Genomic DNA, 56,010 nt, shown 5'->3' on the forward strand with positions numbered 1-56,010 from the left:
GACGGGCGGAGCGGTGGACGCGGCCCGGCGTCAACGGGGCAATGTCCGCGCCCACACCCACCCGTCACCCCAGACGGCACGCATGCCCGCGGCTGTGACGGGCGGAGCGGTGGACGCGGCCCGGCGTCAACGGGGCAATGTCCGCGCCCACACCCACCCGTCACCCCAGACGGCACGCATGCCCGCGGCTGGGGTGAGCGACGGTGTGGACGCGGCTGTGGCGGGCGGAGGGGTGGGCGCGGTTCGGTGTCAGCGGGGCGATGCCCGTGCCCGGTCTCCCCCGTCGCCCCACGGGGCATGCGTGGCCGCGGCTCTGGCGAGGGGGCTGGGCGGCGCGCTGTTTTTAGGGGTGCGGGGAACTGCGCGAGCGGCCACTCGCTACCCGCACCCGCACACCCGCCCCCGGCGGAGCCGTCAGCCTCGGTATGTCTCCAGTAGGCGGAGCCAGATTTCGCTGATCGTGGGGTAGGACGGGACCGCGTGCCAGAGGCGGGAGACGGGGACCTCGCCGGCGACGGCGATCGTGGCCGAGTGGATCAGCTCACCGACGCCGGGCCCGACGAACGTGACGCCGAGGAGGATCTCCCGGTCCAGGTCGACGACCATCCGCGCCTTGCCGCGATACCCGTCGGCGTACAACCCGGCCCCGGAGACCGAGGAGAACTCGACGTCGACGGCCCGCACCCGGTGACCGGCCTGCTCCGCCTCCGCGAGGGAGAGCCCCACCGCACCGGCCTCGGGGTCGGTGAAGACGACCTGCGGCACGGCGTCATGGTCGGCGGTCGCCGCATGCGCGCCCCACCGGTCGGTCTCCAGCAGGGGCACACCCTGCGCACGCGCGGCGATCGCGGCCCCGGCGATCCGGGCCTGGTACTTGCCCTGGTGGGTCAGCAGCGCCCGGTGATTGACGTCTCCGCACGCGTACAGCCAGTCGCTGTCCGTGACCCGCAGACTGTCGTCGACGGACAGCCACGAGCCGGGCTTCAGCCCGATGCTGTCGAGCCCGATGTCCTCGGTGCGCGGGGCGCGGCCGATGGCGAAGAGGATCTCGTCGGCCTCGATCCGGTCGCCGCGGTCCGTCTCGACGACGACCGTGCCGTCCTCACGCGCCACCGACGTCACGGAGCTGCCGGTGCGGATGTCCACGCCGGCCTCGATGAGCGACTCCGCGATCAGTTCGCCGGCGAAGGGCTCCATGCGGGGCAGCAGGCCCTTGCCGCGCACCAGCATGGTGACCTGCGAGCCGAGGGCGTGCCAGACGGTGGCCATCTCGGTGGCGACGACTCCGCCGCCGACCACCACCAGGCGGCCGGGCACACTCTGGGAACTGGTGGCCTCACGGCTGGTCCACGGCCGTACGTCGGCGATACCGGGCAGGTCGGGCAGCTGGGCCCGGGTGCCGGTGCACACGGCGACGGCGTGCCGGGCGGTCAGCGTGTGCTGCTCACCGTCGGGGCCGGTCACGATCACCGTGCGCGGCCCGGCGAGCCGGCCGTGCCCCCGGTACAGATCGGCGCCGATGCCGTCGAGCCAGCCGATCTGGCCGTCGTCCTTCCAGTCCGAGGTGAAGTAGTTGCGGTGCGCGAGCACCTCGGCGACGTCGAGGTCGCCCTGCACCAGCTGCCGCAGGCCCGGCACCCGGCGGGCGTCCGCCCGCGCGATGACCGGGCGCAGCAGGGCCTTGCTGGGCATACACGCCCAGTACGAACACTCGCCGCCGACGAGCTCGCTCTCGACGATCGCGGTGGAGAGTCCGGCCGCGCGGGTGCGGTCGGCGACGTTCTCCCCCACGGGCCCCGCTCCGAGCACTACGACGTCGTACATCTTGGAATCCGTTTCCGTCATGGGGCCCAGTCTGGTGGGTGGTGTGCGTCGTGGCCACACGGGTACGTGCGCCGAAGCGTGCCCGTGCGCGCACGGAATAGCCGCCGGTCCGGTGGTGTTCCACGGACGGTCTCCCCCGACACCGGAAAGCAGGGATGCAGGTCATGAGCAGCACTGTCGAGCTCACCAAGGAGAACTTCGACCAGACGGTCACCGAGAACGAGTTCGTTCTGATCGACTTCTGGGCGTCGTGGTGCGGGCCGTGCCGCCAGTTCGCACCGGTCTACGAGCAGGCCGCGCAGGACAACCCGGACCTCGTGTTCGGCAAGGTGGACACCGAGGCGCAGCCGGAGCTGGCCGCCGCCTTCGGGATCCAGTCCATCCCGACCCTGATGATCGTCCGTGACCAGGTGGCCGTGTTCGCGCAGCCGGGCGCGCTGCCCGAGGCCGCGCTGACGGACGTCATCGGCCAGGCCCGGAAGCTGGACATGGACGAGGTCCGCAAGTCGGTCGCCGAGCAGCAGGCCCAGGCCGGGCAGGGCGAGTAACCGGGGCCACTCAGCTGGAGTCGCGGTGTACGACCGTGGCTCCCAGCACCCTGTGTGTCTCGGGCGCCGCCCCGGGGTCGCGGACCGCGCGGTCGACCAGTTCCGCGAGGTCGCGGCCGGAGGGCAGCTCGATGTGGACCGTGCTCAGGCGCGGTCGCAGCAGCCGTCCGAGCATCAGGTCGTCCGCGCCGATGACGGCCGTGTCCTCGGGGACGCGTACGCCCTGGTCCTGGAGGGCGCGCATCAGCAGCATCGCGTACTCGTCGTTGTAGGCGAAGACGGCGTCCAGGCCGAGTTCGGGCCAGTGCGCGGCGAGCCGGGCGGCGGCGTGTTCGTCGTAGGCGAGCGGTAGTTCGCGTACCCGGTCCTCGGTGCCGTGCAGGGCGCGGCGCACGCCCTGGAGACGGGGGCGGGAGAAGAGTTCCAGGCCGGGTTCCTCGGGGACGACGACGCCGATCCGGTGTCTGCCGCGGGCGTGGAGATGGGCGCCGGCCGCGCGGCCGACCTCCTCGTGGTCCATGAGTAAAGCGTGCGCGCCCTCGACGGACTCGGGTCCGAGGGTGACGACGGCGCGGGCGCCGGCCCGTTTGAGGACCTCGACGCCCTGCGGGCCGAGGCCGGATCCGGGGACGAGTACGGCGACGGGCCGGAGTTCGGCCCAGGCGCGGGCGGCGTCGTCGCCGCCGAGGCCGACCGTGCCGTACTGGACGACGGTGTAGTCCAAGCGGCTGACGGCCCACTGGAGTTCGTTCAGGAACTGGCTGTAGAGCGGTCCGACCGGGACGGTCGGCGAGGGCATCAGCACCATGCGGCTGTGCCCGGCGCGCAGACTGCGCGCGGCGGCGTGGGGGACGTATCCGAGTTCTTTCGCGGCCTCGTGGACGCGGCGGCGGGTGGGTTCGCTGATCCGTACGGCGCTGGTGTTGTTCAGTACGTACGAGACGGTCGCGCGCGAGACTCCGGCGAGCCGGGCCACATCGGCGCTCGTGGGGACGGGGCGAGGCGCTGGGGCGTTCGGTATCTGCACCATGACGTACGGCATCTTGGCAGAGGCCGCGGGGCAGCCATCGAGCGGGACCGGGTTGTTTTCCCTTGGACTTTCTCTGGACTTTCCCCGGACTTTCTGAGGATCTGGCGGCTGCCGGGACGTGTGGGGTCACCGGGGTGTGGCGCCGCTTCTCAGCAGGGCGCGCCGCCCGTGAGCACCCGTGCCACCAGGTCGCACCAGGCGGCCTCCAGCCGTTCCTGCGACATGCCGCACTGCCGGGTCAGGTGATGGACGAGACCGGGGCTGAGCTGGGCCATCAGCGCGTGCGCGAGGAGTTCGCAGTCCCCGTCCGGGACGGCTTCGCGCAGCAGGATGGTGATGTGGCTGTGCAGCAGCCGGCGGGCCGGGACGACATAGCGGCGGTCCGGGGTCGGCTCCGCGGCCATCTGGAGTTCCAGCTCGTCGGCGGCGCGGCGCAGTACGGCGATTCCGAACGCCCTCAGCCGTTCGTCGGGCGGCGCGCCCGGTCCGAGCGGGGGCGGACCAGCGAGGAACGCGGCCTGGAACTTCTTCTCCGAGTGGTCCAGGAGCGCGTTCAGCAGTCCCGTCCGGTCGCCGAAGCGGCGGAAGACCGTCCCCTTGCCGACTGCGGCGGCCGCGGCGACGGCCTCCATCGTGACGCCGGCGGCGCCGTGCTTCTCCACGAGTCGCGCGGCCGCGTCCAGCAGCCGCGCTCGGTTGCGGGCCGCGTCGGCGCGCAGACAGGGCTCGTCGTCGGGGGACCCCAACTGGAGCAGATCGATGTCCTCGACAAGCTCCGAGGACCGCCCGACGGGCGGCAGAGAGGCGGACATGAAGACAGCGTAAAGCATCGGGAAGAAACTGGACCGCGGTCCGGTTGGAGTGCTACAACAGTGAAACGGACCTCGGTCCGGTTACTGAAAGCCATGCTTCCCCCCGCGTTTCACCTCTCTGGAGTCCCTCATGTCCGTTCGTATCCTCGCGCTCGTCGGCAGCCTCCGCGCCGGCTCGCACAACCGCCAGCTCGCCGAGACCGCCGTGAAGATCGCTCCGGCCGGTGCCGACATCCAGCTGTTCGAGGGCCTCGCCGACGTCCCGTTCTACAACGAGGACATCGACGTACCGGGCAGCGTGCCGGCCGCGGCCGTGAAGCTGCGCGAGGCGGCCGAGTCCGCCGACGGCTTCCTCTTCTTCACGCCCGAGTACAACGGCACGATCCCGGCCGTCCTGAAGAACGCCATCGACTGGCTGTCCCGCCCGTACGGCGCCGGCGCCCTCGGCGGCAAGCCGGTCGCCGTGGTCGGCACCGCCTACGGACAGTACGGCGGCGTCTGGGCCCAGGACGAGGCCCGCAAGGCCGTCGGCATCGCCGGCGGCAAGGTGCTGGAGGACGTCAAGCTCTCCATCCCCGGTTCCGTGACCCGGTTCGCCGAGACGCACCCCTCCGACGACGCCGAGGTCATCGGCGATCTGACGGAGGTCGTGTCGCGGCTGCACGGGCACGTGGGCGAGGCCGCCGCGGCCTGACCGTGCACGGAGAGGTGGGGCCGGAGCGTGACACACGCTCCGGCCCTCTCTTGTGCCGGGGCGGTGACCCGCGCCCGGCGCCCCCGTGCGGTGGAGGATCAGCAGTTGCGGATCGACCAGACCGGGCTCCAGTTGTAGGAGGCGCTGCTCGCACCCACCGGAACCGACGTCAGCAGATTGCCGCTCTGGCCGTAGAAGCGGCCGGTGGCGCCGCCGGTCTGGGAGTTGCGGTAGCCGCCCGTGCCCACGAAGTTGGACAGCGCGTACGACTCGCAGTGGTAGAGGTAGAAGACCGCGTAGTCGCCCTTGGTGGAGTCCCACGCGGCGACGCACAGGTTGCCGCTCTCGCAGGCGACACTGCCGAGCGCGGCAACGTGCACGATCTTGTTGGGCTTCGGCCAGGTCGTCGGCGGCTCGGCGGCCACGGACGAGGGCGCGGACGCACCCTCCGGGGCCGGCGGCATGGTCAGTACCTGGGCGGCGGCGCGCTCGGGCGCCGGAGTGGCGGCCTGGGCCGGGGCGGTGGTGGCGAGGACTGCGGCCACGACGCAGGCCGCGGCACTGAGGACGCCGATGACGGAGTGCCTGTCGCGCATTCGGTGAAACCCCCTGTGAGGATGGCGACATACGGGCCGCGCAGGTCGGACGCGGCCCCGCTTACAGACCCAGGCTCACGCCGGTGACACGGCCGCGCCAGACGTTGAAGCCGTGGCTTACACGTCGTAGCCCGTGCTCGACGGGCCGGCGAGCAGGGTGAGTCCGGCCGGGGTGACGGTGTGCAGGACGTGTCTGCCGCGGCGCACGCTCACCAGGAGGCCCGCCCGGCGCAGCACCGCGGTGTGCTGGCTGGCGGCGGAGCCCGAGATGCCGAACCGCCGGGCGAGTTCACCGGTCGTACGGCCCCCGACCACGTCCTCCAGGATGGCCGCCCGGGTCCGTCCGAGGAGTTCGCCGAGTTCGGCGGCGTGCTCCGCGGGGTGGTGTGCGCGGGCCCAGCCGAGGGTGTGCTGGACCGGATAGACCAGGACGGGGGTGAGTTCGGGCGCCGGTTCGGCGAGCATCACGGGGCGCCGGGAGCAGAAGAAGGACGGCTGGAGCAGCAACCCCCTTCCGTCGAGCCGGAGTTCGCGGTCGACCGGGTAGTCCACCTCAAGTACCTGTGAGTCCCAGCGCAGCACCGGGCGGAAGCTCCTGAGGAGCCCGTCCGTGCCGCCGTCCAGTACCGCACGCGCCCGCTCGGACCGGTCGGCGTCGACGTGTGCCCGGATGTGCGGCCAGAAGGGTTCGACCGCACGCCGGTAGTAGGTGTGCAGGGCGGCGCCCAGACGGTGCAGTGCGTGGGGTTCGCCCTCGGCCAGGGCGCGGAAGCCCGCCGTGGTCGGGCGCGGGCGGCGCAGCGGGGATTCGGCGAGCAGCGTCAGGTCAGCGCGCAGGGTGGCCCTCGGGGTCGCCAGCACGGTGTCGACCGCGCCCTCGATGCCCACGGCGCCCTCCGTGCCGAAGGCGCCGTATCCGCGGTGCACGCCGCCCAGGTCGGGTGTGAGGAAGTCGGGCGAGTAGCCGCGCGGGGGAAGGAGCGCCGCGAGCAGCCCGTAGGCGGGGTTGAGCCGGGTGCGGACCTGTTGCCGCCAGTCGCCGAAGGCGAGGACGTCGCCGTCGTGGACCAGCGCCTGGAAGCTGTTGGCGATCTCCCAGAGCGGGTCGGGAGCGGCGGCCACGCGGACCCGGGCGATGTCCTCGGCGGTGAAGTGCAGCCGCAGCATGTGCTCTCCGACGGTGGTCCGGCATCGGGCGGCCGACGCCGCCCCACGACCCTGTCCGAGCCCCGCGGGCCGGGCAAGGGGACTTCCGGCCAGGCGAGGCCGGACACACCACACACCCCACTCGGTCGTGACCCAGCTCACACGATCCGGACCGAACTCGCGGGCCGTTTCCCCGTCTTGTGTGCGCCAACCGCTCACAGACGCAAAGAAACAACCAATGCCAGAAATACAGAAAACATGGTGTGGCTCGGCAAGTTACCGCCGAATGCCCTCTCCCTCGTACGTCGTCCGTCCCCAACCGCAGTCCCTTTAGCGGAAATCGATCGTTCAGAAAGGAGCAGGGATGTTCCATCGCGTGGCAGAACTCACCGTTCGCCGTCCCAAGGCGGTCCTCTTCATCGCCGCCGTCCTAGTCGCCGCCATGGGTGTGATCGGCGTGGGCGCCTTCGGCAAGCTCGTCGGCGGAGGCTTCGACGACCCCGACTCGCCCTCCACACAGGCCCGCCAGGTCATCGACGAGAGGTTCGGCGGCGAGGCCAACCTCGTCCTCCTCGTGTCCACCGGCGACGGCAGGGTCACCGACCCCGCCGCCCGGCAGGACGGCGAGGAACTCGTCGCCGTCCTGCGCGAGGAGCCCACCCTCAGCAACGTCGTCTCGTACTGGGACACCGACAGCGAGGCCCTGCTGTCGAAGGACGGCACCTCGGCGATGGTCCTCGCCCACGTCGAGGGCGACGAGTCCAGCCAGGACACCCACGCCCACGACATCATCGAGGCCTACACCGGCACCCGCGACAGCCTCACCGTCCGGGCCGGCGGCGGCACCGCCGTCAGCGCCGAACTCTCCGACCAGGTCCTCAAGGACCTGCTGCTCGCCGAGATCATCGCCGTCCCGCTCACCCTGCTGCTCCTGCTGATCGTCTTCGGCGGCGTCGTCGCGGCCCTCCTCCCGCTCGCCGTCGGCACCATCGCGGTCGCCGGCACCTTCGCCGAACTGTCCCTGCTCGGCAGCGCCACCAACGTGTCGATCTTCGCGATCAACCTGACCACGGCACTGGGGCTGGGTCTCGGCATCGACTACGCCCTCCTCATGATCAGCCGCTTCCGCGAGCAACTGGCCGCGGGCACCCCGGTGGACGACGCGGTACGCACCACCGTCAACACCGCGGGGCGCACGGTGGTCTTCTCGGCCGGCACGGTCGCGGTGGCGCTGACGGCACTGCTGGTGTTCCCGCAGTACTTCCTGCGCTCGTTCGCCTACGCCGGTGTCGGTGTCGTCGTCATCGCCGCCATCGGCACACTGTTCGTGATGCCCGCCCTGCTGAAGGTGCTGGGCCACCGCATCAACAAGGGCCGCATCCCCTGGCCCCGGGCGGGCGGCCGGCGCCACGCGCCGGCACCGTTCTGGGGCCGGCTCGCGGGTGCCGTCATGCGCCGCCCGGTCCTGACCGCCCTGCCCGTCCTCGCGGTGCTGCTGCTCGCCGCGTCGCCGCTGCTGGGGGTCACGTTCGGCACCCCGGACGAGCGGGTGCTGCCCGAGGACGCCGAAAGCCGCCAGGTCTCCACGGTCCTCCAGAGCGACTTCGCCGGTGACGACGAGGCCGCCATCCAGGTCGTCGCCGACGGCCGGGTCGCCCACGTGGAACTCGACGCGTACGCCGAGCGCCTCGCCCGGCTCCCGGGCGTGGCCCGCGTCGAGGCCGCCACCGGCACCTACACCTCCACCGGCCGGCAGGCCCCGGGTCCCGGTGCACAGGCGCTCGAACGCCCCGACGCACAGCGGCTGTCCGTGATCGGGACGGCGGCACCGAAGTCCGACGCGGCGCAGGACCTGGTCGGCACCGTCCGCGACACCCCGGGACCCACCGGTGCCGGCCGGACCCTGGTCGGCGGCGGGGACGCCGAACTCGTCGACACCAAGGACTCCATCGCCGACCGCCTCCCGCTCGCCGCCGGACTGGTCGCGGTGACCACGTTCGTCCTGCTGTTCCTCTTCACCGGCAGCATCGTGCAGCCGCTGCGCGCCCTGGTCCTGAACATCGTCAGCCTCGGTGCGGCGATCGGTGCGATGACCTGGATCTTCCAGGACGGCAATCTGTCCGGCCCGCTGGGCTTCACCGCACAACCCATGGACACGTCCATGACAGTGCTGCTGTTCTGCATCGCCTTCGGACTCTCCATGGACTACGAGGTCTTCGTCACCAGCCGCGTCAAGGAACTCCACGACGCCGGCGAGTCCACCGGCGACGCGGTGGTGCACGGCCTGGGTCACACCGGACGGATCGTCAGCGCGGCGGCCTGTCTGCTCGCCGTCGGCTTCTTCGCCTTCGCCACCGCCAAGGTCAGCTTTATGCAGATGTTCGGCATCGGGAGCGGTCTGGCCATCCTCATCGACGCCATCGCCGTCCGTGGGGTCCTGCTGCCCGCCGCGATGCGGCTGCTCGGCCGCGCCAACTGGTACGCGCCGGGCCCGCTGCGCAGGTTCCACGACCGCTTCGGCATCAGCGAGGGCGGCCCCGCGCCCACCCCCGCCCCCACCCACTCCGACCCGCACACCGGTGTCTCCGCGCGAGCGTGACCGGCCGGCCGCCCGGCCCGTGTGACGGAACCACGGCACCACCCGTAACACCCCCTCAACCAACGGAGATCCGAACTCATGCGCAAGTCCATGCTCATCGCCCTCGCGTCCGCCGGTGTCGGCGCCGCCCTTCTGACGGGCTGTAGCAGCGACGACTCGGCCGACGACAACACGGCGGCCTCCTCCCCGGCGGCTCCGGCAACGACCGCGGATCCGGCGACGCCCGACCCCGCCGACGACCCCGCCGACGACCCCGCCGGGACCGGCGGCTCCACCAGCCCGAGCGGCTCGGCCGGCGGCGGGGCGGCCGGGCTCGACGGCGGCTGGCTCGGCTCGTCCGACGTGGACCAGGTCGCCATGATCATCCAGGACGGCAAGGTCCAGCTGGCCTTCCAGAGCACGGACGGCAAGAAGCGCCACGCGTGCGAGGGCCTGTTGAAGGACACCGAGATGTCCCTCCAGTGCGTCGACAAGGCCAGCAAGGACCGGGTCAAGGGCACCGTCGAGATCAACAGCGGCGACAAGATCGCCATCGCCTGGTCCTCGGGCAAGAAGGACCTCCTCACCAAGAGCGGCGACGGCAGCGTCGACCTCTCCCAGTGGGGCGTGCCGACGGGCTGAGCACCGCCCGCACCACCCTGACGCCCTCGCGCGGCGCCGCTTCCGGTCGACGGAACGCGGCGCCGCGGCGGGGGCGTTACCCGTTGTGCGAGATGCGGGACGCAATACGGGACGGAATTCGGGATGGCATGAGATCGGGGCGGAATGAGATCGGGGCGGAATGGGGTCAGGACGGAATGAAAGACGGAATGCGGGACGGTATGGGAGACGGATTGCGGGACGGTATGGGAGACGGACGCGGATGAGGGTAGAACGCGGTGCTGAATCCGGTGCGAGGGTTTCCCGTTGGGCGGAATACGGTTTCCGCCGCTCACGCCGGTAATCCCGGTCGACGTAGGGATCAGTTCGCCCCGCCGTACATACGCCAACGCAAATGACCCCGGCCCGCGAGCAGACCGGGGGAAGTCCGCTGCGGGCCAGGGCCAGTCGGTCGGGCCGGCTAGGCGCCGGCCGCCTGCTTGATGAGGTCGACCACCGCGTCCGGCCGGGACACGTAGACGGAGTGGCTGCCCGGCACCTCGGTGACCGTGGCGCCGGCCCGCTCCGCCATCTGCCGCTGTGCGGGCGGCGGGATCATCCTGTCGTCGGCCGCGACCAGGTACCAGCTGGGCTTGGACTGCCAAGCCGGGTCCGTGACCGCTCCGTTGAGGGCGTCGAGTCCCCAAGGGACCTGCGAGTCGGCCATGAAGCGCGCCTCCGCCTCCGGCAGGTCGCCGGCGAACGAGGCGTGGAACCGCTCGCGGTCGAGGAAGAGGTGGCCGTTCTTCGGGGGCAGGATCGGCGGCACGGGGGCGCCGGGCGGCGGATCGGCGATGAGGGAGCTCACGGACTCGCCCTTGTCCGGCGCGAACGCCGCGATGTAGACGAGTGCGGCGACCTTGGGGTCCTGGCCGGCCTCGGTGACCACAACACCGCCGTAGGAGTGCCCCACCAGGACCGCCGGGCCGTCCAGTTCGGCCACGACCTGGAGCGTCGCGGCGACGTCGCCGACGAGGGTCTCAGTCGGGTTCTGCACGATGCTGACGTGGTAGCCGTCGTCCACGAGGCGCTCGTACACACCCCGCCAGCCGGAGCCGTCGACGAAGCCGCCGTGGACGAGGACCACGTTCCGCACGGACTGCGTTGCTGCCATCACTGGCCTCCTTCTGTGCGCGGCAGGTCCGGATCGGTTCGGTTCTCCCGGCCGCCCCAGCCTAGGAAGCCGGCGCCCGCGCGACTTCGGCCAAATGACCTAGCCCTCCGGGCCGTGCGCCGGGAAGGTAATGTGACCCACCTCACAATGCTATCTTCGAACTTTCTCACGCTGCTCGCGTCTTGTCGCTGATCCAGCTCGACCACAACGGGAGGCGTCATGTCATCCCCCACACCGTCGACTTTGGCTGACGGCAAGCTCGACGCCGGGGATTCCGGTCTGCCCTCGGCCGGCCGCCTCCTGGGGAGAGCGGAGGAGCTGCGGCTGGTCGACGAACTGCTCGGCTCCGCCGCCACCCGGGGCGTGGCGCTGATGCTGACCGGGGACGCGGGGGTGGGCAAGAGCGCGCTGCTCGAAGAGGCGGCGGTCAGGGCGGCCGAGGCCGGTTTCCACGTCATGCGGGTCAGCGGATCGCAGTTCGAGCAGAACGTCAGTTTCTCGGCCCTGAACCAGCTCCTCCAGCCGCTGGCGGGCGAGATCGCCGAGCTGCCGCAGCGGCAGGCGGACACCCTCCAGGCCATCCGGGGGCTCTCCGACGAGCAGCCGACCGAACTGCTGGCGATCGCCAACGCCGTACAGATGCTGCTGTCCCGTACGGCGGCGAAGAGCCGTCCGCTGGCGCTGGTCATCGACGACGTGGCGCTGCTCGACCGGCCGAGTGCCGCCGTGCTGGGTACCGTCGCCCGGTATGTGCGGGCCAACGCGATGGTGCTGCTGACGGCGTGCCGCACGGGCGACGAGTCGTTTCTGAGCAGCACCCGCATTCCGACGTACGAGGTCAAGCCGCTGGACGAGGACTCCGCAAGTGAGTTGGTGGCGGAGCGGTTCCCGGCGATGGCGACCCGGGTCCGGCAGCGCCTGGTCGCGGAGGCCGGTGGCAACCCGCTGGCGCTGCTCGAACTGCCCGTCACGCTCAACGAGGCGCAGCAGACGGAGCGGGGAGCGCTCCCCACGGTGCTGCCGCTGTCCGAGCGGCTCAAGGAGATCTTCTCCGTCCGGATGGGCGCGCTCCCGGAGCCGACGCGGAAGCTGCTGCTGCTCGCGGTGCTGGACGGCTCGGGCGATCTGCACATCCTCCAACGGGCCTCGGGCAGCTCCGACTTCCTGGCCGAGCTGGGGCCCGCCGAGCGTGCGGGCCTGGTGCAGATCGACTCGCCGACGGGCCGGCTGGCCTTCCGGCACCCGCTCACCCGCTCGTCGGTCATGGAGCTGTCGACCGGCGCGGAACGCCGCTCCGGGCATCTGGCGCTGGCCGGCGAGTTCCCCGAGGGGTCCGAGCGCCGGGCCCGGCACCTGGCGGACGCGGCCGTCGGCCCCGACGACGAGGTGGCCTCGCTGCTCAACGAGGTCGCCTACAGCACCCTGCGGCGCGGTGACGCCGTCGGTGCCATCACCACGCTGCTGCGCGCCGCCGAGCTGAGCACCACGGGTGCGCTCAAGGGCCGCAGGCTGGCGGAGGCGGCGTGCCTGGGCGCGAACATCACCGGCGACCTGCGCAACGTACGTGCCCTGCTGGACAACGCCGCGCTCGCCGACCCGGTGGGCGCCGAATCCCTCGCGGCCGCCGCCGCGGCTGCCAGCCAGCTGCTCAACGGCGAGGGCGACGCGGACACCGCGCACAAGCTGCTCACCGGCGCGATCGAGAACCACGGCCTGCGCGGCGGCACCGACGACAACATCCTCAGCGAGGCGCTGCATGTGCTGCTGTCGGTGTGTTTCTTCGGCGGCCGGGCGCAGTTGTGGGACTCCCTCGACGGTGCGGTGGCGCGCATCCCCGGCTCCGCCGACCAGCTGCTGCCGGTCATCCTCGGCGCGTTCGGCGATCCCGCGCACTCGGCGGTGCCGGTCCTGGACGACCTCGACGGGCTCCTTCTCGACCTGCACCGGGAGACCGACCCGAGACGCATCGTGCGTACGGCGATATCGGCGGTGTACGTCGACCGGCTGCCGGGCTGTCGCAGCGCCCTGCGGCGGGTCATCGACGACGGGCGCAACGGCGGGGCCATCGCCGCGGCGATCGAGGCGCTGTTCCTGCTGGGCAACGACGCCTACACCAGCGGACAGTGGGACGAGCTCGCCGACGTCGTCGACGAGGGGCTGCGCTGGTGCGTGACGTACAACTACCGGCTCACGGCGACCACCGGGCAGTATCTTCAGGGGCTGCTGGCCGGGGCGCGGGGCGACGACGCGGTCGCGCGGGACCTCGCCGACCGGCTTGTGTCGTGGGGCAATCCGCGCGGCCTCGGCACGCTGCGGGTGTACGCCTCCCACATCCGGGCGCTGTCGGCGCTCGGCGGTGCCGACTTCGAGGCCGCGTACCGGCATCTGCGGTCGGTGGGGACACCCGGCACGGTGCCGTCGCACATGGCCCACACCCTGTGGCTGTTCTTCGACTTCGCCGAGGCGGCGGCACGCACCGGGCGGCACGCGGAGGCCGTCGCCCATGTCGCGGCGGTCAAGGCGAGTGACATCCCGTCCGTCTCGCCGCGGCTGGCGATGCTCGCGGACGCCGCGGAGGCCATGGCCGTCCCGGACACCATCGACCACGAGCTGTTCGAGCGGGCCGTCAACGCCCCCGACGCCGAGCGGTGGCCGTTCGACTGGGCGCGGATCTGTCTGGCCTACGGGGAGCGGCTGCGCCGGGCGAAGGCGGGGGTCGCGGCCCGGGTCCATCTGGACGCCGCGCTCAGCACGTTCCAGCGTCTGGGCGCCGAGCCGTGGAGCGCGCGGGCCGCCAACGAGCTGCGGGCGACCGGGATTCCGGTCAAGACCGTGGGGCTCGGCGACGACCGGCTCGCCCTGCTGACCCCGCAGGAGCAGCAGGTCGCCCAGCTGGCGGCGACCGGACTGACCAACAAACAGATCGCCGCACAGCTCTTCCTGTCCCCCCGAACCGTGGCCGCGCACCTCCGCAACGTCTTCCCAAAACTCAACGTCACCTCCCGCGCGGGCCTACGGGACGCCCTGAGCGGGCAGGCGTAGCGGGGCCGCGGTGCGGGAGGGGGCGGGGCCGGGACACCGCCGGGCGGCCGGGCCGCACAGCCACACCGTCGAATGCGGACAGCCGCCCCGTGTGGTCGGGCTGTCGCAGCGGGTGGACGCGTCGGCGTGGTCGCCCGTCGGCACGGGGCCTCTGGCCTGCGGCGTTACGGACTGGGCCGGTCGGACAGGTGCGGCACCGCGACGGCCTTCCCGACAGCGCCTCTTCGATACGATGAGGTGTGTACTCCTGGAGCGAAGTGGTCGACGTGCCCTCGGTGGGCGCCTGGGACGAGGTCTTCTCCGACCTGCACGGGGCCATCCGCATCAGCGTCCCCGACCACCGCGCACGCTGGAGCGGCCGGCTCGACCTGCAACGGTCCGGGACCTACGGCCTCGCGATGTGCGCCAGCGGACGGGAAACGGTCGTCAGGGAGTCACGGCACATCCGGACCGACCCGCGCGGGACGTACGAACTCCTCGTACCGCTCGCCGGCACGGCATGGGTGGAACAGGGGCCGTCCACCGCGGAGTTGGGCGTCGGCAGTATGGCCCTGTGCGACATCGACCGGCCGCTGACGTTCGCCCACGACTCCGGCTTCCGGTCCCTCGCCCTCATCGTGCCGGGCGACGGCGTCACCGCACGCAGTCCGGCCGCCGCCCGTGAGCCGCGGCTGATCAGCGGCACACGCGGACTGGGCCGTGTTATACGGCAGTTGGTGTCCACCTTGCAGGAGGAGCGCGCGGAGTTCTCCGAGACCACCTTCGACATCGCCTGCGACCGACTGCTCGACCTCGTCTGCCTGGCCGCCGAGGGCGGCACGGACTCCGCCCCCACCGGACAGCGGGCGGCGGTCGAGGCCTCGATCCGGCGGTACGTCAGACAGCACGCCGGCGATGCCGACCTGGACGTCCACAGCGTCGCGCGGGCGCTGGGCTGGTCGACCCGCCATGTCCAGCAGGTGCTCCAGGCCGCCGGCACCACCGCGCGCGACCTCATCCGCCGCGAACGGCTCGACCTGGCGAAGAGCCGTCTGGCGGGGGCGAGTTGGCGGAGCCGGACGATCGCGCAGATCGCCCACTCCTGCGGCTTCGGCAGCCACTCCTCGTTCGCGACCGCGTTCCGGGCGGAGTTCGGCATGACGCCCCGCGAGGCGAGACGGGGCGCCGGCCGACCACTGTCCCTCCAGACCCCGGCGTCAACGCCTCAGCGGCGCCGCGCCCACGCTCCCACCAGCTCCGGAAGATAGACGATCGCCTGCGCCTCGGCGCACTGTCCCCTCAGCCGCTCCTGGAAGGTGTCGAGGCCGACTTCCCCGGCGGTGGCGATCCCGCTGCGTTCGACCAGGGGCAGCAGACTGGTCAGCGTCTGGGCGAACAGGGTCATCGCCGTCGAGGACGCGTCGCCGGTCGGTACGGCCGTGGCGACCCCGGCGTCGACGAGCCCCGACTGCCGCAGCACCTGCGCCAGTCGCCCGCCCATGTCGGGATCGCGGCCGCCCGCGCGCAGGGCCGCGCACATCCATTCACGGCTCTCGTTCACCAGGGGGACGTCGGGGATCGCGCGCGTGCGTGAGGTGTTGAAGTCCTGGAAGGTCACCAGACCTCCGGGGCGGACCAACCGCGTCAGTCCCGTGACCACACCCACCGGGTCGGCCAGATGCATCATGATCAGGCGGCCGACAACGGCGTCGAAGACTCCGGTGAGTTCGAGAGCGGCGAGTTCACCCTGCTCGAACGAGACGTTGGTGAGGGACGCGTCCGCGATGTTGCCGCGGGCGATGTCCAGCACACCCGGATCCATGTCCACTCCGACAACACTCCCCGTGGGGCCGACGATACGGGCGGCGGCGACGGACACCTCGCCGGTGCCGCAGCCGACGTCGAGGACGCTCATCCCCTCACTCAGGCCCGCGAGCCGCAGCAGATGCTCGGTGTGTCTCGCGTACAGCGCGCCCTGCACACTGAGCCGGTCCGCCTCGCCCGAGGTGGTTCCCATGACATAGGTGTCGGCCACCGACATCTTCGTCCTCCCGTCGCCCGGACGACCGAACCTAGAGCGGCCCCATGCGGGGCGCTTCGGCCAGATGACCTAAGGCGTTCCGGTACTGTCGGACGGCGCCACGACCGACGTCCCGAAGACGGCGATAACATCGTTATCATGCCGATCGACAGTGAAGATCCCACCACGGGGCGAGTCAGTGCCCCGCCGCCCGCAGCCCGTGCCCGAGCCCTGGTGGTGGCGGCCCGGGAGATCGTCGACGCCGGCGGGCTGGAAGCACTCACGATGCGGCGCCTCGCCGACACCGCCAAGCTCCAACTCCCGGCGATCTACCGCGTCTACGGCAACAAGCAGGCCCTGCTCGACGAGATGGCCGAGGCGATCCTGGCCGAGGCCCTCACCGACAGCCTCGGCGCGTCGTGGGACGCGGAGGTCGCGCACCTCGCCGGGCAGCTGCGCCGGGCCCTGCTCGCGCAGCGCGACGGCGCCAGGATCGTCGGCGGCAGTTACGCCGCCCAGCGGCACACCCTCGCGTTCGCCGACCGCCTCGCCGGGGTGATGCAGCGGGCCGGCTTCCAGGGTGTGGCCGCACTCTGGGCGACGTCCACCGTCTTCTGTTACGTCCTGGGCGAGGCGCTGGAGCAACAGGGCCACACCGAGGGCGTGCTGGACAGACTGGACTTCGCCGAGGCGCGTCGGACGTATCCACGGCTCTTCGCCACCCCGGTCGAGGAGATCGTCAACTTCGACGACCGCTTCGACTTCGGCCTGGGCCTGATCCTGGGCGGCCTGCGCGAAAGGCCGGCGGGGGTGGAGCGGACCGGGACGACTGAAGCGACCGGGCCGACCGGCACGACCGGGCCGACCGGGCCGACCGGGCCGACCGGGCCGACCGGGCCGACCGGGCCGACCGGGCCGACCGGGCCGACCGGGCGGAGCTAGCACCCCGCCCCGCCCGGGCACTCCCCTCCCCCGCCCCGTCAGGCGCCCCGGCCGAATCCACCCCACCCCACCCCGCCTCAGTACCGCCCGCCCACGACCCGCGCCGCGAGCCCGTCCAGCGTGGCGGTGTCCTCCTCGGTCAGTTCGATCGACGCGGCGGCCACGTTCTGCTCCAGCCACTTCACGCGCTTGGTGCCGGGGATGGGGATGACGGGGACGCCGAGTGCCGCGCCGCGCCCGTGCACCCAGGCGAGCGCCAGCTGCGCCGGAGTGACACCCCGCAGCTCGGCCAGCTCCCGGACGCGGTCCGCGATGACGTCGTTCTCCGAGGTCTGGAACCGGGGCAGCCGCCGCCGCGCGTCACCCGTGGGCAGGGCCGACACGTCCACCGTGCCGGTCAGGAAACCGCGGCCCAGCGGCGAGTACGCCACCAGGGCCACACCAAGCTCGCGCAGGGCATCCCCGACGGTCGCCTCCAGGTCACGGGACCAGATCGAGTACTCGCTCTGGACCGCCGTGATCGGGTGCACGGCGTACGCGCGCCGCAGCAGCGCCCCGTCCACCTCGGAGAGGCCGATGTGCCGGATCTTCCCCTCCTTGACCAGCTCCGCCATGGCGCCGACCGACTCCTCGATCTCGGCGTCCTGCGCGGCCCGGTGCAGATAGAAGAGGTCGATGTGGTCGACGCCGAGCCGCATCAGGGAGGCGTCGCAGGCGCGCTTGATGTAGCCGGCCGTGCCCCGCAGGGCCCAGCTGTCGCCGGTCACCCGGTCGATGCCGGTCTTGGTGGCCAGCTGGACCTCGTCCCGCCGGCCCGCGATGGCGCGGCCCACCAGCACCTCGTTGTGACCGAAGGCGTAGGCGTCGGCGGTGTCGATGAGGGTGACGCCCAGGTCGAGCGCGCGGTGGACGGTGGCCACGGCGTCGTCCCAGCTCGTGGGGCCGTAGCCCTCGCTCATTCCCATGCAGCCGAGGCCCTGGGAGGAGGTGGTCAGATCGCCGATCGAAATCCTGTTCACGGACTCTCTCCGTTCGGTGTGCACGGCGGAAGCGCAGGCCGAAGTGGCCCGTGCGGGGCCGTGGGGCAGATGTACGATGTCTGAAACCGGAGCACCCTCCGGTAGTAACGACGTTACCGGAGGCCCCTCCGGTATGCAAGGTGGGACGGCCCGTGTCCGCCCGCGGCGCACCACCGACCGAACTGGGAGTGCACATGCCGGAACCTCAGCGACCCGCGCAGCCGGTCCGTGCGCACGCCCGCAGGAACCGCGAGAAACTGCTGGCCGCAGCGCTGGAGGAGTTCAACGACCCCGGCAAGGACGCCTCACTGGGCAGCATCGCGAGAGCCGCGGGCGTGGGCATCGGCACGCTGTACCGGCACTTCCCGAACCGGGAGTCCCTCGTCCTCGCCACCTACGAGTACGAGGTCGAGCAGCTGTGCTCCGGCGCGGACGACCTGCTCGCGTCCCTGCCGCCGGACCAGGCGCTCGCGGAGTGGCTGAAGGGCCTGGCGAGCCTCCTGGTCACCAAGCAGCACATGTCCGAGGCGCTGCGGTCGATGGGCCCCGTGGACACCTGGGAGTCCGCGTCGTACACGAGGGTCTACGGCACCATCGACACCCTGGTGAACGCGGGTGTCGCCGCCCGGCGGATCCGGGGCGACCTGGAGACGGCCGACGTGGTGCTCGCCATGAGCGGGCTGCTGCGGCTGGACGTGTCCGGCGACTGGAGGGCCCAGGCGGACCGTCTGATCGGCCTCCTCATGGACGGCCTGCGCACGGGGGCGGGCACGCCCGCGCCCGACGGCGGCACCGCGGACCACCGGAACTGACCCGCGCCCCGCTCCTCCACCTCCACACCCCGCTCAACAGACCGCGGCCACCGGGAAGCCCCCTCCCCGATGGCCGCGGCCTCACCACACACTTCTTAGTTGTGCGTCACTTTCACGCTGTACAGGGCGACTTCGCCGTAGTTCGAGGTGTTGCACGGCGAGGAGTTGTTGCAGTTCGCCTGGGTGTAGTCGCCGGCCTTGAAGTAGCCGCTGCTGAACGCCGCGGTCACGGTGGCCAGCTTGGTGCCGTTGTAGTAGACGTCCACCTTTCCGTCGTGGGCGACGAACTTGCCCTGGAAGCGGGTGCCGAGCTTGTAGTTCGAGGTCACGAGCTTGTAGTGGGTGTTGTTGTACGAGGTGATGTACAGGCTGGACCCTTCGAGGCGGAACGCGGTGACGTCGCTGTCGGAGTCGTGGATCTGACCGGCCATCACATGTGGTTTGACCTTCGGGAGTTGGGTGATCGCCTCGTCGAAGACCATCGTGTGGGTGCCCGACGTGGACGGCCAGCTCGCGTTGCCCGAGCCGTCGGCGGTCATCTCGCGCAGCTCCGAGCGCGGGTAGCCGGAGTTGCTGGTGGTGGCGCCGTTCACGGCGGCCCGCATCAGGATCGCGGTGCAGTTGGCGTTGGTGGTGAACCAGGGGGTGCTGCTGAACGACCCCAGGGCGGGCTGCTTGACCTCCTGCGGCGAGCCGGAGCTGTTGGGGAGCGGCAGCTGGAGCTTCCAGGCCTTGCTCAGGCCGATGGCGGCGGCCGGCGCGGGGCAGGCCTTGGGCTGGGCGGGGGCCGCCGACGCGTTGTGCACCGAGGCCAGCAGGCCGACGGCGAGCGCCGGTGCGGCCACCAGGACCAGGGCGCGGCGGGACCTCCCCCGCGATGGTGTGCGCTGTGGTGTGCCGAGCTGTTTCATGTACGGCTCCTTCATGTCCGGGCCATGACAGGCCCGGGTACGGAAGTGCACGATCAGGAAGTGCTCGCCGCCGCGGCTCAGCGGACGAGCTCTCGTACCCTCCCTTCGTCGATGCCGATACCGAGGCCGGGGCCGGACGGCACCTCGGCCACCCCGTCACGCACCCGGATCACGGGCCCGGTGGCGTAGGGGCTGCTCAGGAACTGCCGGCCGTTGAGATCGGCCGGCGCGACGAGGTCGTAGGCGCCGAACAGGTGCAGTGAGGCGGCGAGTCCGATGTCGGACTCGGTCAGCCCGGACCCCATCAGCGCGACTCCGCAGTCCTCGGCCAGCTGGCACTGGCGCAGGGCCAGGGTCAGTCCGCCGCAGCGCTGCACCTTGGCCACGGCGATCCCGATGGCGCCCCTGCGGACGAAGCCGGCGAGGTCGGTGGGGTGGCGCAGGCTCTCGTCCACGGCGATCGGGACCGGGCTGAGGTCGCGCAGGCGGCGCAGTCCCTCGATGTCGTTGGCGGGCAGGGGCTGTTCGAGCGCGGTGACGTCGTACGGCTCGATGAGCCGGGCGAGGCGGAGCGCCGAGTCCTGGGTGCCGGCCTGGTTGGCGTCGACGATCAGCCGTCCGTCGGGGGCCGCCTCGCGCACGGCCCGCACCCGGGCGGCCTCCACGGCCTCGTCCTGTCCGGGGACCAGACCCGTCTTGATCTTGAAGTGGCGGTATCCGTGCGCGCGGCCCTCGGCGACGGACTCGGCGAGGGCGCCGGGAGCGTCGCCGGTGGCGATCCAGCAGAGGTCGACGGTGTTGTGGCGGCGCCTGCCCCACAGCTCGCCGAGACTGATGCCCCGGGAGCGGGCGAGGGCGTCGTGCCAGGCGACGTCCAGGGCGGCGCGGGCCAGCGGCATGCCGGTGGACCAGCCCCGGCGGATCGTGCGGTCGCAGGCCCGGACCAGCCCGTCGAGGTCCCAGAGCGGCAGGCCGGTCGCGGCGGGGGCCAGGTAGTGCGTCAGCGTCGACTCGATGGACTCGGTCGTCTCGTACGTCCATGAGGGGATCGGTGTCGCCTCGCCCCAGCCCGTGGAGCCGTCCGAGGCCGTCACCTTGACCAGGACCCGGACGGCGGGCAGCCCCTTCGCGGTGACCGAGCCGCCCGCGACGGCGAAGTCCCGCAGGGTGGGCAGGGCGACCGTGAACGTCTCGATCCGCTCGACGGTGACGGCGGGCCGCGCCGCGGCCGGGGGTGTCAGAACCATTGCGTCTTGTCCACGACGTTGAGGAGCGGCTGTCCGGCGGCGAACCGCCGCGCGTTCTCCACGAGCACCTCGAACCGGCGCTCCGCGGCGTGCGGTCCGGCCCCCGCCACGTGCGGGGTGATCAGCGCCCCGGGGTGGCGCCACAGCGGGTGGTCCGGCGGCAGCGGTTCCCGTTCCATGACGTCGAGGGCGACGCCCCGCAGCCGGCCGGTCTCCAGGGCCCCGACCAGGTCGTCGAGGCGGACGGTGGGGCCGCGGCCCACGTTGACGAGACAGGCCCCGTCCTTCATCAGCCGCAGCCGGCGCGCGTCCATCAGCCCCTCGGTGTGCGGGGTGTGCGGCACGGTGAGGACCACGATGTCCGCCTGTTCGAGCGCCCGGTCGAGGTGGTCGGGCGGCAGCACCCGTTCGAAGCCGGGCGGCGCGGTGGTGACGCGTGGGTCGACCCCCTCGACGCGGGTGCCGAACGCGGCGAGCAGCCGCCCGGTCTCGGCGCCCACGGCACCCGTGCCGACGATCAGCGCCCGCGCCTCGCCGAGCGGCACGACCGCCCCGTCCGACCAGTCCGGTTCCCACACGGCGTGCGCCTGGTCCCGCACGTAGCGCGGGAGTTGGCGGGCGAGGGCCAGGACGAGGGCCATGGTGTGCGCGGCGACGTGGTCGGTGTAGGTGTCGCGCATGTTGGTGACCTGGACCGGATGCCGGACGAGGTCGGGGTGGTAGAAGCCCGGCGGCGGCCCCGCCTGGGGCGCCTGGAGCCAGCGCAACCGCCCGGCGGAGCGCAGGAGTTCGGGTGTGAGGGTGCCGTACGCGGCGTCGGCGCCGGTGAGCGCCGACGCGATGTCCGCGGACCCTTCGGGGCACACGACGTCGATCCTCGGTACGGCCTCGGTGAGCCGGCCGGGCCAGGTGCGGGTCTCGTCCGACAGCGGCGGGACCATCACGAGGGTGAGGGCGGGGTCGGTCATGCGGCGTGCTCCAGTCCGGTGGGGGTCACCTCGTGGCGCAGGGGTGTCCCGGCGACGTACCGGCCCAGGTCCTCGGCCATGGCCCGGCCGAGCAGCCGCCGTTCGGGGCCGAGGTTCCCGGCGAGATGCGGTGTGACGACGACGTTGTCCAGCGTGAAGAGCGGGGAGCCGGGCGCGGCCGGTTCGGGGTCGGTGACGTCGAGTACGGCGAACAGGTCGGGGCGCTCCGCCAGTACGGTCACCAGCGCGGGCTCGTCCACGAGGCCGCCGCGCGCGGTGTTGACGAGGGTGGCGTCGGGGCGCATGGAGCGCAGCAGGGGCCCGTCGACCATGCCGCGGGTGGCGTCGAGCAGCGGGGCGTGCAGGCTGACGACGTCGCTGTCGGCGAACACCCGCTCCAGCGTGGCCGGTTCGACGCCCCAGGAGCGGGCTTCGGCGTCGGACACGTACGGGTCGTGGCCGAGGACACGTACGCCGTGTTCGAGGAGGCGGCGGGCGGTGGCACGTCCGGTGGCGCCGAGCGAGACGAGGCCGACGGTGCCGGCGGCGCCCGGTTCGGGACGGCGGAGGGCGGCGGAGCCGGTACGGCGGGCGGTGAGGACGTAGCGCCAGCCGTGTTTGAGGGCGAACAGGATCTGGGCGAGCGCGAAGTCGGCGACCTTGTCGGCGATGACCGGGCCCGCGGAGGCGACCCGCACCCCGCGCAGCCAGGACGCCTCGGTGACCAGGGGACGTACCGATCCGGCGGCGTACAGGACGAGGGCGAGCCGGGGCGCGCGCTCCAGGAGGCCGGCGGTGAGTCTCGGGGCGCCCCAGCCGGTGAGCAGGACGTCGACGTCCTTGAGGGCGTCCGTGGTCAGGTCCTCGGCCGCGCAGGGCGGCCGGCCGACGGTCAGGTGCCGTTCGATCGCGGCGCGTTCGGCGGGGCCGTACACGTCGTCGAAGCGCTTTGGGTCCATCACGTACAACCCGGTGAGCTGCTGGCGGGTCACGCTGCTCCCTCCGTGGTCGGGGTGGTCTCGGCCGTGCGCAGGGCGCGCAGGCGGGCCGGTGAGGCGAGGCCGGCGTGGTAGTAGCGGACGGCCCGCGCTCCGGCGTCTCTGAGCCGTGCCACGCGTGCGGCGAGGCGGGCGGGGTGTTCGTCCACTACGGACACGTTGGCGATGACCGGGCGTTGGCTGTCCCGGACGGCTTCCTTGACACGGGCGACGGACCGGTCCTCGTCGTCCCAGCACTTGACGACGACGGCGGTGGCCCGGCCGTCGAAGCGGCCCAGGTCGAGGCCGCTGTCGGGGCCGGTGGCCTGCGGGTCGCCGTCCGCCATGAGGAGGAGTTCCCGGCCGGGCGCCACGGCGGCGATCCGGTGGGTCAACTCCTCGATCACGGACTGGCGGTGGCGCAGCAGGGCCTTGGCGGCGCCGTCGCCCAGTGCCTCGGCGAGGGTGCCCGGGGCCGGGACGCCGTCGCGCATCTCCGCGTCGACGGCCCGCCGTACCGCGTGCGCGAGCGCCCCCGGATCGGCCCCCGCGGCCTCGACTCCCTTGCGGCAGGCGGGGCACAGGCACACGGAGAGCAGGTCGCGGCAGCCGCGGCCGAGGTCGGCGCCGGCGGTCTTCTCGTGGTGGCTGCCGTGCTCGAAGCCCAGCCAGCCGCAGGCCTCCAGCATCAGCGCGGGCGCCGTGGTCACGTCGTGCCGCTCGGCGAAGGCACTGACCAACTCGACCGCGTACTTGGCGACTTCGGGCTGCGCCGGGCACAGGGCGTAGCCGTAGCGCTCGTCGTAGGCGTTGCGCACGGTCAGTTCGGGGGCGCGTGATCCGGCCGCGGAACTGTGGGTGAGGACGAGCCAGGCCTCGACGCGCAGTCCCTGGGCGCGCAGCGCGGCGGCGGCCGTGCCGAACCGGTCCGGGGTGTCGACGGCCCAGCCGGGTGCGACGGGTCTGAGCCGGCTGCCGCTCCAGCGGCGCTCGTCGAGCGCGAAGTAGGCGGCGGCGTGGGTGGCGTGCACGGTGCGGTGGACCGGGTGGAAGGGGGTCATGGCGCGTACGGAGTGGTAGGCGGCCTGGAGGACCACCGCGCCCACGCCGAGCGCGGCGATGCGTTCGGCGGCCGCGGGGTCGCCCACCAGGTCCCAGGTGTAGGCGAAGGCGCCGTTGAGATCGGCGGAGCCGGGCGGCTCGGTCGTCACGGGATCACTCCTTGGTGGCGCCGGCGAGGCCGCGCACGAAGTAGCTCTGGAAGAAGACGAAGACGAGCAGCATGGGGATGACGGAGAGGGTCATGCCGGCGGCGAACCCGGTCCAGTCGACGGAGTGCTCGCCCTTGAAGGAGAGCATTCCGACGGCCAGGTTCTGGAGGTCCGGCTGGCCGAGGGTGAACACCAGGGGGATGTTGAACTCGTTCCAGTTGCTGATGAACTGGAAGATGACGACGACCGCGATGACGGGTTTCGCCAGCGGCAGGACCAGCAGGAACGTCCGCAGGAATCCGGCCCCGTCGAGCTTGGCCGCGTCGAACAGGTCCTTCGGCACACCCGAGAAGAACCCGATGAAGAGCAGGACGTACAGGGCGCCGGCCGCGCCGGACATGGCGAGGATGACGCCGGCCCGGGTGTTGAGCAGGCCGAGGCTGTCGACCAGCACGAACTGCGGAATGATGATGGAGGCGACCGGCACGAACAGGGTGGCCACGATCAGCCGGTGCAGGGTCTTGCGTCCGGGGAACTCGTAGCGGGCCAGGATGTAGCCGCACAGGGCCGACTTGAAGAGTTCGACCAGGGTGGACACGACCGCGTACAGGACCGTGTTGAAGAAGTACCTGGAGAATCCGGCGTCCACCCAGGCCCGGCGGAAGTTGTCGAAGTTCCACTGGTCCGGCATGAGGCTCGCGCCGCCGGTGAACAGCCCGGTCTGGGTCTTGAACGCGCCGGTGACGACCCACAGGAACGGATAGATCCAGAGCAGGCCGATCACGATCAGCAGGGGCAGCGCGACGAGGTTGCCGCGCGCGGGCCGCGACAGCCGCGAGAAGCGGGAGCCCCTGGGTGGCTTCCCGCGTTCTGCGGCGGGGGACTTCTCGGGGGCGGAGAGTTCTGTCCGGGACATCAGACTCCGTACTCCTTCCGCAGCTTCTGTGCCCGGCGCACGAACAGCCCCTGGCCGGTGACGAGGAGGAACGCCATGACGGAGAAGAGCAGCGCGGCGGCCGACGCGTATCCGTAGGCGAAGGGCATCGAGCCGAAGGCCTGCCGGTAGATGAAGTACGACACCACGTAGGTGCTGGTGCCCGGTCCGCCGCCGGTGAGGGTGACCACCAGGCCGAACACGTGCATCGCGTTGACCAGGGCCAGCATCACGATGACCACGGCCACCGGACGGATCAGCGGCAGGGTGATCCTGGTGAGCTTCTGCCACTCGGTGGCGCCGTCCAGGTCCGCGGCCTCGTAGAGCTCGTCGGGAACGTTCTGGAGCGCCGCCATCCAGTAGATCATGTACTGCCCGAAGACCTGCCAGACGGAGATCAGGATCAGCGCCAGCATCGCCGACCAGCGGTTGGCGAAGACATCGGTGGTGCCGTCGGTCAGACCGAGCCCGTGCAGCGCGGAGTTGAGCGCGCCGTTGGACGGGTTGAGCAGGTAGGTGAAGATCAGGCCGGCCATCGCGACGGGGATGATCAGCGGTGCGAAGAAGACGGTCCGCAGCGCCTTCTTCGCCCGCAGCCACTTCCTGGTCATCACCAGTGCGGCGAGCAGCGACAGCGGCAGCTTGATCAGGGTCGTACCGACCGCGAACAGCAGGGTGTTGACGACGGCCTGCCAGAAGAGCGGGTCGCCGAGGAGGCGGCTGTAGTTGTCGCCGCCGACGAAGTTCTCCAGCGGGCCGCTGCCCGACCAGTCGAAGAAGGAGTAGTAGAGGGTCGCGAGCAGCGGCCACAGGGTGAAGCCCAGATAGAGGACGAGGAAGGGCACGAGGAAGAGCGCCACCCACAGCCGGTCGCGTCCTTTGGCGCGTTCCCGGTTGCCCTCGGGTGGACTCGTGGCCCGGGTGCGGCGCACCGCCTTGCTGGGGCGGGCGTCTGGGGTGGGGGCTGCGGCGTCGGGGGGACGCGAGCCGGGGGGCGCTAGAGCCATGGGACGTCCTTTGTGATGCTTGCCGGTCCGGCTTCCTCGGGTGTGCGGGCTAGTTGGCCGGCTCGTAGTCGGCGGTGTACGACCAGTCCGGGAAGGTGAAGCAGTCGAGGGAGACCTTCAGACCGTCGGCCGCCTCCTTCTTGAGTTCGTCCTCGAGGGTCTGCTGGCGCTTCTCGACGATCCGCCCGGCCTCGGGAGCCAGCGCGTCACCGGAGTTCAGGGCACCGGACATCGCCTCGTACTCCCAGGTGGGCCGGTTTCCGATGGCCTTGACGTAGGCCGAGGACTTCACGAGGTCCGGGCACTTGGCGACCGGGAGCGGCAGCCTGACGCGGTAGCCGGGGTCGTCCGCGATCCTCATGATCTGCTGGATGGCGGGGTCCTTGATGTACCGGGCGTTGTCCGCGAAGGCGAGGGTGCCGAAGCCGCCCTTCAGGTACTCCTTGGTGAAGTAGCCGTCGGGCGCGGTCATCCAGTCGAGGAACGTCCACGCGGCCTTGGACTGCTTGGACCCGGCGCTCACCCAGTACTTGTTGCCGTCGGGCTGGCTCCACAGGGCGCCCTTCGCTCCGTCGTCCGGCACGGGGTGCGCGGCGACGGTGTACCCCGAGGAGTCGAGGTCCAGGGTCTTGAGCACCGACGGGAGCCAGGTGCCGTCCATGGTGATGCCGGCCTGGCCGGCGGCGAACTGCTGCCGGGTGAAGTTCTTGTCGTTGTTCCCCGGCGCCAGGTAGCCCTCCTTCTTGAGCTCCTGGATGAACGAGAACACCTTCTGCGCCTGCGGTGTGTTGAGCGAGAACGTGCCCCGCTTGTAGTCGAAGTACCAGTCGTTCACGGTGTACTCGCCGGCGGCGAGGGCGTAGAAGGTGCGCTGGAGGTCGACGTCCTTGCTGGGCGCTGCGAGGCAGTACGCCTTGGTCTTCTCCTTGATGGCCGCGCAGGCGCTCTTCAGGTCGGACCAGGTCTTCGGCGGCTGCGCGGTGTCGAGCCCCGCGTCCTCGAACACCTTGTTGTTGAGGTACATGTAGCCGGGGCCCCAGTAGTTGCTCTCCGAGAAGGGGAACGCGTAGGTCTTGCCGTCGAGTTGGTTGACCCCGTTGATGAACGAGCCCTCGGGCCAGCGCTCGGTGAAGCTCGCGGGCAGTGCCGCGCCCTCGTTGAGGGGCTGGATCCACTTCTGGTCGAGCAGCTGGGACATGGCCAGCGGGCCGTTGTCGCTCCAGTAGAAGACGTCCGGGCCCTGGCCGCTCTGGAACGCCAGCGGGAGCGTGCGCTTGTACTCCTCCTGCGCGATCGACTGCCATTCGATCGTGATGTCCGGGTGCTGCCGGTGGAACTCCTCGGCGACCTGCTTGTGGAAGTCGGTCTGCTCCGCCGAGTAGTCCCACACCTTCAGGGTGGTGCCGGAGTCGCCGGAGCCCCCTCCGCACGCCGCGAGCAGTGGCCCCACCAGCAGTGACGCGAGCGCCACCCTGCCGATCCGGGATGTTCTCCGTGCAAGTCCTGTGCCCATGGTCGGCTCCTGCTCTCTGGGGATGGCGGCTCTGCCCGCCCTGGCTGCCGTACTGGTCCGGACCGAAGCGCGGATGACGTTAGGGCGAGCGAGCGGCCTGAGCAAGCGTTTTCACACGCCGAATTTCAAGCCCGGCGGGCTGGAGCCGACCCATGTCCGCACTGAGCTGCGTATTCGTGCAGACCCATCGACTCCGATTGCAGGGAGGGGTAGGTTGAGGGAGCGCTTTCACAGAGTGGAAGTCGGCCGCCGAGACCGGCGCCGCCACCCGAGCCACCGGAAACGGAGCATGTCGTGCGGGTCCTCGTGCTGACCAAACCGTTCGGCGCCCTGTCGCCGCAGACCCTCGCCGACCAGCTGGTTCAGGCGGGCGCGGACGGTGCCGACCTGCTGGTCAGGGACGGTCAGACGGTCACGCCGGACACACCGGAACGGATCGCCGAGACGGCCCGGGCACTGCACACGCACGGCTGTGAAATCGGTTTCCTGACCACGGATCTGACGTCCGCGGGCCGCGAGGCCGACCGTGTGCTGGGGCACTGCGCCGACGCGGGCGTGACCCGTATGCGGGTGGGCTTCTACCGCTATGACGCGGGCTCGGACCACCCGGCCGACCTGGACCGGGCCCGTCGTGACCTCGCCGGTCTGGCGGATCTTGCGGCCCGCCACGGTGTGCGGCCCGTGCTCGCGCTCCACCACGGCACACTGCACCCGTCGGCCGCGCACGCGATGCGGCTCCTGGACGGCCGTGACGACGTCCTCGTCCACCCCGACCCGGGAAACCAGGCCAAGGAGGGCAGCGAGCACTGGCGTCTCACCCTCGACACGCTCGGCGGCCCGGACCGCGTCGGCTGTGTCGGCGTGAAGAACGCCCTCTGGGAGCAGGGCGGTTCGCCCGAGGACTGGACGTGCCGCTGGCAGCCGCTCGCCGACGGCGGAGTCGTGCCCTGGCCCACGATCCTCGCCGGGCTCACCGGACTCGGCTACTCCGGCCCGCTGTCCCTGCACGTCCACTATCCGGCCGCCGACCCGTTCGCGGCCGTGCGCCGGGACGTGCGGTACCTGCGCGGGCTGCTGACAGCCGCGGGCGCCACGCCGTCGGACCCGACGACGACACCGACCGGACCGGGGACCACACCCACCGACCCGGCCACCACACCGACCGGACCCGGGACCACACCCACCGACCCGGCCACCACACCGACCGGACCCGGGACAGAGCCGTCCTGGAAGGCGACTCGGCCGACCAGCCCCCGGACGACACCGACGGGACCCGGCACGACACCGACGGGACCGACGACCGCACCGACCGGACCGGCGACCGCACCGACCGCGCCCGGAACCACACCCACCGACCCGGCCACCACACCGACCGGACCGGGGGCGGAGCCCTTCGCACGCTGAGCGACGGACGAACTACGCTGGCGAGGGACCATGGGCGACTGGGAGCTGGGATTGGCTACTTCGAAGGTGCCGGGCACAACGGGCAGCGCGAGACCGTCCGCGGAGCCGGCCGCTCCACCCGACGGATCCGGACCCGGAGCCGGGCTCGTGGGCGCGGCTCCGGTCCCCGCCGTCCGCAAGGGCATCAGGCAGCGGCGCGTGACGATCACCGACGTGGGCGCGGTGGCCGGGGTCTCCACCTCCACCGTCTCCCGCGTCCTCAACGGCACGGCCCGGGTGGACCCGGAGCTGGCGCGGCGGGTGCAGAGCGCGGTCGCTGAACTGGGCTACCGCCCCAACGCGGCCGCCCAGGGACTCGCGCGCGGCGAGGCCGGCGCCATCGGTGTGCTCGTCCCCGACCTGGCCAACCCGTACTTCCCCGACGTCCTCAAGTCGGTCTCCGCGGTGGCCCGTTCGCACGGGCGGCGGGTGATGGTGATGGAGTCGGACGAGGACCCGGCGAGCGAGCACGAGCTGGCCGAGGACCTGATGCGCTGCTGTGACGGCGTACTGCTGTGCTCGCCCCGGATGGACCGGGCGGCGATCGTCGACCTGACCCTGCGCGGCCACCCGCTGGTGCTCGTCAACCGGACCGTCCCCGGCCTCGGCATCCCCTCGGTCTCCGCCGACTTCTACGGCGGGATGACCCTGGTCTGCGGTCACCTCGCCCAGCTCGGGCACCGCCGCGTGGCCTATCTGAGCGGCCCCGAGGCGTCCTGGGCCAACGCGGAACGCATCCGCGCCTTCGACGCGGCCGCCGCGTTCGGCGTGGAGGTCACCGTCATCCCCTGCGGCCACACGGCACGGCAGGGCTACGGGTCGGCGGACGCCGTACGGGCCGCCGACGTCACCGCCGTCGTCGCCTACAACGACCTGGTGGCGACCGGTGCCGTGACCGCGCTGGAGGAGGCGGGACTGCGGATCCCCGAGGACATGTCGGTGATCGGCTGCGACGACATCTCCCTCGACGACCTGCCCGGTTCCCGCCGCCTCACCACGGCGTCGATGGCCCGGCACGAGCTGGGCACCCGGGCCGCGCGGCGCCTGGAGTCCCTGATGGCCGACGGCGACGACACGGAACCGCACTACATCCCGATGGAGCTCCGGATCCGCCACACCAGCGCACCGCCCGCGGCGCTGCCGCACACGTCGGGCTGACACGACGTGAACGCGAGGAGGGCGTGAGGACGGAAAGGGCGTGAAGGCGGGATGGGCGTGAAGGCGGGATGGGCGTGAACCGGCCCTTCCCGCAAGGCCGTTCCGGCAAGGCCTTTCTGACGTTACCGTTCGGTAGAAGGAGTGCTACCGGAGGTGTCCCGCATGACGCTCGACCGCACGGACCAGGCCGAGAACGCCGATCGGGCCGCCGGCCTCGCGGAGACCGCGCGTGCGCTGGCCGACGGCGAGGTGACGTCCCGGGCCCTCGTCGAGCGGACGCTGGCGCGGATCGAGGCGTCCCGGTCCTCGCTCAACGCGTTCCGGATCGTGCGGGCCGAGGCGGCGCTCGCCGAGGCCGACGCCGCCGACCGGGACCTGGCCGCCGGGACCCGCAAGCCGCTGCTGGGCGTGCCGGTGGCGGTGAAGGACGACACGGACGTGGCGGGCGAACCGACCGCGTTCGGCTGTCCGGGCCCGTTCCCGAGGGCCGCCGAGGACAGCGAGGCGGTACGGCGGCTGCGCGCGGCCGGAGCGGTGATCGTCGGCAAGACCAACACCTGCGAGCTGGGCCAGTGGCCGTTCACCGAGGGGCCCGCGTTCGGCGCGACCCGCAACCCCTGGAGCCCGGACCACACCCCGGGCGGCTCCTCCGGCGGCTCCGCGGCAGCGGTCGCCGCGGGCCTGGTCCCGGCGGCGCTCGGCTCGGACGGGGCGGGCTCCGTGCGGATCCCGGCCTCCTGGACCGGCCTCATCGGCATCAAGCCGCAGCGCGGGCGCATCTCGACCTGGCCGCGCGGCGAGTCCTTCCAGGGCATCACCGTCAACGGCACACTCGCCCGTACGGTCGCGGACGCGGCCCTGCTGCTGGACGCGGCCGCCGGAAACCACCCGCACGACCCGCACCGGCCGGCTCCCGTACGGCTCCTGGACGCGGCCGGGCGCGACCCCGGCCGGTTGCGGATCGCGCTCGCCCTGAAGCCGCCGTTCACCGCGCTGCCGGCCCGGCTGCACCAGGAGGTCCGGGCCCGGGTCGTCGAACTCGCCGACCGGCTGGCCGCGTTGGGCCATCACGTCGAGGAGGCCGACCCGCCGTACGGGCAGATCGGGCTGACCTTCGTGCCGCGCGCCACCGTCGGGCTCGCCGAGCGGGTCCGCGAGGTGCCCTCCCCCGCGCTGCTCGACCGGCGCACCCGGGAGGCCGCCCGGCTCGGCCGGCTGCTCGGCGGGGTGCCGCTGCGGGCCGCCCGGCGCGCGGAGGCCGGCCTGCACCGCCGTATCGGCGGCTTCTTCGGCTCGTACGACGTGGTCCTCGCGCCGACCACGGCCACCGCCCCGCCCCGGATCGGCGCGATGCTGGAGCTCGGTGGGCTCGCCACCGACCGGGCGATGATCGCCGCGTGTCCGTACGCGTGGCCGTGGAACGTCCTCGGCTGGCCCGGGGTGAACGTCCCGGCCGGGTTCGTGACCGGCGGGCTGCCGGTCGGCGCCCAGTTGCTGGGGCCCGCCGAGAGCGAGCCACTGCTGGTGTCGCTCGCCGCGCAGCTGGAGGCGGAGCTGCACTGGCACGAGCGTTGGCCGCCGCACCGGCTCGCCTCGGATTCCCCGGCCGCGTAAGGAGGTTCGCCCCGTAGGCTGTGACCATGGACGATGTCTCGATGGTCGGGCTCATGGGACGGGTCACCGGCACGATCGGTCCCGGGCTCGTCGGCGAGGTGATCGTCCGGGTGCGCGGCGGAGCCGAGCACTTCCTGGCGTACGCGGCGACCGGCGCGGACCGGATCGAGCGCGGCACGGTGGTCACGGTGATCGAGTACCTGCCGCCGCGCACGGTCTACGTCTCCGCCGTGTACGGGAGTTGAGGCGCCCGGCGCGTCACGGCGGCGTACCGGAGTCACGGTGTTCGGCACCCTTCGCACCAGCCCCGCGACAGGGCTGTCCCGGACCGGCAACAGCGGTCAACCTCCCTCTGTACAGGGCGCGTTGACCGCCCACACACTCCCTTTACATTCGGTGCCCCGACCGGGCACCGGGCAACAGGGGGTGCTTGCCGATGGCTGTCGGCCTTCTCGTGGGGGCGGCGTTCGCCGCCGTCCTCGTACTGATCGGCGTGTTCAAAATGATGTGGCGTGTCGCCGAGCCCAATGAGGCGCTCATCATCTCCGGCTCCAAGCACACGGTCGAGGGCCTTGAGGAAGGGATGGGATTCCGTATCGTCACCGGGCGCGGCACGATGGTGCTGCCCGGCGTGCAGGCGGTACGCAAGCTCTCGCTCGACCTCAACCAGACCGAGTTGCACGTCGACTGCGTGACGCACCAGGGGATTCCGCTGAAGGTGCGCGGCGTGGTCATCTTCAAGGTCGGCGACGACTTCGTGTCGATCGCCAACGCGGCCCGCCGCTTCCTCGACCAGCAGAAGCTCATGGCGGAGCGGGTGCACACCGTGTTCGCCGGCCATCTGCGGGCCATCGTGGGCGGGTTGACGGTCGAGGACATGATCCGCGACCGGGAGAAACTGACCGGACAGGCCCGCGCCGCGTGCGGGACGGAAATGGAGAAGCTGGGACTGATCGTGGACTCGCTCCAGATCCACGAGATCGAGGACCCCACGGGGTACATCAAGAACCTGTCCGCCCCGCACATCGTGGCCGTCCAGCGTGACGCGCGGATCGCGCAGGCGGAGGCCGACCGGCTCGCCACCGAGGCCGAGCAGTTGGCCATCGGGCGGATGGCCGAGGCCACCCGGGACAGCGAGATCCTCAAGGCCGGCTACCAGGCCGAGCAGGACAAGGCCGCCGCCACCGCCCGGCAGGCGGGCCCGCTCGCCGAGGCCGGGGCACGTCAGGAGGTCGTGGTCCAGGAGACCCGGGTCGCCGAGCTGGAGGCGCAGCGGCGCGAGCAGCAGCTCCAACTGGAGGTCCGCAAGCCGGCCGACGCCAAGGCCTACGAACAGCGCACCCTCGCCGACGCCGACCGCGACGCCAGGATCTCGGTCGCGGAGGCCCGCGCGCAGGAGACCCGCAGCGCCGGTGAGGCCGAGGCCGCCGCCGCGAAGGCCAAGGGTCTGGCCGAGGCGGAGGCCATGCGGGCCAAGGGGCTCGCCGAGGCCGAGGCGATCAAGGCGCGGGCCGCCGCGCTCGCCGAGAACCAGGAGGCCGTGGTCGCCCAGCAGCTCGCCGAGAAGTGGCCGGAGATCGTCCAGGCCGGCGCGTCCGCCTTCGGCAACGTCGACAACATGGTGCTGCTCAACGGCGCCGACGGCATGGGTGAGTTGTTCGCCAAGGCGCTCACCATGGGCGGTACGGGGCTTGGGCTGGCCCGCCAGCTGCTCTCCTCGATGAACGAGAACGGGGCGGGCAAGAACGGGAGTTCGGGTGTGACGCCGGTTGTGGAGCCGGTGCCGGTGGCCGTGCCGGTACAGGTGCCCGTCGACAAGGGCTGAGCGCCCGCGTCACGACCCCGCGGTGGTAGCGGTCGCGGGTGTACCCCTTAGGGTGCCCCCGTGACCGCCTTCACCGACGAGAACGTGCCGGGGCGATTCGGCCCCACCGCCACGACCGAGGCCGACCCCCGTGAGGTCGGCCGTGTGCGTACCGAGTACTCGCCCGCGCACGACGGGGATCCCGATCCCGGCGAGATCGTCTGGACCTGGGTGCCCTATGAGGAGAACGACGGGCGGGGCAAGGACCGGCCGGTGCTTGTTGTTGCCCGGGAGGTCGGCGGCACGTTTCTTGCCGTGCAGCTTTCCAGTAAGCGGCATGACAGTCAGCGGGACTGGGTGGCGATCGGCAGTGGGCCGTGGGATCGGAGTGGGCGGGACTCCTGGGTCGATGTGGATCGGGTGCTTCGGCTTCACGAGGAGGGGATGCGGCGTGAGGCTTGTGCGCTGGATCGGATGCGGTTCAACTCCGTTGTGCATCGGTTGCGGCTTCGGTATGGCTGGGAGTAGGTCGTCTTGAGGGCGCGGGCCGTCGTGGCTGGTCGCGCAGTCCCCCCGCGCCCCTAAGAGGTCGGCCCGCCGAATGTGCGTTCGAATGCACTCCGCGTTGTTGTCTGCTCGGTGCGGTCCAGGATCGCGAACGTGACCTGTTCGAAGTGGGCCTTGAAACCGTCGTCCAGCAGGGCACGGAACGTGGTCGCCACCATCTCCGGATCGTTCTGGAAGACGCCGCAGCCCCACGCCCCGAGCACCAGCCGGCGATAGCCGTGGGTCGCTGCTACTTGCAGGACTCGTTCCGCTCTGCTGGCGAGGGCTCCCGGGATCTCCGTCGACCGTTCCGGTGTTGTGCGGCGGATCACTCCCGCGTTCGGGGCCGCCGAAGTGAGGAAGGCCGTTGTGTACGGGGTGTCCAGCAGGTGGCCCCTGTCGTCCCGGAATACGGGCACCGCCGGGGAGTGGATCACGCGGTCCGTGTAGAACGCGTCACGGTGGGTGCGGTGGTGGGCGTAGAACTCCGGGGCCCGCAGCAGGCACGTGTACAGCGCGGAGGCGCGGCACAGGGCCTCCTCCTGGGCCTGGGCGCCGTTGAGGTAACCGCCGCCCGGGTTGCGGGCCGAGGAGAAGTTCAGGACGGCCGTGCCGGGGCCGAGACGGCGGGCGGCCTCCAGGCTGCTCTCGCCCGTGACCTCGACGGACGTGGTCAACGGCGGGACGGACGGGACGTCGAGCGGTGCCGGGCCGTGCATACGTGTGCCGTCGGCCGCCGCCTCGACCGCCGCGGCGATCCGGATCTCACGGCCGTCCGCGGAGCGGTAGCCGCCCTCGGCCACGATCCGCTCGGTCTCCTTCGCGATTCCCCGCAGGCGCGCGCTCATGGCGCCACCCCCGTGAGCGCCATGAACGCGCCACCCGCGGTCTCCCCCGTTGTGCTCATGCACCGATCCTGAGCGATGCTGGACGTGCGGTGCAACGGAGTTTCCCTCACCGGAACGATCTCCGAACCAGAGATTACGAGGGTCGAACGTCCCGATCCGTACCCTTGTGCGAAACGGCGGAAAGGTCTTGGGTGGTTCGGGTGTGCCGGACCGGACCGACCCGGTCCCGGAACGGCGACATGGTGGAATCTCAGGAGGATCCCCCACATGTCAGATTCGGTCAGTGACTGTACGAAACCCCGCACCGTTGTCACGGAACCCGAGGTGGAGGCGCTGGTCCGCGGTATCTGTTTCAAGACCGGACCGCCTCGTACCGTCGGCGTGGAAGTGGAGTGGCTCGTCCACGGGCTGCGATCGCCGCAGCTCCCCGTGACACCCGAACAACTCGCGGCGGCCTACGCCGCACTGCGGAACCTGCCTCTGAGGTCGGCGCTCACCACTGAGCCCGGCGGCCAGCTGGAGTTGAGCTCGCCGCCCGCCGCCTCCCTGATGGAGTGCATCGGTACCGTCTCCGCCGATCTCGACACCGTCCGCGCACAGCTGCGCGAGCACGGTCTCGGACTGGCGGGTTTCGGCCACGATCCCTGGCATCCCCCGCGCCGGTTCCTGCACGAACCGCGCTACGACGCCATGGAGCGGTGCCTGGACCGTACCGGCCCCGCCGGGCGCGCCATGATGTGCTCCTCCGCCTCCGTCCAGGTCTGCCTGGACGCCGGGTACGAGGAGCCGGGGCCGCTCGGACACGGGCGGCGCTGGTGGCTCGCGCACCAGCTGGGCGCGGTCCTGGTGGCCGCGTTCGCCAACTCCCCGCTGGCCGGACGCACTCCCACCGGCTGGCTCTCCACCCGGCAGCTGAACTGGATGGAGATCGGCCCCGGCCGCGCCGGCGCCCCCGGCCTGGACGGGGACCCCCGCGACGGCTGGGCCCGGCACGTGCTGGACGCCCCGGTGATGTGTGTGCGCCGGGACGCCGGGCCGTGGGACGTGCCGGAGGGGCTGACCTTCCGGGAGTGGACCCGGTCGGCGGCACCGCCGACGCGGGACGATCTCGACTACCACATCAGCACCCTGTTCCCGCCGGTCAGACCGCGCGGGCACCTGGAGCTGCGCATGATCGACGCGCAGCCCGGTGAGGACGGCTGGGTGGTGCCGCTGGCGGTGACGACGGCGCTCTTCGACGATCCGGCGGCGGCCGAGACCGCCTACCGGGCCGTGAAGCCGCTGGCGGAGCGTGCCGGGCCGCTGCCCGCGCCGCACAACCCGCTGTGGTCCGCCGCCGCCCGGCACGCGCTGGCCGATCCCGAGCTGCACGAGGCGGCCCGGATCTGTTTCGCGGCGGCCGTGGAGGCACTTCCGCGGCTCGGCGCCACCACCGAGGTCATGGACGCCGTACGGGCGTACCAGGACCGCCATGTCATACGGGGCCGTACTCCGGCCGACGAACTGCTCGACCGGCTGAGCGGCACGGAAGGCCGCCCGCACGGGAAGGACATCCGAACATGACCGACCCCGACTTCGACGTCGAGGCGTTCCGCGTGCGGGCGCTGACCACCCTCGTCACCGCCAGGGAGCGCACCACACTGCTGACCTCCTGCGTGGAGGAGCCGGACCTGACCGCACAGCACTCGCCGCTGATGTCGCCGCTGGTCTGGGACCTGGCGCACATCGGCAACCAGGAGGAGCAGTGGCTGCTGCGGGCCGTCGCCGGGCAGGACGCGATCCGGCCCGAGATCGACAGCCTCTACGACGCCTTCGAGCATCCCCGCTCGGAGCGGCCCTCGCTGCCGCTGCTGTCGCCGCGCGAGGCCCGCGGTTACGCGGCGGACGTGCGCAACCGCGCCCTGGACGTGCTGGAGTCGGCCGCCTTCCACGGCACGACCCGGCTGACCGAGGCCGGATTCGCGTTCGGGATGATCGCGCAGCACGAGCAGCAGCACGACGAGACCATGCTCATCACGCATCAGCTCCGCAAGGGCCCGCAGGCGCTGCACGCCCCCGACCCCGGGCCGGCGCCGCTGCACACCGGGCCGGCCGAGGTGCTGGTGCCGGGCGGCCCGTTCGCCATGGGCACCTCCTCGGAGCCGTGGGCCCTGGACAACGAGGGCCCGGCGCACGTCCGTGAGGTGGCGCCGTTCTACATCGACACCGCGCCGGTGACGAACGAGGCGTACCTGGACTTCATGGAGGACGGCGGATACCACGTCGAGCGGTGGTGGTCGCCGGCCGGCTGGGCGCACATCACCAAGCACCGGATCGACGCCCCGCTGTTCTGGCGGCTGGACGGCGGGCAGTTCCTGCGGCGCCGCTTCGGTGTCACCGAGCCGGTGCCGTTCGACGAGCCGGTGATGCACGTGAGCTGGTACGAGGCCGACGCGTACGCCCGCTGGGCCGGGCGGCGGCTGCCCACCGAGGCCGAGTGGGAGAAGGCGGCCCGCCACGATCCCCTCACCGACCGCTCGATGCGCTACCCGTGGGGCGACGAGGACCCGACCCCCGAGCACGCCAACCTGGGCCAGCGCCATCTGCGCCCGGCACCGGCGGGCAGCTACCCGGCAGGCGAGTCGCCGCTGGGAGTGCGGCAGTTGATCGGTGACGTGTGGGAGTGGACGTCGAGCGACTTCCAGCCGTACCCGGGGTTCCGGGCGTTCCCGTACAAGGAGTACTCGGAGGTGTTCTTCGGGCCGGAGCACAAGGTGCTGCGGGGCGGTTCGTTCGCCGTGGACGAGGTGGCCTGCCGGGGCACGTTCCGCAACTGGGACCTGCCGATCCGGCGGCAGATCTTCTCCGGTTTCCGCACCGCGCGCTCGGGGGCCGTCTGATGTGCCGCCACCTTGCCTATCTGGGCCCGCCCCGGCCGCTGGGCGCACTGCTGTCGGAGCCGCCGCACAGCCTGTACCGGCAGTCGTGGGCACCGCGGCGGCAGCGGCACGGGACGGTGAACGCCGACGGTTTCGGCGTCGGCTGGTACGCGGAGGGCGATCCGGTGCCGGCCCGCTACCGCCGTACCGGACCCGTCTGGGCGGACCAGTCCTTCGTCGACCTCGCGCGGGTCGTCCGGACCACGGCATTGCTCGGTGCCGTACGGGACGCGACGCTCGCGGGCGCCGACGGGGAGGCCGCGGCGGCCCCGTTCGCCGGTGACCGGTGGCTGTTCAGCCACAACGGGGCCGTGGCGGGCTGGCCCGACGCGCTCGCGCCGCTCGCCCCGGAGCTGCCGCCGGTCGCGCTGCTGTCCATGGAGGCGCGCACCGACTCGGCGTTCCTGTGGGCGATGGTGCTGCACCGGCTGCGCGCCGGGGACGACCTGGGCCGGGCGCTTTCGGACCCGGTCCGCGCGGTCGCCGCGGCGGCCCCGGCGTCCCGGCTCAACCTGCTGCTAACCGACGGCGTCTCGATCGCCGCGACCACCTGGGGCGACAGCCTCTGGTATCTCTCCCGGCCCGGTCAGGGCACGGTCGTCGCCTCCGAGCCGTACGACGACGACCCGCAGTGGCAGGAGGTTCCCGACCGCACGCTGCTCACCGCACGCCGCGCCGAAGTGCTGCTCACGCCGCTCAAGGAACCGAGCACCGAGCCGGTCACCGCACCCCGCAAGGAGCCCTGCACGTGAGTCCGTTCCGAGTCACCCGCACCCTGCCCGAGGACGCCACGGACGCCGCCCTGCGCGCGGACGTCCTGCGTGGCCTGACCGGCTCGCCCAAGACACTGCCGCCGAAGTGGTTCTACGACGCGCGCGGCAGCGAGCTGTTCGAGGAGATCACCGAGCTGCCCGAGTACTACCCGACCCGGGCGGAGCGGGAGATCCTGATCGCCCGCTCCGGTGAGATCGCGGCCGCGGCCGGCGCCCGCACCCTGGTCGAACTGGGCTCCGGTTCCTCGGAGAAGACCCGCCATCTGCTGGACTCGCTGACCGGGCTCGGCGTGTACGTCCCGGTCGACGTCAGCGAGAGCGCCCTCACCCAGGCCGGTGAGGCGCTCGTCGCCGAACGGCCCGGTCTGGACGTGCACGCCCTGATCGCGGACTTCACCGCGGCGATCGCCCTGCCGGACACCCCGGGGCCGCGGCTCATCGCGTTCCTCGGCGGCACGATCGGCAATCTGCTGCCCGCGGAGCGCGCGGAGTTCCTGGCGTCGGTGCGTGCGCTGCTCTCCCCGGGCGACGCCCTGCTGCTCGGCACCGACCTGGTGAAGGACGAGGGGGTGCTGGTCCGGGCGTACGACGACGCGGCCGGGGTGACGGCCGCGTTCAACAAGAACGTCCTGAGCGTGGTCAACCGGGAACTGGGCGCCGACTTCGATCCCGGCGCCTTCGACCATGTCGCCCTGTGGGACGCCGGCAACGAGTGGATCGAGATGCGGCTGCGGTCCCGCGTCGCGCAGACCGTGAAGGTGCCCGCCCTCGATCTCGCCGTGGACTTCGGTGCGGGCGAGGAGCTGCGCACCGAGGTGTCGGCGAAGTTCCGGAAGGAGGGAGTGCGCGCGGAACTGGCCGCCGCCGGGCTGGAGCTGGCCCACTGGTGGACGGACGCGGAGGGCCGGTTCGCGCTGTCGCTGAGCGTGGTGCGCTGACGCCGTAGCAGGGTCATGGGTGAGGCCCTCGCCGCCGGTCGTGCGGCGAGGGCCTCACTGTGCCGGGGCAGCCGCTATGAGAGGGACAGCGCCTCGGTGATCAGTTCGGAGGCCTTGCGGGCCTCCTCCTCCGGGTCGCCCCCGGTCAGGACCTTCGTCATGTACGCCTTGATGGGGTTGTCGGCCTCGACCTTGGCCCACTCGGGAGTGGTGGGGGTCGCGCGGCCCTGTGCGGCGCCCGCCGCCATGGCGGCGACGCCCTCCTCGCCGGCCACGGCGGTGGCGAGCTTGGCCTTGTTGGGCACGTAGTTCATGGTCCGCGCGAGGTCGGTGTTCCACTTGGCGCCGGCGAGCGCCTCGACGACCGCGATGGCGCCCTCGTTGTTGTCGGTGTGCTTCGGGATGATCAGGTCGGAGCCGCCGGTGAAGACGGCGCCGGGGGTGTCGGCCGACTCGCCGGGCACCGGGAAGTAGCCGAGCTGGTCCTCCAGTTCCGGGTTCTTGTCCAGGATGGCCTGGGCGCTGCCCGGTACGGCGATGATCTGCGCGACCTGTTCCTCGGCGAACACGTCGGTCAGCGGCGGCTTCTGCTCGTCGGAGTCGACCGGGCCCTTGCCGAGTTCCTGCAACTGCCCGTAGAACTCCATACCGCGCAGGGCCTCCGGGGCGTCCAGGGTGCCCTCCCAGGTGCCCCCCGCCTCCGTGGCGAGGTCGCCGCCCTCGTCCCAGATGAAGCCGGCCAGGGTGTACCAGTCCTGTCCGGCGAGGTAGATGCCCTGGTTCCCGTCGGCGTTGAGCTTCTCGGTGGCGGTGAGCCAGTCGTCGCGGGTCTTGGGCGGGTCGGTGATGCCGGCCTGCTCGAAGAGGTCCTTGCGGTAGATGACGACGCGGTTGGCCGCGTACCAGGGGATGCCGTACTGGTGGGAGCGGAGCTGGCCGGGCTCGGAGAGGCCCGGCAGCCAGTCCTTGCTGCCCCAGTCGCGCACCGACTCCAGGGTGAGGTCGACGAGCCGGCCGCCGTCGACGTACTGCGGGACCTGGGTGTTGCCGACCTCGATGACATCGGGTCCGTCGGCGGTCTCCTCCTCCAGGGCGGCCGTCACCTTGGGGCCGATGCCGGTCCACTCCTGGATCTTGAAGTCCAAGGCGATGTCGGTGTGCTCGCGCTCGAAGTCCTCGGTGAAGCGGTCCAGGAACTCCTGGGACGCGCTGTCCTTCATCAGCCACACGGTCACGGTGTGGCGATCTCCGTCGGAGCCGGGCAGTACGCCGCAGCCGCTCACGAGAGAGGCGGACACACACACTAAGGCCAGTAGGCGAGGTCTCACGGGGGTCGGTCCTGTTCTGTCTTGCGGACAGGGAAAAGGGGACCCGACATGGGGGGACGAGCAGATGCTCGTACGGGTGTGCCGATTTTGGTATGGACCAATGCGGAGGTCAAGGGGCGACAGGGCACAAGTCCGATGTCTCGCGCTCCGCACCAGCTTGGGGCACGGTGGAGTGACGCGTGACACACCCGTCACGGCGGAGGTCAGCGCGGAGAGGAGCACCCGTATGTCCGACCACGTCTACCGGATCACGGAGATCGTCGGCAGCTCGCACGAGGGCGTCGACCAGGCGGTGCGCAACGGCATCGCCCGCGCGTCCCAGACCCTGCGCAATCTCGACTGGTTCGAGGTCACGCAGGTCAGGGGGCAGATCGAGAACGGGAACATCGAGCACTGGCAGGTCGGTCTGAAGGTGGGCTTCCGGCTCGACGACGAGGACTGAGCGGGCCGCGTCCGTCCTCAGGTCCGGCCCTCCTGCTCCTGGGCCGTCTCCAGTTCGGCGGAGGCGTCCGCCCAGCGGGCCCGCACCACGGTGAAACCGGCCCGCTCGACGGCGTCACAGACCAGTTCGTCGTCGTCGACCAGCATCCGCACGTCCCGGTCGCGGGCGAGCCTGCGCAGGGCCTCCGGCTTGGTCTGCCGGGCGGGCCGCCGGTCACCTCTTCCCCCACCCGCCGGCCCGGCGTCGCGCCGCATGTACAGGCGCCCTTCAGGGAGTCCGTGTGCGGCGAGCCAGTCGACCGTGTCCCGCCGGCAGCGTTCGGGCCGTCCGGTCAGATAGACGACCTCGCACTCCTCGGCGCTCGCCAGGGCCAGCGCGACCCCCTCGGCGAGCGGCGGGTCGTGCGGCGCGGCGGCGAAGAAGGCGTCCCAGTCCCGCGGCCGGGTCTCCAGGAAGCGCCGGCGGTGGGCCGTGTCGGCGAGGGTGTTGTCCAGGTCGAACACGGCGAGCGGGCGTCGGCTGTCGGCAGTCACGCGGCCCAGCGTAGACAGCGGGTCGGACACGGGGACTCCCGAGCGCGGAGAGCGTCTTGGTACGGGGAGCGGGCACGGGGAATGCCCCGCCACCCGAGGTGTTGAACCCGGTGTGAGTTCAGCGATCGCACGGACCCGTTTCTCCGTCCTCGACCGTTCCCGCACCCGCGAGGGGCGTCCGGGAGCGGAGGCGCTGCGTGACACCGTGCGGCTGGCGACGGAGCTGGAGCCGCTCGGCTACCACCGGTTCTGGGTGTCGGAGCACCACGGGGTGCCCGGCGTCGCCGGATCCGCGCCGACCGTACTGGCCGCCGCGGTGGCCGCCGCCACCAGCACCCTGCGGGTCGGCACCGGCGGTGTGATGCTGCCCAACCACCAACCACTCGTCGTGGCCGAGCAGTTCGGCGTCCTGGAGTCACTGTTCCCGGGCCGCGTCGACATGGGCCTCGGCCGTTCGGTCGGCTTCACCACCGGGGTGCGCAAGGCGCTCGGCCGGGACAAGGACATGGCCGACGACTTCGAGGGACAGCTCGCCGAACTCCTCGGCTGGTTCCGCGGCACCTCGCCGACCGGTGTGCGTGCCCGCCCCTCGGAGGGCCTGACCGTCCCGCCGTTCGTCCTCGCGATGGGCGAGGGCGCGGAGATCGCCGCCCGCGCGGGCCTGCCGATGGTCATCGGCGACCTCAGGAACCGGGAGAAGATGCGGCGCGGCATCGACCACTACCGCGACCACTTCCGCCCCTCCGAGTGGGCCCGGGAGCCCTACGTCGTCATCTCCGGCACGATCGCGGTCGCCGCGACCCCCGAGGACGCCCGGCGGCTGCTGGTCCCGGAGGCCTGGTCGATGGCGTACTCGCGCACCCACGGCACGTTTCCCCCGCTGCCGCCCGCCGAGCGCGTCGAGGAACTGAGCATGACCGACAGGGAACGCGGCTTCTACGAGTCCGGCCTCACCGGACAGCTCGCGGGCACCGAGGAGCAGGTCGCCCACGAACTGGAGACGGTACTGAAGGAGACGGCGGCGGACGAGGTGCTGGTGACGACCAGCACGTACGACCGCGCGGCCCTGCTGGACTCCTACCGGCGCCTCGCCGCGGTCGTCGGCCGCGCCCGGGCCGTGTCCTAGCGCGGGTCGAGGGCGGGCAGGAGCCGGGTCAGCGGTCGACCAGCCGTGGACGCGGGGCCTCACCCCTGGATTCCGCGCCGGTGCCGTCGGTGTCACCGGCGCCCACCGGGCCGCGGGGAAGTATCCGGTCCAGCCACTTCGGCAGCCACCAGTTGGCCCGGCCGAGGAGTGTCATGGTCGCCGGTACCAGCACCATGCGGACGACCGTGGCGTCGATGAGGATCGCGGTGGCCAGGCCGAGCCCGAACATCTTGGTGGAGGGGTCGTCGGCGACGGCGAAGGACAGGAAGACCGCCACCATGATGAGGGCGGCCGAGGTGATGATCCGGGCGGTGCGCGAGACGCCCTCGACGATCGCCGTGCCGTTGTCGCCGGTGCGCAGGTACTCCTCGCGTACCCGGGACAGCAGGAACACCTCGTAGTCCATCGACAGGCCGAACAGGATGGCGAAGAGAAACATCGGGATGAACGACACGATCGGAACCGTCGTCTCCAGCCCGATGAGCGCGCCGCCCCAGCCCCACTGGAAGACCGCGACCATGACGCCGTAGGACGCGCCGATACTCAGCAGGTTCAGCAGCACCGCCTTGAGCGCTACGACGACCGAGCGGAAGACCAGCATCAGCAGCAGGAACGAGAGCGCCAGCACGGCGGCGACGAACAACGGCAGCCGTTCGCTGGTGCGTTGGCCCACGTCGGACAGGCTCGCGGCGGCCCCGCCGACGTGCGCCTCGGCCGGACCCTGGCCGATCGCCGCGGGCAGCACGTCGGCGCGCAGCCGGGTGATGGTGTCGGCCGTGGCCTCGTCCTGCGGGCCGGTGGTCGGGAACACCACGAGGGTCGCGATGCCGGTGGCCCGGTCGGTGCGGGCCGGCGCGACGGACGCGATCCCCGGATCCGCGGCGACCGTCGCGACGAGCCGGTCCACCACTCCCGGATCACCGGCGGGGTCCGCGGCGACGACGAGGGGGCCGTTGGTGCCCGGGCCGAACCCCTCGGCGACAAGGTCGTAGGCCCGGCGCTCGGTACGGCTCTGCGGCTGTGAGCCGTCGTCGGGCAGGCCCACGCGCAGGCCGAGCACGGGCAGCGTCGCCGTCAGCAGCAGCACCGCGGCGCCGGCCGCGTACGGCGCCGGGTGCCGGCCGACGTGCCCGAGCCAGCGCCGCCACCCCACGGCGGGGACGGCGTCCGCCGCCGTGTCCCGCCGTCGGCGGAGGCGGCCCGGCCGCCGGGCCCGAAGTGCCCGGCCGATCCCGGCGATCCGGCCGGCCCGGCCCAGCCGCGGGCCCGCCGCGCCGAGGAAGGCCGGCAGCAGCGTCACCGACGCGACCACCATCGTCAGGACGACGATCGAGACGGCGAACCCGCCCACCGTCATGAACGGCACGTTCGCCACCGCCAGGCCGAGGATCGACACGACGACGGTGCCGCCGGCGAAGACCACCGGCCGCCCCGCCGTCGCCACCGCCCGTCCGGCCGCCTCCTGCGGATCGAGACCGCACGCGAGGTACTCCCGGTGCCTGGCGAGCACGAACAGCGCGTAGTCGATGCCCACTCCCAGCCCGACCATGCTGCCCAGGACCGGGGCGAAGGTGGGAACCTCCGTCACCCCCGCCAGTACCGTCATCGTGGCCACCCCGACGGTCAGCCCGAAGACCGCCATGCCGATCGGCAGCGCGGCGGCGACGAGCGAACCGAACGCCAGGAACAGGATCGCGGCCGCGGCGAGGAGGCCGATCAGCTCGCTCACACCGCCGTCGGCGCCGGAGAAGGCGTAGAAGAGGTCCCCGCCCATCTCGATGCGCAGCGGCAGCTCGGCGCGCAGCCGGTCACCGAGACCCACGAGGGCGTCGAGGTCCTCGCCCGACAGCCGGCTCTGGTCGGGGTACTGCACCCGGACCACCGCGATCCGCCCGTCGGCCGAGACGAGGCCGCCGCGCACGGCGGTGTCCCCGCCCGCGTCGAGCGCCCCTGCCGGGTCGCTCGCGCCGAGCACGTGCGGCAGCCGCGTCACCTCGGCCCGCAGCCGGGTGAGAGCGGTGCGCGCGCCGTCGTCGAAGAACGTCGCACCGCCGTCGAGGGGCGTGACGACGACCTGGGCGGTCATCCCCTCCTGGCCGGTGCCCGCCCGCTCGATCAGTTCCGCGGCCCGTCCGGAGTCCAGTCCCGGAGCGGTCATCGAGTCCGCGGTCCGCCCGCCGAAGGCGACGGCGGCGAGGACGGCGAGCGTGGCGGCGACCAGCCATGCCGCGATCACCCGCCAGGGATGACGGGCGGCACCTGCGCCCAGGCGCAGCAGGGCTTTCGAGAGCATCGGGTCCTCCAACCACCTCGGCGGCCGTCCGTGTACGGCCGCCGAGGGAGAGGCTCGTCGCCACGGCGCTCCGCGGCATCGGCCCGCCGGCCGCGGTTGCGTCGGCCCCGGGGTGGAGTGACGTCCCGTCCTTTCGGCCGATGCGCGGCACGCCGTGGTCCGTAGGCTGAGAACCGTGCTCCGAGACGACCTGCGAACCCTGTGGACCGAACCCCGGCCGCCCGACGCGCCCGCCCGGGTGCGGCGGGACTGGGCGCTGCTCGCCGTGGGCCTCGCCGCTGTGGCGCTGGAGGCCGGCCTGCGCGAGGACGTCGTGTGGCGGCCGGTGGCGCTGGTGTGCGCCGTAGGGCTGTGCCTGCTGCTTCTGTGGCGCCGGACCCACCCGCTGGCGACGGTGACGCTGGCGTTCGGCTCGGTGGCCGTGCTACAGGTGGCCGCGCTCGCCGCCGGGCCGCGCGAGACCGTCGGCCTGGACACCGGCGCGGTGGTGCTGGTGCTGGTGTACGCGCTGCTGCGGTGGGGATCGGGACGCGAGATCGTGCTGGGCGGCGCGGTGATCCTCGCGACCGGCGTGCTGTGTTCCGTCACGGACGAGACCCCGGTCGTCGAGAACGCCGTGGGCCTGGTCTTCCTGTTGGTGCCCGGCGCGGTCGGGGCGGCCGTGCGGTTCCGGGTGACCGCCCGCGAGCGGCAGTTGGAGCAGGTGCGCTCCCGTGAGCGCGAGCAGCTCGCCCGGGAACTGCACGACACGGTGGCCCACCACGTGTCCGCCATGGTGATCATCGCCCAGGCGGGCCGGGTGCTCGCGGGCCCCGACCCGTCCCCCGCCGTCGACGCGCTGGAGGGGGTCGAGGAGGAGGGGGCGCGCACGCTGGAGGAGATGCGTGCCATGGTCGCCGCGCTGCGCGACCGCGGGGTCGGCGCCGAGCTGGCGCCACCTGCCGGAGTCGCGGACCTGGAGCGCCTGGTGCGCGCCCCGGGTGGTCGCCTCAGGGTCGATCTCGGGCTCGACGGCGAACTGGACTCACTGCCCCCGGCCGTGGACGCGGCCGTCTACCGGATCGTGCAGGAGTCGGTGACCAACGCCATGCGCCACGCGGTCGACGCGACCGAGCTCGTCGTCCGGGTCACCGCGGAACGGCACACGGTACGGGTGAGCGTGCGCGACAACGGCCACCGCACCGGCCGGGGCCGTACCGGATACGGACTCACCGGGCTGCGCGAGCGCGCGACCCTGCTGGGCGGCAGACTCCAGGCCGGCCCCGGCGCCGACCGGGGCTGGCAGGTCGAAGCCGAACTGCCGACGGCGAGGAGCGCGAGCGGTGCCCATCCGCGTGCTCGTCGCTGACGACCAGACCATCATCCGCACCGGCCTGCGGATCATGCTGAACGCCCAGCCCGGCATCGAGGTGGTCGGCGAGGCCGCCGACGGACACGAAGCGGTACGTCTGGCCCGCGAACTGCGCCCCGACGTCTGCCTGTTCGACATCCGCATGCCCGTGATCGACGGGCTGGAGGCCACCCGGCTGGTCGCGGGGCCGGGCGTCGCCGACCCGCTGGCCGTGGTCGTCATCACCACGTTCGACCTCGACGAGTACGTCTACGGCGCACTGCGGGCCGGCGCCCGCGGATTCCTCCTCAAGGACACCGGACCGGACCTGCTGGCGCAGGCCGTACGGTCGGCGTCCGGCGGTGAGGCGCTCATCGCGCCCAGCGTCACGGTCCGGCTGCTCCAGGCGTTCGCGGACCTGCCCGCCGGCCGGCCCGTGGCCCAGCCGGTCGCCCCCGTCACCGCCCGCGAGGAGCAGGTGCTGCTCGCCGTCGCGCGCGGGCTGACCAACACCGAGATCGCCGACGCACTGCACATCAGCCTCAGCACGGTGAAGACACATCTCGCCAGCCTGATGGCCAAACTCGGCGCCCGCAACCGGGTCGAGATCGCGATGTGGGCCTACGAGACACGCCGGATCCTCCCCGGAACCTGAGCCGGGTGCGCCTCGACGCCACGGCCGCGGACCGGCCGCCCGCCCGCCCGCTCGCGGGTTACCGTGACCAACATGCACGCCCCGCACCCCGCCACCCCCCATGACCAGTACGTCCGCGTCCGCGGCGCCCGTGAGCACAACCTCCGCGACGTGGACGTCGACGTCCCCCGGGACGTGCTGGCCGTGTTCACCGGAGTGTCCGGCTCCGGGAAGTCGTCGCTGGCGTTCGGCACGATCTACGCGGAGGCGCAGCGCCGCTACTTCGAGTCGGTGGCGCCCTACGCGCGCCGGCTGATCCACCAGGTCGGGGCGCCGAAGGTCGGCGAGATCACCGGGCTGCCGCCGGCCGTCTCGCTGGAGCAGCGCCGCTCGGCGCCGACCTCGCGCTCCTCGGTCGGCACGGTCACCAACCTCTCCAACTCGCTGCGCATGCTGTACTCCCGCGCGGGCGACTACCCGCCGGGCGCGGAGCGCCTCGACTCCGACGCGTTCTCCCCCAACACCGCCGCCGGGGCCTGTCCGCGGTGCCACGGTCTGGGGCAGGTGCACGGTACGACCGAGGAGTTGCTGGTCCCCGATCCGTCGCTGTCGGTCCGCGACGGCGCGATCGCCGCGTGGCCGGGCGCCTGGCAGGGCAAGAACCTGCGCGACATCCTCGACGCGCTCGGGTACGACGTGGACCGGCCGTGGCGCGAGCTGCCCGCCGGGCAGCGGGAATGGATCCTGTTCACGGACGAGCAGCCGGTGGTCACGGTCCACCCTGTGCGGGACGCGGACCGTATCCAACGCCCCTACCAGGGCACGTACATGAGCGCCGAGCGCTATGTGCGGAAGACGTTCGGTGATTCGAAGAGCGCGACGCTCAGGGCGAAGGCGGAGCGCTTCCTCACCACGTCGCCGTGTCCGGTCTGCGGCGGCTCCCGGCTGCGGCCCGAGGCGCTCGCGGTGACCTTCGCCGGCCGTACGATCGCCGAACTGGCCGCGCTGCCCCTCGCCGAGCTGGCGTCCGCGCCGGACGGCACCACGCCGACGGCCCGGGTTCTCACCGACGACCTGAAGTCCCGTATCGGACCCGTCCTGGAACTCGGCCTCGGCTACCTCAGCCTGGACCGTCCGACCCCCACGCTGTCGGCCGGGGAGCTCCAACGCCTGCGCCTGGCGACCCAGTTGCGCTCCGGCCTGTTCGGTGTGGTCTACGTGCTCGACGAGCCGTCGGCCGGGCTGCACCCGGCGGACACCGAGGCCCTGCTGACCGTCCTCGCCCGGCTGAGGGCGGCCGGGAACTCGGTGTTCGTGGTGGAGCACCACCTGGACGTGATGCGCGGCGCCGACTGGATCGTGGACGTGGGTCCGCTGGCCGGGGAGCACGGCGGGCAGGTGCTGTACAGCGGCCCGGTGCCCGGTCTCGCGGACGTCCCCGCGTCGGCCACGGCCCGGTATCTCTTCGATCACTCCCCCGCTCCGGTACGGCCGGTGCGGGCGCCTCGTGGGCAGCTGAAGGTCGGGCCGGTGAACCGGCACAACCTGCGCGGAGTGACGGCGGAGTTCCCGCTGGGTGTCCTCACGGCGGTCACCGGGGTCTCCGGTTCCGGCAAGTCCACGCTGATCGGGGAGATCACCGCGGACCTGCCGGGGGTGGGGCGGGTCGTCTCCGTCGACCAGCGGCCGATCGGGCGCACCCCGCGGTCCAATCTGGCCACGTACACCGGGCTGTTCGACGTGGTGCGCAAGGAGTTCGCGGCGACGGACGCGGCGCGGTCGCGGGGGTACGGGGTGGGCCGGTTCTCCTTCAACGTGGCCGGTGGGCGCTGCGAGACCTGTCAGGGCGAGGGGTTCGTGAGTGTGGAGCTGCTGTTCCTGCCGAGTACGTACACGCCGTGCCCCGACTGCGGGGGCGCCCGGTACAACCCGGCGACGCTCGAAGTGACGTACCGGGGGCGGAACATCGCGCAGGTGCTGGACCTCACGGTCGAGGGTGCGGCGGAGTTCTTCGCGGACACTCCGGCGGTGGCGCGCAGTCTGTCCACGCTGGTGGACGTGGGGCTGGGGTATCTGCGGCTCGGTCAGCCGGCGACGGAGCTTTCGGGGGGTGAGGCGCAGCGGATCAAGCTGGCGAGTGAGCTTCAGCGGGGGCGGCGGGGGCACACGCTGTATCTGCTGGACGAGCCTACGTCCGGACTGCATCCGGCTGATGTGGCGGTGCTGATGCGGCAGTTGCACGGGCTGGTGGAGGGTGGGCACACGGTGGTGGTCGTCGAGCACGACATGGCTGTCGTCGCCGACGCGGACTGGGTGATCGACCTTGGGCCGGGGGGTGGGGAGGCCGGGGGCCGGATCGTGGCGACGGGGCCTCCGGCGGGGGTGGCGGATGTCGTCGGAAGCGCGACAGCACCGTATCTCTCGCGAGCGCGGAGGGGTGGTTAGGGGTGCGTGGTCGGGTGCGGGTGCGTGGGGGCTTGTCGCGCAGTTCCCCGCGCCCCTGAGGCCGGCTGCGGCCAGGTCGGCCGAGCAGAGCCGGCACTCCGGGGGGTGCGTGGTCGGGTGCGGGTGCGTGGGGGCTTGTCGCGCAGTTCCCCGCGCCCCTGGGGTCGGCCGAGCGGGGCCGATGCCCCCGGGGGGTGCATGGGGGCTGGTCGCGCCCCTGAGGTGCAGGGCGGCTCCGCCGCGCGGGCACGACAACCCCGGATCCTCCGGAACGCCGGCACCGCCGGCCGACCCAAGGGGCGCGGGGAACTGCGCGACCAGCCACGACGGACCCGCACCCGACAACACACCCCTGGGAGGCCGAAGCCGGCCCAAGGGGCGCGGGGAACTGCGCGACCTGCCGCGGCGGGCCCGCGCCCGGCAGGTGGTTGGCTACGAGGCCTTCTTCAGGAGGGCTGGGCGGGTGCGGGGTGGGTGTTGGGTGATCAGGGTGGCGTGGGGCCAGTGGGGTTCGCCCACGCGGCCGGACTGGGCGGCGTGCGCCAGGGCCCGGCGGTCGGGGTGGATGCCGGGCGGGATGACGGGACGGACGTCCACCTCGGCCACGAGCCCGCGGGTCGACACCACCCGCCAGATCGAGGCGACCAGCGAGTCCTGGCCGATGAACGCGGGCACGGTGGAGGCCGTACCGCCCTCGATCCGGTAATGCAGCCGCACCGGCTGCACGGGCACACCGGCGTCGATGGCCGCCTGGAACGCGGCCCGCCGGAAGGTGCCCTGGGCACGGCCGCACCAGGTGCTGCCCTCGGGAAAGACCCCGATCGCGGAGCCGCCCCGCATCGCCTCGGCGAGAACCGCGACCGTCTGCGGCAGGGCCCGCAACCGGTCGCGGTCGATGAACAGCGTGCCGGCGCCGGCGACGAGCGGCCCCGCCACCGGCCACCCGCGGATCTCGGTCTTGGCCAGCATGCGGCCGGGCCGGACGGCCGCGAGCAGCGCGATGTCGAGCCAGGAGATGTGGTTGGCGACGACCAGCAGCCCGCCGGCCGGCGGCGCGGCGCCGGTCAGGTCGAGCCGGACCCCGGCGGCCCGGACGAGGGTCCGGCTCCACCGCCGTACCGTGGCCGCGGGTATCCGCCGTCCGACGGGCAGCAGGACGACCGCGAGCAGTACCAGGGCCACGACCGCCACGAACCGGAGTACGGCCCGAGGCACGGTCGCCGCCCGCCCCGTCGGATCGATGCACGCCGCCGGGGTGCACGGCGCGCTCGGCAGCCAGACGCTCATCAGGCCGGGACGAGCGAGAGGAAGTGGTTCAGGTAGCGCGGGTTGACCCGGCGCATGGACAGCAGCACGTAGAGGTCGGCGACTCCGAAGTCGGGGTCGTGGGCGGCCTCGCCGCAGACCCAGGCGCCGAGCCGGAGGTAGCCGCGCAGCAGCGGCGGCAGCTCGGTGCGCCCGGCGGGCCGGGTGACGCCCTGCGCGCTCCAGGGCAGCAGCGGGCGGACCCGGTACTCCTCGGGCGCGAGGTGCTTGGCCTCGACCCGGTCCCAGGTGGCGGCGGCGAGGGCGCCACCGTCGGCCAGCGGGATGGAGCAGCAGCCGGCCAGCCACTCGTGGCCGTTGTCGACCATGTAGCGCGCTATGCCGGCCCAGATCAGTCCGATGACGGTGCCGTCACGGTGGTCGGGGTGGACGCAGGAACGGCCGACCTCCACGAGGCCCGGCCGGATCGGGTCGAGCCCGGCGAGGTCGAACTCGCCCTCGGAGTACAGCCGTCCGGCGACCGCGGCACGGTCGGGCGGCAGCAGCCGGTAGGTGCCGACGACCTCGCCGCTGAGTGTGTCGCGCACCAGCAGGTGGTCGCAGTACGCGTCGAACGAGTCGATGTCGAGTCCCGGCTGCGGGGTGGACAGCAGGGCGCCCATCTCGCCGGCGAAGACGTCGTGCCGCAGCTTCTGGGCCGCGCGCACATCGGCTTCGTCACGGGCGATGGTGACGGTGTAGCGGGTGGGGGCCGCTGGCTGCGGGGGACGGTCGAGCGTGGTGACGCCGGTCATGGCTCTCTCCTGGTCACGGGCCGGGTTCGGCAGAGCGTCGAGCGGGGCCGGTCCCGTTTGTCCGGCCGCCACAGTTCTTCCGATGCAGGGCGTCCGGCGCGTTACCCACGAAGGGAGAGCGGGTGTGAGCTTGTTGAATGCCAGGGGTGCCTGGCGGGACCGGGAAGAGCACCACCCCGGTCCCACCCGTCCGCACCCTGTCGGCGAACGTTTCGCGAGCTGCGGGCCTTACCGCTTGGCCACCTTGCGAGTCGCCCGCAGCCATTCCTTGTTCATGCTCGTGATGGACATCAGCGGGATGCCCTTGGGACACGCCGTGGCACACTCTCCGGTGAGCGTGCAGCCGCCGAACCCCTCGTCGTCCATCTGCGCGACCATGTCCAGCACCCGGGTCTCACGCTCGGGCGCGCCCTGCGGCAGCACGTTCAGATGGTTGACCTTGGCCGAGGTGAAGAGCATCGCGGCGCCGTTCGGGCAGGCGGCCACACAGGCGCCGCAGCCGATGCACTCGGCGTGCTCGAAGGCGAAGTCCGCGTCCGGCTTCGGTACGGGCGCCGCATGCGCCTCGGGGGCCGCACCGGTGGGTGCGGTGATGTAGCCGCCGGCCTGGATGATCCGGTCGAACGCCGAGCGGTCCACGACGAGGTCCTTGACGACCGGGAACGCCGATGCCCGCCAGGGCTCGATGTCGATGGTGTCGCCGTCCTCGAAGGACCGCATGTGCAGCTGGCAGGTGGTGGTGCGCTCGGGTCCGTGGGCGTCGCCGTTGATCACCAGGCTGCACGCACCGCAGATGCCCTCACGGCAGTCGTGGTCGAAGGCGACCGGGTCCTCGCCGCCGAGGATGAGTTCCTCGTTGAGGGTGTCGAGCATCTCCAGGAACGACATGTCGGTGGAGATGCCGTCCACCTCGTAGGTGGACATGGCGCCTTCGGCGTCGGCGCTCTTCTGGCGCCAGACGCGCAGGGTGAGCTTCATGCGTAGCTCCGCTGGGTGGGGTGGACGTACTCGAAGACCAGGTCTTCCTTGTGCAGGACGGGAGCCGTGCCGGTGGTGGTGAACTCCCAGGCGGCGGCGTAGGAGAACTCCTCGTCGCGGCGGGCGGCCTCGCCGTCGGGGGTCTGGGACTCCTCGCGGAAGTGGCCGCCGCAGGACTCCTCGCGGTGCAGCGCGTCGAGGCACATCAGCTCGGCGAGTTCCAGGTAGTCGACGATCCGGTTGGCCTTCTCCAGCGACTGGTTGAACTCCTCGCCGGTGCCGGGCACCTTGATCCGCCGCCAGAACTCCTCGCGGATCTGGGGGATCCGCTCCAGCGCCTTGCGCAGTCCGGCGTCGGTGCGGGCCATACCGCAGAACTCCCACATCAGCTCGCCGAGTTCACGGTGGAAGGAGTCGGGCGTACGGTCGCCGTCGACGGCCAGCAGCAGGTTGAGCCGGTCCTCGGTCTCGGCCAGCACCTCCTGGACGACGGGGTGTTCGTCGGTGACGGGCTCGTGGTGCGGGTTGCGCGCGAGGTAGTCGTTGATGGTGGCCGGGAGGACGAAGTAGCCGTCGGCGAGGCCCTGCATCAGGGCGGAGGCGCCGAGCCGGTTGGCGCCGTGGTCGGAGAAGTTGGCCTCGCCGATCGCGAACAGGCCCGGGACGGTGGTCTGGAGGTCGTAGTCGACCCAGAGTCCGCCCATCGTGTAGTGCACGGCCGGGTAGATCCGCATCGGCACCTCGTACGGATCCTCGTCGGTGATCCGCTGGTACATGTCGAAGAGGTTGCCGTACTTGGCCTCGACGGCCGCGCGGCCCATCCGCGTGATCGCGTCGGCGAAGTCCAGGTAGACGCCCTGGCCGCCGGGGCCGACCCCGCGGCCCTCGTCGCAGACGTTCTTCGCGGCGCGCGAGGCGATGTCGCGCGGAACGAGGTTGCCGAACGACGGGTAGATGCGCTCCAGGTAGTAGTCGCGCTCGTCCTCGGGGATCTGGTTCGCGGGACGGGTGTCGCCCTTGGCCTTCGGCACCCAGATCCGGCCGTCGTTGCGCAGCGACTCGCTCATCAGCGTGAGCTTCGACTGGTGCTCGCCGGTGCGCGGGATGCAGGTCGGGTGGATCTGTGTGAAGCAGGGGTTCGCGAAGTAGGCGCCGCGCCGGTGCGCCCGCCACACGGCGGTGGCGTTGGAGTTCATGGCGTTCGTCGACAGGTAGAAGACGTTGCCGTACCCGCCGGAGGCGAGCACGACGGCGTCCGCGTAGTACGTGTCGATCCTCCCGGTGATCAGGTCCCGGGCCACGATCCCGCGGGCCCGTCCGTCGACGACGATCACGTCGAGCATCTCGGTACGGGCGTGCATCTCGATGTTGCCCGCCGCGATCTGCCGGCTGAGCGCCTGGTAGGCGCCGAGCAGCAGCTGCTGGCCCGTCTGGCCACGGGCGTAGAACGTGCGGGAGACCTGGACGCCGCCGAAGGAGCGGGTGTCGAGCAGACCGCCGTACTCGCGGGCGAAGGGCACACCCTGCGCCACGCACTGGTCGATGATCTCCACGGAGATCTGCGCGAGCCGGTGCACGTTGGACTCCCGGGCGCGGAAGTCGCCGCCCTTGACGGTGTCGTAGAACAGCCGGTGGACGGAGTCGCCGTCGTTGCGGTAGTTCTTCGCCGCGTTGATACCGCCCTGCGCGGCGATGGAATGGGCCCTGCGCGGGGAGTCCTGGTAGCAGAACTGCACAACGTGGTAGCCCTGTTCGGCGAGCGTGGCCCCGGCGGAACCCCCCGCGAGCCCCGTGCCCACGACGATCACCGTGTGCTTGCGGCGGTTGGCGGGGTTGACCAGCTTGGCCTCGAAACGGCGGGTGTCCCAGCGCTCGTTGACCGGTCCGCCGGGCGCGGTGCCGTCGGCGACCGGCGTGCCGGTCTCGTAGTCCAGGAATGAGGTCATCTCAGCTCACCAATCCGGTCATGACGCCCACGGGTACGGCGATGAAACCGGCCGTCAGCAGCACCGCGAGGACGTTGGCGGTGGTCTTCAGGGCGCGGTCACGGGTGCGACTGCCGGCGCCGAGGGTCTGGGCCGCGCTCCAGAAGCCGTGCTGGACGTGCAGGCCGAGCGCGAGCATCGCGACGATGTAGATGACGTTCCCGTACCACGTCGAGAAGGTGTCGATGATGTTCTGGTACGGCTTGAGGTGCTCGTAGCCGCCCGGGTGCACGGTGCCGGTCGTCAGGTCGAGGATGTGCCACACGATGAACAGGGCGAGGATGACCCCGCCCCAGCGCATGGTGCGGGTCGCGTAGGACGAACCCGCCTTCTTGTGCACGTACTTGCTGGGCCGCGCCTTGATGTCACGGCGGCTGAGCTGGTAGGCGGAGACGGCGTGCGCCACGACGGCGACGACCAGCACGATCCGTACGAGCCACAGGGCCCACTCGTAGTGGAGCACCGGCTCGCCCATGGTGCGCAGCCAGTGGGCGTAGTGGTTGATGTCCTCCGGGCCGAAGAAGATCTTCAGGTTCCCGATCATGTGCGCGACCAGGTAGAGCAGCATCACCAGACCGCTCACGGCCATGACTGTTTTCTTGCCGACGGAGCTGTCCCACACGGTGCGCGCCAAGGACGGCCGTCGGTCCGTCCGCGTAGCCAGAGCCATGCCCTGCACGGTATGGGTGCAGAGGCCAATCGGTCCAAGACATGGTCTGCCTCGTTTCGATAGCCCTGGCCTATCATTGCTGGATGCAGTTCCAGCAGCTCCAGTATTTCGTGGCCGTCGCCGAGACCCGGCACTTCACCCGCGCCGCCGATCTGGTCCATGTCGCGCAGCCGTCGCTGTCCCAGCAGATCAAGGCGCTGGAGCGGGAGCTGGGCGCGGACCTGTTCCTGCGTGCGCGGGGCAACATCACGCTCACGGACGCCGGTGAGGCGCTGCTGCCGCTGGCCCGGCGGATCCTCGCGGACACCGACACCGCGCGCCACGAGGTGCAGGAGCTGGTGCAGCTGCGGCGGGGGCGGGTGCGGCTGGGGGCGACGCCGAGTCTGTGCACGGGGCTCCTGCCGGACGTCCTGCGCGCCTTCCACGACCGCTATCCGGGGATCCAGCTCCTCATCGAGGAGGGCGGCTCGCACGATCTCGTACGGCATCTCGCACGCGGTGCGCTGGATCTGGCCCTGGTGGTGCTGCCGCTGCCGGCG

Annotated in this window: 49 protein-coding genes (1 of these 49 only partly in view); 24 read left to right on the forward strand and 25 right to left on the reverse strand. The window is 72.0% G+C overall.

Annotated elements, in window-relative coordinates:
• Positions 1–414: 414 nt before the first annotated feature.
• The gene (locus tag ACIQAC_RS05265; protein WP_402187145.1) at positions 415–1,845 is read right to left on the reverse strand and encodes a dihydrolipoyl dehydrogenase family protein; all 1,431 of its coding nucleotides are present in this window, start codon (positions 1,843–1,845) and stop codon (positions 415–417) included.
• A gap of 143 nt (positions 1,846–1,988) precedes the next feature.
• Between ACIQAC_RS05265 and trxA the strand changes: the two genes are divergently transcribed.
• Complete coding sequence (gene trxA / locus ACIQAC_RS05270; protein WP_402187147.1) at positions 1,989–2,372, forward strand: thioredoxin; 384 nt, start codon at positions 1,989–1,991, stop codon at positions 2,370–2,372.
• Between the two features lie 10 nt (positions 2,373–2,382).
• On the opposite strand, the gene ACIQAC_RS05275 is transcribed toward trxA, so the two are convergent.
• Both ACIQAC_RS05275 and ACIQAC_RS05280 read right to left on the reverse strand, forming a co-directional pair.
• Positions 2,383–3,402, reverse strand: coding sequence for a LacI family DNA-binding transcriptional regulator (locus ACIQAC_RS05275; protein ID WP_402187148.1), 1,020 nt, complete (start codon positions 3,400–3,402; stop codon positions 2,383–2,385).
• Between the two features lie 149 nt (positions 3,403–3,551).
• Entirely contained in the window at positions 3,552–4,232 is a 681-nt protein-coding gene (locus ACIQAC_RS05280) for a TetR/AcrR family transcriptional regulator (protein WP_402187150.1), read from the reverse strand.
• A gap of 112 nt (positions 4,233–4,344) precedes the next feature.
• Between ACIQAC_RS05280 and ACIQAC_RS05285 the strand changes: the two genes are divergently transcribed.
• Complete coding sequence (locus ACIQAC_RS05285) at positions 4,345–4,908, forward strand: NAD(P)H-dependent oxidoreductase (RefSeq protein ID WP_402187152.1); 564 nt, start codon at positions 4,345–4,347, stop codon at positions 4,906–4,908.
• 98 nt (positions 4,909–5,006) lie between these two features.
• Here the strand turns inward: ACIQAC_RS05285 and ACIQAC_RS05290 are convergent, their stop codons facing one another.
• The gene (locus tag ACIQAC_RS05290; protein ID WP_402187153.1) at positions 5,007–5,504 is read right to left on the reverse strand and encodes a hypothetical protein; all 498 of its coding nucleotides are present in this window, start codon (positions 5,502–5,504) and stop codon (positions 5,007–5,009) included.
• A 117-nt stretch (positions 5,505–5,621) separates the two neighbouring features.
• On the reverse strand, positions 5,622–6,671 hold the full coding sequence (locus tag ACIQAC_RS05295) for an ArsR/SmtB family transcription factor (protein WP_402187155.1): 1,050 nt from the start codon (positions 6,669–6,671) through the stop codon (positions 5,622–5,624).
• 343 nt (positions 6,672–7,014) lie between these two features.
• Between ACIQAC_RS05295 and ACIQAC_RS05300 the strand changes: the two genes are divergently transcribed.
• Both ACIQAC_RS05300 and ACIQAC_RS05305 read left to right on the forward strand, forming a co-directional pair.
• Entirely contained in the window at positions 7,015–9,249 is a 2,235-nt protein-coding gene (locus tag ACIQAC_RS05300; protein WP_402187157.1) for an MMPL family transporter, read from the forward strand.
• A 78-nt stretch (positions 9,250–9,327) separates the two neighbouring features.
• Complete coding sequence (locus ACIQAC_RS05305) at positions 9,328–9,870, forward strand: hypothetical protein (RefSeq protein ID WP_402187159.1); 543 nt, start codon at positions 9,328–9,330, stop codon at positions 9,868–9,870.
• A 439-nt stretch (positions 9,871–10,309) separates the two neighbouring features.
• On the opposite strand, the gene ACIQAC_RS05310 is transcribed toward ACIQAC_RS05305, so the two are convergent.
• Positions 10,310–11,002, reverse strand: a complete 693-nt coding sequence (locus tag ACIQAC_RS05310; protein ID WP_402187161.1) for an alpha/beta fold hydrolase — start codon at positions 11,000–11,002, stop codon at positions 10,310–10,312.
• 243 nt (positions 11,003–11,245) lie between these two features.
• Between ACIQAC_RS05310 and ACIQAC_RS05315 the strand changes: the two genes are divergently transcribed.
• Together ACIQAC_RS05315 and ACIQAC_RS05320 are read left to right on the forward strand one after the other, a co-directional pair.
• Positions 11,246–14,044 carry a LuxR C-terminal-related transcriptional regulator gene (locus ACIQAC_RS05315; protein ID WP_402187163.1) on the forward strand — a complete coding sequence of 933 codons (2,799 nt, stop codon included), beginning with the start codon at positions 11,246–11,248 and terminating at the stop codon, positions 14,042–14,044.
• A gap of 239 nt (positions 14,045–14,283) precedes the next feature.
• Positions 14,284–15,291, forward strand: coding sequence for an AraC family transcriptional regulator (locus ACIQAC_RS05320; protein ID WP_402187165.1), 1,008 nt, complete (start codon positions 14,284–14,286; stop codon positions 15,289–15,291).
• Here ACIQAC_RS05320 and ACIQAC_RS05325 read toward each other — a convergent pair.
• The gene (locus ACIQAC_RS05325; RefSeq protein WP_402187166.1) at positions 15,249–16,064 is read right to left on the reverse strand and encodes a class I SAM-dependent methyltransferase; all 816 of its coding nucleotides are present in this window, start codon (positions 16,062–16,064) and stop codon (positions 15,249–15,251) included. The two genes, ACIQAC_RS05320 and ACIQAC_RS05325, sit on opposite strands and share 43 nt — an antisense overlap.
• 138 nt (positions 16,065–16,202) lie before the next feature.
• Here ACIQAC_RS05325 and ACIQAC_RS05330 point away from each other — a divergent pair, with 138 nt between their 5' ends.
• The gene (locus ACIQAC_RS05330) at positions 16,203–16,985 is read left to right on the forward strand and encodes a TetR/AcrR family transcriptional regulator C-terminal domain-containing protein (RefSeq protein ID WP_402187168.1); all 783 of its coding nucleotides are present in this window, start codon (positions 16,203–16,205) and stop codon (positions 16,983–16,985) included.
• Positions 16,986–17,062: 77 nt separating this feature from the next.
• On the opposite strand, the gene ACIQAC_RS05335 is transcribed toward ACIQAC_RS05330, so the two are convergent.
• Positions 17,063–17,950, reverse strand: a complete 888-nt coding sequence (locus ACIQAC_RS05335) for an aldo/keto reductase (protein ID WP_402188192.1) — start codon at positions 17,948–17,950, stop codon at positions 17,063–17,065.
• A 248-nt stretch (positions 17,951–18,198) separates the two neighbouring features.
• Here ACIQAC_RS05335 and ACIQAC_RS05340 point away from each other — a divergent pair, with 248 nt between their 5' ends.
• Positions 18,199–18,816: a TetR/AcrR family transcriptional regulator gene (locus ACIQAC_RS05340; RefSeq protein WP_402187170.1), complete on the forward strand. Its 618-nt coding sequence runs from the start codon at positions 18,199–18,201 to the stop codon at positions 18,814–18,816.
• 95 nt (positions 18,817–18,911) lie between these two features.
• Here ACIQAC_RS05340 and ACIQAC_RS05345 read toward each other — a convergent pair whose 3' ends face one another.
• The 8 genes from ACIQAC_RS05345 to ACIQAC_RS05380 all read right to left on the reverse strand — a co-directional run bounded on the left by ACIQAC_RS05345 (position 18,912) and on the right by ACIQAC_RS05380 (position 27,584).
• Positions 18,912–19,727 (reverse strand): polysaccharide lyase family 7 protein, encoded by an 816-nt coding sequence (locus tag ACIQAC_RS05345; RefSeq protein WP_402187172.1) that lies wholly within the window; start codon positions 19,725–19,727, stop codon positions 18,912–18,914.
• Between the two features lie 77 nt (positions 19,728–19,804).
• Entirely contained in the window at positions 19,805–20,974 is a 1,170-nt protein-coding gene (locus tag ACIQAC_RS05350; RefSeq protein ID WP_402187174.1) for a mandelate racemase/muconate lactonizing enzyme family protein, read from the reverse strand.
• Positions 20,965–21,942, reverse strand: coding sequence for a D-2-hydroxyacid dehydrogenase (locus tag ACIQAC_RS05355; protein ID WP_402187176.1), 978 nt, complete (start codon positions 21,940–21,942; stop codon positions 20,965–20,967). Before ACIQAC_RS05355 ends, ACIQAC_RS05350 begins: the two co-directional genes overlap by 10 nt.
• Positions 21,939–22,934: a hydroxyacid dehydrogenase gene (locus ACIQAC_RS05360; protein ID WP_402187178.1), complete on the reverse strand. Its 996-nt coding sequence runs from the start codon at positions 22,932–22,934 to the stop codon at positions 21,939–21,941. The genes ACIQAC_RS05355 and ACIQAC_RS05360 overlap by 4 nt, the downstream gene beginning before the upstream one ends.
• Positions 22,931–24,130 (reverse strand): hypothetical protein, encoded by a 1,200-nt coding sequence (locus ACIQAC_RS05365; protein WP_402187180.1) that lies wholly within the window; start codon positions 24,128–24,130, stop codon positions 22,931–22,933. The genes ACIQAC_RS05360 and ACIQAC_RS05365 overlap by 4 nt, the downstream gene beginning before the upstream one ends.
• 4 nt (positions 24,131–24,134) lie before the next feature.
• Complete coding sequence (locus tag ACIQAC_RS05370) at positions 24,135–25,046, reverse strand: carbohydrate ABC transporter permease (protein ID WP_402187182.1); 912 nt, start codon at positions 25,044–25,046, stop codon at positions 24,135–24,137.
• Positions 25,046–26,071 (reverse strand): carbohydrate ABC transporter permease, encoded by a 1,026-nt coding sequence (locus ACIQAC_RS05375; protein WP_402187184.1) that lies wholly within the window; start codon positions 26,069–26,071, stop codon positions 25,046–25,048. Before ACIQAC_RS05375 ends, ACIQAC_RS05370 begins: the two co-directional genes overlap by 1 nt.
• A gap of 49 nt (positions 26,072–26,120) precedes the next feature.
• Complete coding sequence (locus ACIQAC_RS05380; protein WP_402187186.1) at positions 26,121–27,584, reverse strand: ABC transporter substrate-binding protein; 1,464 nt, start codon at positions 27,582–27,584, stop codon at positions 26,121–26,123.
• 294 nt (positions 27,585–27,878) lie between these two features.
• Between ACIQAC_RS05380 and ACIQAC_RS05385 the strand changes: the two genes are divergently transcribed.
• From ACIQAC_RS05385 to ACIQAC_RS05410, 6 genes are all read left to right on the forward strand, one after another.
• Positions 27,879–28,988, forward strand: coding sequence for a sugar phosphate isomerase/epimerase family protein (locus ACIQAC_RS05385; RefSeq protein ID WP_402187188.1), 1,110 nt, complete (start codon positions 27,879–27,881; stop codon positions 28,986–28,988).
• 147 nt (positions 28,989–29,135) lie between these two features.
• A complete protein-coding gene (locus ACIQAC_RS05390; RefSeq protein ID WP_402187190.1) occupies positions 29,136–30,185 on the forward strand; it encodes a LacI family DNA-binding transcriptional regulator in 1,050 nt (349 codons plus the stop codon).
• 162 nt (positions 30,186–30,347) lie between these two features.
• Positions 30,348–31,799, forward strand: coding sequence for an amidase (locus tag ACIQAC_RS05395; protein WP_402187192.1), 1,452 nt, complete (start codon positions 30,348–30,350; stop codon positions 31,797–31,799).
• A gap of 26 nt (positions 31,800–31,825) precedes the next feature.
• Complete coding sequence (locus ACIQAC_RS05400) at positions 31,826–32,044, forward strand: hypothetical protein (protein ID WP_402187193.1); 219 nt, start codon at positions 31,826–31,828, stop codon at positions 32,042–32,044.
• Between the two features lie 191 nt (positions 32,045–32,235).
• Positions 32,236–33,624 carry a flotillin family protein gene (locus ACIQAC_RS05405; protein ID WP_402187195.1) on the forward strand — a complete coding sequence of 463 codons (1,389 nt, stop codon included), beginning with the start codon at positions 32,236–32,238 and terminating at the stop codon, positions 33,622–33,624.
• Between the two features lie 60 nt (positions 33,625–33,684).
• Positions 33,685–34,131 carry a type II toxin-antitoxin system PemK/MazF family toxin gene (locus ACIQAC_RS05410; RefSeq protein ID WP_402187197.1) on the forward strand — a complete coding sequence of 149 codons (447 nt, stop codon included), beginning with the start codon at positions 33,685–33,687 and terminating at the stop codon, positions 34,129–34,131.
• A 53-nt stretch (positions 34,132–34,184) separates the two neighbouring features.
• On the opposite strand, the gene ACIQAC_RS05415 is transcribed toward ACIQAC_RS05410, so the two are convergent.
• Complete coding sequence (locus ACIQAC_RS05415) at positions 34,185–34,997, reverse strand: TIGR02452 family protein (RefSeq protein ID WP_402187199.1); 813 nt, start codon at positions 34,995–34,997, stop codon at positions 34,185–34,187.
• Positions 34,998–35,264: 267 nt separating this feature from the next.
• Here ACIQAC_RS05415 and egtA point away from each other — a divergent pair, with 267 nt between their 5' ends.
• From egtA to egtD, 4 genes are read left to right on the forward strand one after another with little or no spacing between them, the layout of a single operon-like run.
• Entirely contained in the window at positions 35,265–36,560 is a 1,296-nt protein-coding gene (egtA, locus tag ACIQAC_RS05420) for an ergothioneine biosynthesis glutamate--cysteine ligase EgtA (protein WP_402187201.1), read from the forward strand.
• A complete protein-coding gene (gene egtB, locus ACIQAC_RS05425) occupies positions 36,557–37,876 on the forward strand; it encodes an ergothioneine biosynthesis protein EgtB (protein ID WP_402187203.1) in 1,320 nt (439 codons plus the stop codon). Before egtA ends, egtB begins: the two co-directional genes overlap by 4 nt.
• Positions 37,876–38,667 (forward strand): ergothioneine biosynthesis protein EgtC, encoded by a 792-nt coding sequence (gene egtC, locus ACIQAC_RS05430; RefSeq protein WP_402187205.1) that lies wholly within the window; start codon positions 37,876–37,878, stop codon positions 38,665–38,667. The genes egtB and egtC overlap by 1 nt, the downstream gene beginning before the upstream one ends.
• A complete protein-coding gene (egtD, locus tag ACIQAC_RS05435) occupies positions 38,664–39,626 on the forward strand; it encodes an L-histidine N(alpha)-methyltransferase (protein WP_402187207.1) in 963 nt (320 codons plus the stop codon). The genes egtC and egtD overlap by 4 nt, the downstream gene beginning before the upstream one ends.
• 74 nt (positions 39,627–39,700) lie before the next feature.
• Here egtD and ACIQAC_RS05440 read toward each other — a convergent pair whose 3' ends face one another.
• Positions 39,701–40,954 carry an extracellular solute-binding protein gene (locus tag ACIQAC_RS05440; protein ID WP_402187209.1) on the reverse strand — a complete coding sequence of 418 codons (1,254 nt, stop codon included), beginning with the start codon at positions 40,952–40,954 and terminating at the stop codon, positions 39,701–39,703.
• A gap of 226 nt (positions 40,955–41,180) precedes the next feature.
• On the opposite strand from ACIQAC_RS05440, the gene ACIQAC_RS05445 reads away from it, so the two are divergent.
• Positions 41,181–41,396, forward strand: coding sequence for a dodecin (locus ACIQAC_RS05445; RefSeq protein WP_402187211.1), 216 nt, complete (start codon positions 41,181–41,183; stop codon positions 41,394–41,396).
• A gap of 17 nt (positions 41,397–41,413) precedes the next feature.
• On the opposite strand, the gene ACIQAC_RS05450 is transcribed toward ACIQAC_RS05445, so the two are convergent.
• Complete coding sequence (locus tag ACIQAC_RS05450; RefSeq protein ID WP_402187212.1) at positions 41,414–41,929, reverse strand: hypothetical protein; 516 nt, start codon at positions 41,927–41,929, stop codon at positions 41,414–41,416.
• A gap of 112 nt (positions 41,930–42,041) precedes the next feature.
• Between ACIQAC_RS05450 and ACIQAC_RS05455 the strand changes: the two genes are divergently transcribed.
• On the forward strand, positions 42,042–43,055 hold the full coding sequence (locus tag ACIQAC_RS05455; RefSeq protein WP_402187214.1) for an LLM class flavin-dependent oxidoreductase: 1,014 nt from the start codon (positions 42,042–42,044) through the stop codon (positions 43,053–43,055).
• Positions 43,056–43,083: 28 nt separating this feature from the next.
• On the opposite strand, the gene ACIQAC_RS05460 is transcribed toward ACIQAC_RS05455, so the two are convergent.
• Positions 43,084–45,369, reverse strand: a complete 2,286-nt coding sequence (locus ACIQAC_RS05460) for an MMPL family transporter (RefSeq protein ID WP_402187216.1) — start codon at positions 45,367–45,369, stop codon at positions 43,084–43,086.
• Between the two features lie 175 nt (positions 45,370–45,544).
• On the opposite strand from ACIQAC_RS05460, the gene ACIQAC_RS05465 reads away from it, so the two are divergent.
• From ACIQAC_RS05465 to ACIQAC_RS05475, 3 genes are all read left to right on the forward strand, one after another.
• Positions 45,545–46,717: a sensor histidine kinase gene (locus ACIQAC_RS05465; protein WP_402187218.1), complete on the forward strand. Its 1,173-nt coding sequence runs from the start codon at positions 45,545–45,547 to the stop codon at positions 46,715–46,717.
• Positions 46,692–47,354, forward strand: a complete 663-nt coding sequence (locus ACIQAC_RS05470) for a response regulator (protein ID WP_402187220.1) — start codon at positions 46,692–46,694, stop codon at positions 47,352–47,354. The genes ACIQAC_RS05465 and ACIQAC_RS05470 overlap by 26 nt, the downstream gene beginning before the upstream one ends.
• A gap of 72 nt (positions 47,355–47,426) precedes the next feature.
• A complete protein-coding gene (locus ACIQAC_RS05475) occupies positions 47,427–49,778 on the forward strand; it encodes an ATP-binding cassette domain-containing protein (RefSeq protein ID WP_402187222.1) in 2,352 nt (783 codons plus the stop codon).
• A gap of 432 nt (positions 49,779–50,210) precedes the next feature.
• Here the strand turns inward: ACIQAC_RS05475 and ACIQAC_RS05480 are convergent, their stop codons facing one another.
• The 5 genes from ACIQAC_RS05480 to ACIQAC_RS05500 form a co-directional block, all read right to left on the reverse strand.
• Positions 50,211–51,065, reverse strand: coding sequence for a lysophospholipid acyltransferase family protein (locus ACIQAC_RS05480; protein WP_402187224.1), 855 nt, complete (start codon positions 51,063–51,065; stop codon positions 50,211–50,213).
• Positions 51,065–51,838, reverse strand: a complete 774-nt coding sequence (locus ACIQAC_RS05485) for a GNAT family N-acetyltransferase (RefSeq protein ID WP_402187226.1) — start codon at positions 51,836–51,838, stop codon at positions 51,065–51,067. Before ACIQAC_RS05485 ends, ACIQAC_RS05480 begins: the two co-directional genes overlap by 1 nt.
• Positions 51,839–52,066: 228 nt before the next feature.
• The gene (locus ACIQAC_RS05490; RefSeq protein WP_402187228.1) at positions 52,067–52,816 is read right to left on the reverse strand and encodes a succinate dehydrogenase/fumarate reductase iron-sulfur subunit; all 750 of its coding nucleotides are present in this window, start codon (positions 52,814–52,816) and stop codon (positions 52,067–52,069) included.
• A complete protein-coding gene (locus ACIQAC_RS05495; RefSeq protein WP_402187230.1) occupies positions 52,813–54,762 on the reverse strand; it encodes a fumarate reductase/succinate dehydrogenase flavoprotein subunit in 1,950 nt (649 codons plus the stop codon). Before ACIQAC_RS05495 ends, ACIQAC_RS05490 begins: the two co-directional genes overlap by 4 nt.
• Position 54,763: 1 nt before the next feature.
• Positions 54,764–55,435 carry a succinate dehydrogenase gene (locus tag ACIQAC_RS05500; RefSeq protein ID WP_402188193.1) on the reverse strand — a complete coding sequence of 224 codons (672 nt, stop codon included), beginning with the start codon at positions 55,433–55,435 and terminating at the stop codon, positions 54,764–54,766.
• A gap of 119 nt (positions 55,436–55,554) precedes the next feature.
• Here ACIQAC_RS05500 and ACIQAC_RS05505 point away from each other — a divergent pair, with 119 nt between their 5' ends.
• A protein-coding gene (locus ACIQAC_RS05505) for a LysR family transcriptional regulator (protein WP_402187232.1) crosses the window boundary here: on the forward strand, positions 55,555–56,010 show its 5' portion. Its footprint extends 429 nt past the window's final position; only the first 456 of its 885 coding nucleotides appear in the window; its start codon is at positions 55,555–55,557; its stop codon lies beyond the right edge, outside the window.

The organism is Streptomyces sp. NPDC088387, assembly GCF_044753385.1.
Classification (GTDB): Bacteria; Actinomycetota; Actinomycetes; order Streptomycetales; family Streptomycetaceae; genus Streptomyces.

What these genes read in the sequence shown, in the direction of transcription:
- ACIQAC_RS05265 (WP_402187145.1), bottom strand. Translation starts at nt 1,845, where the DNA reads ATGACGGAAACGGATTCCAAGATGTACGACGTCGTAGTGCTCGGAGCG.
- trxA (WP_402187147.1), top strand. Translation starts at nt 1,989, where the DNA reads ATGAGCAGCACTGTCGAGCTCACCAAGGAGAACTTCGACCAGACGGTC.
- ACIQAC_RS05275 (WP_402187148.1), bottom strand. Translation starts at nt 3,402, where the DNA reads ATGGTGCAGATACCGAACGCCCCAGCGCCTCGCCCCGTCCCCACGAGC.
- ACIQAC_RS05280 (WP_402187150.1), bottom strand. Translation starts at nt 4,232, where the DNA reads ATGCTTTACGCTGTCTTCATGTCCGCCTCTCTGCCGCCCGTCGGGCGG.
- ACIQAC_RS05285 (WP_402187152.1), top strand. Translation starts at nt 4,345, where the DNA reads ATGTCCGTTCGTATCCTCGCGCTCGTCGGCAGCCTCCGCGCCGGCTCG.
- ACIQAC_RS05290 (WP_402187153.1), bottom strand. Translation starts at nt 5,504, where the DNA reads ATGCGCGACAGGCACTCCGTCATCGGCGTCCTCAGTGCCGCGGCCTGC.
- ACIQAC_RS05295 (WP_402187155.1), bottom strand. Translation starts at nt 6,671, where the DNA reads ATGCTGCGGCTGCACTTCACCGCCGAGGACATCGCCCGGGTCCGCGTG.
- ACIQAC_RS05300 (WP_402187157.1), top strand. Translation starts at nt 7,015, where the DNA reads ATGTTCCATCGCGTGGCAGAACTCACCGTTCGCCGTCCCAAGGCGGTC.
- ACIQAC_RS05305 (WP_402187159.1), top strand. Translation starts at nt 9,328, where the DNA reads ATGCGCAAGTCCATGCTCATCGCCCTCGCGTCCGCCGGTGTCGGCGCC.
- ACIQAC_RS05310 (WP_402187161.1), bottom strand. Translation starts at nt 11,002, where the DNA reads ATGGCAGCAACGCAGTCCGTGCGGAACGTGGTCCTCGTCCACGGCGGC.
- ACIQAC_RS05325 (WP_402187166.1), bottom strand. Translation starts at nt 16,064, where the DNA reads ATGTCGGTGGCCGACACCTATGTCATGGGAACCACCTCGGGCGAGGCG.
- ACIQAC_RS05330 (WP_402187168.1), top strand. Translation starts at nt 16,203, where the DNA reads ATGCCGATCGACAGTGAAGATCCCACCACGGGGCGAGTCAGTGCCCCG.
- ACIQAC_RS05335 (WP_402188192.1), bottom strand. Translation starts at nt 17,950, where the DNA reads ATGGGAATGAGCGAGGGCTACGGCCCCACGAGCTGGGACGACGCCGTG.
- ACIQAC_RS05340 (WP_402187170.1), top strand. Translation starts at nt 18,199, where the DNA reads ATGCCGGAACCTCAGCGACCCGCGCAGCCGGTCCGTGCGCACGCCCGC.
- ACIQAC_RS05345 (WP_402187172.1), bottom strand. Translation starts at nt 19,727, where the DNA reads ATGAAACAGCTCGGCACACCACAGCGCACACCATCGCGGGGGAGGTCC.
- ACIQAC_RS05350 (WP_402187174.1), bottom strand. Translation starts at nt 20,974, where the DNA reads ATGGTTCTGACACCCCCGGCCGCGGCGCGGCCCGCCGTCACCGTCGAG.
- ACIQAC_RS05355 (WP_402187176.1), bottom strand. Translation starts at nt 21,942, where the DNA reads ATGACCGACCCCGCCCTCACCCTCGTGATGGTCCCGCCGCTGTCGGAC.
- ACIQAC_RS05370 (WP_402187182.1), bottom strand. Translation starts at nt 25,046, where the DNA reads ATGTCCCGGACAGAACTCTCCGCCCCCGAGAAGTCCCCCGCCGCAGAA.
- ACIQAC_RS05375 (WP_402187184.1), bottom strand. Translation starts at nt 26,071, where the DNA reads ATGGCTCTAGCGCCCCCCGGCTCGCGTCCCCCCGACGCCGCAGCCCCC.
- ACIQAC_RS05380 (WP_402187186.1), bottom strand. Translation starts at nt 27,584, where the DNA reads ATGGGCACAGGACTTGCACGGAGAACATCCCGGATCGGCAGGGTGGCG.
- ACIQAC_RS05395 (WP_402187192.1), top strand. Translation starts at nt 30,348, where the DNA reads ATGACGCTCGACCGCACGGACCAGGCCGAGAACGCCGATCGGGCCGCC.
- ACIQAC_RS05400 (WP_402187193.1), top strand. Translation starts at nt 31,826, where the DNA reads ATGGACGATGTCTCGATGGTCGGGCTCATGGGACGGGTCACCGGCACG.
- ACIQAC_RS05405 (WP_402187195.1), top strand. Translation starts at nt 32,236, where the DNA reads ATGGCTGTCGGCCTTCTCGTGGGGGCGGCGTTCGCCGCCGTCCTCGTA.
- ACIQAC_RS05415 (WP_402187199.1), bottom strand. Translation starts at nt 34,997, where the DNA reads ATGAGCGCGCGCCTGCGGGGAATCGCGAAGGAGACCGAGCGGATCGTG.
- egtA (WP_402187201.1), top strand. Translation starts at nt 35,265, where the DNA reads ATGTCAGATTCGGTCAGTGACTGTACGAAACCCCGCACCGTTGTCACG.
- egtB (WP_402187203.1), top strand. Translation starts at nt 36,557, where the DNA reads ATGACCGACCCCGACTTCGACGTCGAGGCGTTCCGCGTGCGGGCGCTG.
- egtC (WP_402187205.1), top strand. Translation starts at nt 37,876, where the DNA reads ATGTGCCGCCACCTTGCCTATCTGGGCCCGCCCCGGCCGCTGGGCGCA.
- ACIQAC_RS05445 (WP_402187211.1), top strand. Translation starts at nt 41,181, where the DNA reads ATGTCCGACCACGTCTACCGGATCACGGAGATCGTCGGCAGCTCGCAC.
- ACIQAC_RS05460 (WP_402187216.1), bottom strand. Translation starts at nt 45,369, where the DNA reads ATGCTCTCGAAAGCCCTGCTGCGCCTGGGCGCAGGTGCCGCCCGTCAT.
- ACIQAC_RS05475 (WP_402187222.1), top strand. Translation starts at nt 47,427, where the DNA reads ATGCACGCCCCGCACCCCGCCACCCCCCATGACCAGTACGTCCGCGTC.
- ACIQAC_RS05480 (WP_402187224.1), bottom strand. Translation starts at nt 51,065, where the DNA reads ATGAGCGTCTGGCTGCCGAGCGCGCCGTGCACCCCGGCGGCGTGCATC.
- ACIQAC_RS05485 (WP_402187226.1), bottom strand. Translation starts at nt 51,838, where the DNA reads ATGACCGGCGTCACCACGCTCGACCGTCCCCCGCAGCCAGCGGCCCCC.
- ACIQAC_RS05490 (WP_402187228.1), bottom strand. Translation starts at nt 52,816, where the DNA reads ATGAAGCTCACCCTGCGCGTCTGGCGCCAGAAGAGCGCCGACGCCGAA.
- ACIQAC_RS05495 (WP_402187230.1), bottom strand. Translation starts at nt 54,762, where the DNA reads ATGACCTCATTCCTGGACTACGAGACCGGCACGCCGGTCGCCGACGGC.